Origin of the sequence: Streptomyces sp. NPDC094034 (assembly GCF_040303865.1) — a bacterium.
Classification (GTDB): Bacteria; Actinomycetota; Actinomycetes; order Streptomycetales; family Streptomycetaceae; genus Streptomyces.
Genome location: NZ_JBEOUD010000028.1, coordinates 57672 through 114594 on the forward strand (window position 1 = coordinate 57672; position 56923 = coordinate 114594).

Here is a 56923-nt window from a genome sequence, read left to right on the forward strand (position 1 = left end):
CGAGGCACAGCAGACCATGACCCTGACGCTCACCGTGTCCGACGAGGTGCGCGCCCTCGCGCCCGGCTTCACCCATCTCGCCGTCGAGGCCCACGGGCTGGTCAACGGCCCCAGCAATACGGACAGTTCCGCCCTGCTGGACGACGCGGCCCGTAGGCTCGCCGGTCGGCTTGACGGTCGCGCCCCGCACGAGGACGCGCATCTGGCCGCCTGGCGCGCGGCGTACACCGCGTTCGGGGCCAAGCCCTCCCGTACCCGCAACTCCGCCGAGGCACTGGCCAAGCGCGCCCTGTCCGATGCCGGGCTGCCGCGGATCAATCTGCTCGTCGACCTCTACAACGCCGTCAGCGTCGCCCACCTGATCCCCGTCGGCGGCGAGGACACCGACCGGATCGTCGGCGGCATGCGGCTCGTGCGCGCCACGGGCGAGGAGCCGTTCGCGACGGTCGCGGGCGGCGAGACGGCGGTGGAGCGTCCCGAGCCGGGCGAGGTCGTCTGGTGCGACGACGAAGGCGTCACTTGCCGCCGGTGGAACTGGCGTCAGGGCGTGCGTACCCGGCTCACCGAGGAGTCCGTGAACGCGGTCTTCCTGCTGGAGAGCCTGGCCCCCATGACCCGTGACGCGCTCGACGCGGCGGGCGCCGAACTCGCCGAAGCGCTGGAGAAGCTGAGCCCCGGGGCGCGGATCACGGTCCACCCGGCGCGCTGACCCGCCCGGCCGCGCCCCGGGCCTGATCCTGACCGGGGCGCGGACCCCGGCGGGGCCGGGACGTTCCGGTCAGAAGAGACGTTTCAGCGTATGTTTTCGCCGTGCCCAGGCTCAGCCGGTCTCCGCCGTACGGGCCTCCGCCGGGGTGGGCGCGGTCCCGCCGAGGTGCGCGGGCACCCACCAGGTGTCGGCCGCGTCCCTCGGCCGCACCGGATAGGCGCGCTGCGCGGCCTCCAGCATCTCCTGCACCCGCTCGCGCAGCCGCCGCGAGATCGCTCCCGCGTACTGGTCCGCCGCCGCCTCGATCTGCTCCCCGACCCGGATGGTCACCGGGATATGGCTGCGCTTGAAGTTGCGCGGCCGGCCCTTGGTCCACAACCGCTGGGTGCCCCACAGCGCCATCGGGATCAGCGGCACCCCGGCCTCCTGCGCCAGCCTGGCCGCGCCCGACTTGAAGCTCTTGAGCGTGAAGGACTGCGAGATGGTCGCCTCGGGGAAGACCCCGACGATCTCGCCCGAGCGCAGCGAGTCCAGCGCGTGCGCGTATGCCTGCTCGCCCTGCTTGCGGTCCACCGGGATGTGCTTCATGCCACGCATGAGGGGGCCGGAGACCTTGTGCCGGAAGACCGACTCCTTCGCCATGAAACGCACCAGACGCTTCTGCGGGAGCGCCGCGAGCCCCGTGAAGATGAAGTCCAGATAGCTGATGTGGTTACTGACGAGCACGGCGCCACCGGTGCGCGGGATGTGCTCGGAACCCTGAGTGTCGATCTTCAGGTCCAGCGCCTTGAACATCGTGCGGGCGGCGCCGATGACCGGCCGATAGACGAGCTCTGCCATCAGGTGAGGACCCTTCTGTTCCGGGGAGGGTTCTCCCGGCGGAAGTTACGCAGCCGTAGGTTTTCGGCATTGCGCCGATGGTGCCCCATACGCGGCCCCGTGGCCAGTCCTGATGTGTGCGTCCGGCGAGATTCTTGTCACGTCGACGTCATATCGCCGCAGCGCAGCCGTGGTGCGGCGGACAAACAGGCGCGTCTCGCACCCCCGCCGCGCGGGGACCGCGGAATATTTCGCGGTTGTGTGAACGCTGCGATCACTTGATGGCGGCGAGACGGCGACGCCGGACGACGGCGACAGACGACGCCGGATGACGATGACAGTGTTCGTGGTGCGTGCGCGGTGCTCGCGAAGGCCGGCGCCGCGGAGTGCGGCGCGAACGCGGCGAGGGGAAGCCGAGATGCGGGGGAACGACGGCGAGAAGCGGCTCGGCGCGGCCGAGTTGGGCGCCGAGCTGGGGGAGCGGGCCACGCTCGTCCAGTTCTCCACCGCGTTCTGCCAGCCCTGCCGTGCCACCCGGCGCACCCTCGCCGAAGTGGCGGGGATGGTCGACGGTGTCTCCCATGTGGAGCTCGACGCCGAGCAACGGTTTGAGCTGGTGCGCGAGCTGGGCATCCTCAGGACCCCCACGGTGCTGGTACTTGACGCCGAGGGCCGCATCGTCCGGAGAGCGGCCGGCCAACCCCGCACCGTGGATGTGATCGCGGCGCTGGGCGAGGCGATGTGACGCGGGGAGGCGGCGCGGGTGCGAGGGACACGTACTTGACTGCGCCCGCCACCTATCGTCACGCTGACGAGGTGCCCCAAGAACTCCTTCTCTACGGGCGGGCCGATGTGGACCTGGCCCGCAACGCGAGCGCGCGCTGTCCGGCTCTCTGAGCAGCCACGGCCCCGTTCGTCACTCCCGAAGAAGGACAACTCCATGACGGCCACGCCCGATCTGTCCACTCCCCGACTGGCCTCTCCCGACCTGCTCCGCTCCGTGTTCCGGCAGCACGCGGCGGGTGTCGCGGTCATCACGGCACAGGGGGAGGGGCCGGTCGGATTCACCGCCACCTCCCTCAACTCGGCCGCCGCCGAGCCCCCGTTGATCTCCTTCGGCGTGGGCACCTCCTCCTCCAGCTGGCCGGTCATCGCCGAGACCTCCCATGTCGGTGTGCACATACTCGGCGAGCATCAGAGGGATCTGGCGGCCACGTTCGCGCGCAGCGGAGCCGACCGGTTCGGGCCGCCCACGTCCTGGCGGACCGGCCCCGAGGGGGTGCCGGTCCTCGACGGCGTACTGGCCTGGCTGGTCTGCCGGGTGGTCGCCCGGGTCCCCGCCGGGGACCACCGGCTGGTGATCGCCCAGGCCGTCGTCGGCGACCCCGCGGGCGGCGGCCGGCCGCTCCTCTACCACCAGGGACGGTTCAACGCGCTGCGCGACTGAGAGTTCCCCGCGTGGCCTTACGGCCGCGTTGGCAAGGTCACAGTTCCAAGCGCTTGCTCAGTGGGAACACTCTGGATGTACTGGCGAGTAATATTTACTCCGGTGCGCCGGTCTCCCCGACCGGAAACCGCCCCATAAGGCGCCTATGCTGCGTGCAACAAGGCAGCCCAGAAATGACGATGCAGTAGGAGAGCCGGCGTGAGCTTGAGGATCGTTGTCTGTGTGAAGTACGTGCCCGACGCCACCGGCGACCGGCACTTCGCCGATGACCTGACCGTCGACCGGGACGACGTGGACGGTCTGCTGTCGGAGCTCGACGAGTACGCGGTCGAGCAGGCACTGCAGATCGCCGGGGACTTCGACGGGGACGGCGACGCCGAGATCACCGTGCTGACCGTCGGCCCCGAGGACGCCAAGGACGCGCTGCGCAAGGCGCTCTCCATGGGCGCCGACAAGGCCGTCCACGTCGAGGACGACGACCTCCACGGCACGGATGTCATGGGCACCTCCCTGGTCCTCGCCAAGGCCATCGAGAAGACCGGTTACGACCTGGTCATCTGCGGTATGGCGTCCACCGACGGCACGATGGGCGTCCTGCCCGCGATCCTCGCCGAGCGCCTGGGCGTCCCGCAGGTCACGCTGCTCTCCGAGGTCGCGGTCGAGGGCGGACTCGTCACGGGCCGGCGGGACGGCGACACCGCGTCCGAGCGGCTGGAGGCGTCGCTTCCGGCGGTCGTGTCGGTGACGGACCAGTCGGGCGAGGCGCGTTACCCGTCCTTCAAGGGCATCATGGCCGCAAAGAAGAAGCCGGTGCAGTCCTGGGACCTGGAGGACCTGGAGATCGACGCGGACGAGGTCGGTCTCGAAGGCGCCTGGACCGCGGTCGACTCGGCGGCCGAGCGTCCGGCCCGTACGGCGGGCACGATCGTCAAGGACGAGGGCGAGGGCGGCAAGCAGCTGGCCGCCTTCCTCGCGGGCCAGAAGTTCATCTGAGCCCCACCCGCAGACCGCCCCCTCATCTTTCGCGAGCAGGAGAGAAGAAGTCCCATGGCTGAAGTTCTCGTCTATGTCGACCACGTGGACGGTGCCGTCCGCAAGCCCACCCTGGAACTGCTGACGCTGGCCCGCCGGCTGGGCGAGCCCGTCGCCGTCGCGCTCGGCCCCGGCGCCGGGAGCACCGCCGCCGCGCTCGCCGAGCACGGCGCCGTGAAGGTGCTCACCGCCGACGCCGCCGAGTTCGCCGACTACCTCGTCGTACCGAAGGTCGACGCGCTCCAGGCCGCCCATGACGCGGTCTCGCCGGCCGCGGTGCTGCTCCCGTCCTCCGCCGAGGCGAAGGAGATCGCCGCCAGGCTCGCGGTCCGTATCGGCTCCGGGATCATCACCGACGCCGTCGACCTGGAGGCAGGCGACCAGGGCCCGGTGGCGACCCAGTCGGTGTTCGCCGCCGCGTTCACCACCAGGACCCGTGTCTCCAAGGGCACCCCGGTCATCACCGTGAAGCCCAACTCGGCCCCGGTCGAGGCCGCTCCGGCCGCCGGCGCCGTCGAGGCCCTGACCGTCTCCTTCTCCGAGAAGGCCACCGGCACGAAGGTCGTCTCCCGTACCCCGCGCGAGTCGACGGGACGCCCGGAGCTCACCGAGGCCGCGATCGTGGTCTCCGGCGGCCGTGGTGTCAACGGGGCCGAGAACTTCGCGATCATCGAGGCGCTCGCCGATTCCCTCGGCGCGGCCGTCGGTGCCTCCCGCGCCGCCGTCGACGCCGGCTGGTACCCGCACTCCAGCCAGGTCGGCCAGACCGGCAAGTCCGTCTCCCCGCAGCTGTACATCGCCTCCGGCATCTCCGGCGCCATCCAGCACCGCGCCGGTATGCAGACGTCCAAGACGATCGTGGCGATCAACAAGGACGCCGAGGCGCCGATCTTCGACCTCGTCGACTACGGCGTCGTCGGCGACCTCTTCGAAGTCGTCCCCCAGCTCACCGACGAGGTCAAGATCCGCAAGGGCTGACCCGCTCTCTGGACCCGGGGCCGCGTGGTGATCCGCACCGCGTGGCCCCGCGTCGTTGACGTGGCACGAGCCTGCCGATTAACTTCCTTCAACGGATTGTTGATTCCGTAGAGCGGAAATTCGGAAGAGCGGCACATCGGAGGGCTGGGCATGGGGCAGCAGGAGAAGGTGGCCACGAGTCTCCCGGACGCGGTCGGCGCGGCCGTCGGCGCCTCCCTCGCGTCGGTCGACGCCGAGCTGGCCCGCCGCTACCCCGGCGACCCCGGCACCCGAAGGCCCGTCCACACCGTCTACGTACCCGGCGACGCCTTCGCCGCGGGCACCATCCGCTCCTGGGGCGACCAGGCGCTCGCCACCCTCGACGAACACGCCCCGGACGCCACCTCCCTGGCACGGGTGCTCGGTCTCTCCGACGAGCTCGCCGTACCGGTGTACGAGCGCGTACGGGACAAGCTGAGCCGGGAGCCCGTCGAGGACCTGCGCATCGACTTCGAGGACGGCTACGGCCCCCGCTCCGGCCAGGCGGAGGACGAGGACGCCGCCCGCGCCGCCCGGCTCGTCCACGAGGCGTACCGGAACGGCACCGCCGCCCCGTACATGGGCATCCGGATGAAGTGTCTGGAAGCCGCCGTGCGCGACCGGGCGATCAGGACCCTCGACATCTTCCTGAGCGGACTGATGGAGGCGGGCGGCCTTCCCGAGGGGCTGGTTCTGACGCTCCCCAAGGTCAGCTACGCCGAGCAGGTCGCCGCGATGGCGCGGCTCGCCGGGGAGTTCGAGAAGGCGCGCGGCCTGGAGCCCGGCCGGATCGGGTTCGAGATCCAGATCGAGACCAGCCAGTCGATCCTCGCCGCGGACGGCACCGCCACCGTGGCCCGGATGATCGGCGCGGCCGACGGCCGGGCCACCGGGCTGCACTACGGCACCTTCGACTACAGCGCCTGCGTCGAGGTCAGCGCCGCGTACCAGTCCAGCGACCACCCGGCGGCCGATCACGCCAAGGCCGTCATGCAGGTCGCCGCCGCGGGCACGGGCGTACGGGTCTGCGACGGCTCCACCAATGTCCTGCCGGTCGGGCCAACCGCACAGGTCCACGAGGCGTGGCGGCTGCACTACGGCCTCACGAGGCGCGCTCTCGCCCGCGCCTACTACCAGGGCTGGGACATGCACCCGGGCCAGCTGCCGACCCGCTACGCCGCCGTGTACGCCTTCTATCGCGAGGGCCTGGAGCCGGCCGCCGCCCGGCTGGCCGCCTATGCCGCCAGGGCGCGCGGCGAGGTGATGGACGAGCCCGCCACCGCCAAGGCGCTCAGCGGCTATCTGCTGCGCGGCCTCGACTGCGGAGCTCTCGACAGCGACGAGGTCACCGGGCTCACCGGCCTGACCCGCGCGGATCTGGAGAGCTTCGCGATCCCGCGCCGCGCGGGCCTGACGGTGCCCCGCGCCGCGCGGACCTGACGGTGACCCGCGCCGCGCGAGCCTGACGGTGACGGCTCCGTGGCGAAGCCGCCGTCGCTCCCGCGCCGCTATCCCTGTGCCGGTGGCGGGATCTCTCCCGACCCGCGGGCGATCAGCCGTGTCGGCAGCACCACCTGTGAGGGCGCGTCGACCGCCCCGTCGAGCCGGTGGAAGAGCCGTTCCGCCGCCGTACGGCCCAGCGTCGCCGCGTCCTGCGCGATGACGGTGACGCCCGGGTCCAGCAGATCGGCCAGTTCGATGTCGTCGAAACCGACCAGGGCGACCGGCCGGTCGTGCGCGGCCAGCACCCGGACCACCGTCACCGTCACGCGGTTGTTGCCGGTGAAGATCGCGGTGACCGGCTCGGGCCCCGCGAGCATCGCGACAACGGCGTCACGCACCCGTTTCGGCGCCGTCGTGCCGAGCGAGACCCAGTCGTCGTGCAGGGCGAGCCCCGCGTCCGCCATCGCCGTGCGGTAGCCGCGCAGCCGTTCGCTCGCCGTGTGGATCCGGGGCTGGTCGCCGATGAAACCGATTCTGCGATGGCCGTGCGCGATCAGATGGGCGACCCCGGAGCGGGCGCCGCCGAAGCTGTCGGAAAGTACGGCGTCCGCGTCGATCCGGCCGGCCGGCCGGTCCACGAAGACCGTCGCCACCCCGGCCCTGATCTCCGGCTCCAGATAGCGGTGGTCGTGCCCGGCGGGGATCACGATCAGCCCGTCCACCCGGCGGGCGCAGAGGGCGAGCACCAATTCCTGCTCGCGGTCCGGGTCCTCCGCGCTCGAACCATTGATCAGCAGCGCGCCGTGGGCGCGGGCGACCTCCTCCACCGCGCGGTTCAGCGGCCCGTAGAAGGGGTCCGCGAGATCCTCCAGCACCAGCCCGATGCTGGCGGTCCGGCCCTTGCGCAGCACGCGCGCGGAGTCGTTGCGGCGGAAGCCGAGCGCGTCGATGGACTCCTGGACCCGGCGCTCGGTGTCGGGTGTGACACCTGGCTCCCCATTGACCACCCGGGAGACCGTCTTGAGCCCCACTCCGGCACGCGCGGCCACATCCTTCATCGTGGGCCTGTTGCCGTAACGGGGCTCGGGGCGGCGGGTGTTGTCGGCCACAGTGCGCTGTCCTGTCGTCGTTGCTTCAGTGTTTCGGTGTTCATTCACCGGTCGCTTTGCCGTGGGTTTGCCTGCCACGGTTGTGGCGTCGAGCATAGGCCCTGGACAACGTTGTCAGGGGAATGGAGACTGTTCATCGACCACTGTTCCGTCCATCCCCGGTATACGCGGGGACACCTCATCGCCGGGAGACCCCACACCGATGCATACCGACCCCGTTGCCTCACTCGACATCGGCGGCACCAAGATCGCCGGCGCGTTGGTGGACGGCAACGGCAGGATTCTCGTACGGGCACAACGTCCCACACCCGCGCGGGAGGACGGTGAGACGGTGATGCGCGCTGTCGAGGCGGTCCTCGCCGAGATCTCCGCGTCCCCGCTCTGGGCGTCGGCCACGGCGATCGGTATCGGCAGCGCGGGCCCGGTGGACGCCTCGGCCGGCACGGTCAGCCCGGTCAACGTCGCGGGCTGGCGCGGCTTTCCGCTGGTTGAGCGGGTACGGGCGGCCACCGGCGGACTGCCGGTGACACTCGTCGGCGACGGTGTCGCCATCACCGCCGCGGAACACTGGCAGGGCGCCGCGCGCGGCTATGACAACGCGCTGTGCATGGTGGTCTCGACAGGGGTCGGCGGTGGGCTCGTTCTGAACGGGAAGCTCCACCCGGGGCCCACCGGTAACGCCGGTCACATCGGCCACATCTGTGTGGACCTGGACGGCGATCTCTGCCCGTGCGGCGCGCGCGGCTGTGTGGAACGTATCGCCAGCGGCCCCAATATCGCCCGCAGGGCACTGGAGGGCGGCTGGCGGCCGGGACCCGACGGTGACACCTCCGCGGCCGCGGTGGCCGCCGCGGCGCGCGCCGGGCATCCGGTGGCGATCGCCTCCTTCGAGCGGGCCGCTCAGGCACTGGCGGCCGGCATCGCCGCGACCGCCACACTGGTCGAGATCCGTATCGCGGTCATCGGCGGCGGAGTGGCGAACGCGGGCGAGGTGCTTTTCGCACCGCTGCGCCGCTCGCTCCAGGACTACGCCTCGCTCTCCTTCGTCCGGGGCATCACGATCGCCCCGGCGCTGACCGGGCGGGACGCGGGTCTCGTCGGCGCGGCGGCCGCCGCGGCGCTCGGCGGACGGGACGGCACAACGGCGGCCGCGGTCGGCGGCTGAGCGCCGGGCCCGCGCCCAGGAGCGGTACGGGCAAACGCCTCAGCGGGTCGTCTGGCAGGCTATGCGCTTGCTGCCGCGGAACTTCACACACAACTCGGTATCCGTGCCCGCGTCCTCGGCCGGCCACCTGTATGTCAGCGCCTTGCCGGAACGGGTGGCCGTCGCCGTATCGATGAGCTGTCCGTTCCGGAACAGGGACACGGCGCGGGAGGTGACCTCCCGCGGCGGATTGGTCCAGATCCCGGTGACCGCGTTCCGGCCGCCCTGTCCCTCCAGCCTGATACAGATCTGCGGCCCGGAGAAGTGGTGTGTGCAGGCGCTGCTGTCGGCCGCCGCCGGGGTGGCGGCCAGTGAGACGGCCAGACCCGCGAGCGCGAGCGTCAGCGCGGACCGCCTGGCGCGTGGATGCGAAGCGGGCGGAAGCGGGGCGGGCGCGGCCGGTGCCGCGGTCATGTCGACCCGCCGGGGCGTACGCGTCACTTGGCGCCGCAGGAGCCCGAGTCGGTCGCCTGGTGGGGTACGACGACGAGGAACACGTCCGAGTCGAGATCCATCACGACCTCGGCCGGAGTGCCCTCGTCCCGCCGCGCCCGCGCGAACTCCTCCGCGGGCCAACTGCCTCGCGGTCCTCCCGCGGGAAATTGCTCAAGCACCGTCCGACGCATTGGTTACCCCCTAGCCTGTGAAGCTTTAAACGACGTTCCCCGGGATTGTGTTACGGCCCGGCGGGGACATCGGTTGGTACAGGAGACGCCCGAGCGGCTTCAGGACGACTTCCTTCCGGACACAGCTCGGACACGACCGGTCGGCCCGTGCGGGCTCCCCGGTCTGCCGGGGGGTTTCCGGGGCAGGGTGTTGCGGGCAGTCCACTGAGGGCTATGGAAGAGGGGGAACCGTGATCGTCTGGATCAACGGTGCGTTCGGAGCGGGCAAGTCCAGCACCGCACGCGAACTGATCGACCTGATCCCGAACTGCACTCTGTACGAACCCGAGCTGATCGGCGGGCGGCTCGCGGAGCTGCTGCCGCAGAAGCGGCTCGCCGAGGTGACCGACTTCCAGGACCTGCCGATCTGGCGGCGTCTGGTGGTGGACACGGCGGCGGCCCTGCTGGCGGAGGTGGGCGGGGCGCTCGTCGTGCCGATGACCCTGTTGCGCCAGGAGTACCGGGATGAGATCTTCGGCGGGCTCGCCTCGCGTCGTATCCCTGTACGGCACGTGTTGTTGACAACAGATGAAACGATCCTGCGCGGACGGATCGCGGCACGTGAGGCGCGCGCGGACGACCCGGACGGGGCGCGCGGGCAGGGGGAGGGCGAGCGTGGCGGGCGCCGGGGCGACGCGTACATCGAGCCGTACCGCGCGGCGCTCGGCTGGCTCACCGGTGACGCCCTCGTGATCGACAACACCGGCCTCACGGCGCGCGAGACCGCCATCTGTCTCGCGGAGGCCGTACGGAACGGCTCGGCGGGCGTCCGCGAGATCGTGCAGACGCCCGAGCCGACCGCCGAGACCGTCGCGGCGGGCGTTCTGCTCTTCGACGAGCAGGACCGCGTCCTCCTCGTCGATCCCACGTACAAACCCGGCTGGGAGTTCCCCGGCGGGGTGGTGGAGGCCGGTGAGGCACCCGCCCGCGCCGGGATACGTGAGGTCGCGGAGGAGATCGGCATAGAACTCACCGATGTGCCCGGCCTGCTGGTCGTCGACTGGGAACCGCCGAGGCCGCCGGGGTACGGCGGACTTCGGCTGCTCTTCGACGGTGGTCGGCTGCCCGCCCATCTCGCCGGTCGACTGCTTCTGCCGGGGCCCGAACTGCGGGGCTGGCGCTTCGTCGGCGAGGAGGAGGCCGGGCTGCTGCTGCCGCCCGCCCGTTACGCGCGGCTGCGCTGGGCCCTGCGGGCCAGGGAGCGCGGGACGGTACTCAACCTGGAAGACGGGATTCCCGTGGGCTGACAGGCCCCGTCAGGCCTGCTTGGACCGCGCGTAGTTGACCAGGAACAGGGCCTCGGAGACCGACAGGCGCTCCAACTCCCGCGGAGAGACACTCTCGTTCACCGCGTGGATCTGCGCCTCGGGCTCGCTCAGCCCGATCAGCAGGATCTCCGCCCGGGGATACAGCTCGGCCAGGGTGTTGCAGAGCGGGATGGAGCCGCCCATGCCCGATGCCTGCATCTCCTGGCCCGGATAGGCGACACGCATCGCCGCCGCCATCGCCGTGTACGCGGGGCTGGAGGTGTCCGCGCGGAACGGCTGGCCCTGCCCGATCTGTTCCACCGCGACGCGCGCGCCCCACGGAGTGTGCTTCTCGATGTGCGCGATGAGCAGTTCGGTCGCCTCGACGGCGTCCTGGCCCGGCGGCACCCGCAGACTGACCGTCGCCCGCGCGCTCGCCTGGATCGACGGGGTGGCGCCCACCACCGGCGGGCAGTCGATGCCCAGTACGGTGACGGCCGGGCGGGCCCAGATCCGGTCGGCGACGGTGCCCCCGCCGATCAGTCCGACGCCGTCGAGCACCTTGGCGTCCTCGCGGAACTCGGCCTCGCCGTAGGCCAGTCCGTCCCAGACGGCGTCCGAGGCCAGTCCGTCCACGGTGGTGGAGCCGTCCTCGGCGCGCAGCGAGTCGAGCACCTTGATGAGCGCGGCGAGCGCGTCGGGCGCCGCTCCGCCGAACTGGCCCGAGTGCAGGTTGCCTTCGAGCGTGTCGACCGAGACCCGGACCATGGTCATGCCGCGCAGCGTGGCCGTGACCGTCGGCAGGCCCAGCTGGAAGTTCCCGGTGTCGCCGACGACGACGGCGTCCGCGATCAGCAGCTCCGGGTGCGCTTCCGCGTACCGTTCGAGACCGCCGGTGCCCTGCTCCTCCGAACCCTCCACGATCACCTTGACATTCACCGGTACCCCGCCGTTCGCCTTGAGGGCGCGCAGGGCGAGCAGATGCATCAGGAAGCCGCCCTTGCAGTCGGCCGCACCGCGTCCGTACCAGCGGCCGTCGCGCTCGGTCAGCTCGAAGGGCGGCGTCACCCAGGCGTCCTCGTCCAGCGGCGGTTGCACATCGTAGTGGGCGTAGAGCAGCACCGTGGGCGCGCCCTCGGGGCCCGCCAGCAGACCGTAGACGGACTGGGTGCCGTCGGGGGTGTCGAGTATCGCGACCTCCTGGAACCCCTCGGCGCGCAGCGCGTCCGCGACCCAGCCGGCGGCGGCCTCGCACTCGCTCCTGGGGAACACCGCGGGATCCGCCACCGACCGGAAGGCCACCAGCTCCGCGAGCTCCGTACGGGCACGGGGCATCAGCGACGCTACGGTCTCGGCGATCGGATTCGCGGTCATGGGCACGCTCCTGGTGGGTACGACGTTGTGTCTGTCGGGTGTACGTCGAAAGTCACTGCCGATCCTCCCACAGCGGGTTCACCGAGCCAGCGCCGTAGGATGCCGTTCGACAGCAGGGGCCACCGGTCGGATCAGGAGCAGAAGCACATCGTGAGCAGCGAGAACGCAGACGCCGGAAGCGAGCACGACGAGCCGGTGTGGGATGTCGTCGTGGTCGGCGCAGGGCCGGCGGGAGCCTCCGCGGCATACGCGGCGGCGGTCGCGGGCCGTCAGGTGCTGCTGGTGGAGAAAGCCGAGTTGCCCCGCTACAAGACCTGCGGGGGTGGAATCATCGGGCCCTCGCGCGACTCACTGCCCCCGGGCTTCGAGTTGCCGTTCCGGGACCGGGTGCACGCGGTGACCTTCTCCCTGAACGGCAAGCTCGCCCGTACCCGCCGCTCCAAGCGCATGCTCTTCGGGCTCATCAACCGCCCGGAGTTCGACGCGAGTCTGGTGGAGCACGCGCAGAAGGCCGGCGCGGTGCTCCGTACCGGCGTGACCGTCTCGCGCGTCGAGCAGCACGGCCCGGCCGTGCCCGACCGCCGTACGGTCGCGGTCGTCCTGGCGGACGGCGAGACGGTGCTGGCGCGGGCCGTGGTGGGCGCGGACGGCAGCGCCAGCCGGATAGGCGCGCATGTCGGAGTGAAGCTGGACCAGGTGGACCTGGGCCTTGAGGCCGAGATTCCGGTACCGCCGACCGTCGCCGAGGACTGGGCGGGCCGGGTGCTCATCGACTGGGGCCCGCTGCCCGGGAGTTACGGGTGGGTGTTCCCGAAGGGGGACACGCTCACCGTGGGGGTGATCTCGGCGCGCGGCGAGGGCGCCGCCACCAAGCGCTATCTGGAGGACTTCATCGCCCGCCTCGGGCTCGCCGGATTCGAGCCCTCCATCTCGTCCGGGCATCTGACCCGGTGCCGCAGCGAGGACTCACCGCTGTCACGCGGGCGGGTGCTGGTGTGCGGGGACGCGGCGGGCCTCCTCGAACCGTGGACCAGGGAAGGAATCTCCTTCGCCCTGCGTTCCGGGCGGCTCGCGGGGGAGTGGGCGGTACGGATCTCCGAGTCGCACGACGCCGTGGACGCCCGCCGTCAGGCGCTGAACTACGCGTTCGCCATCAAGGCCGGGCTCGGTGTGGAGATGGGCGTCGGCCGACGGATGCTGGCCATCTTCGAGCGCAGGCCGGGGCTGCTGCACGCGGCGATCACGGGGCTGCGCCCGGCGTGGACCATGTTCGCGGACATCACCCGCGGCTCGACCACGCTCGCCGGTGCCGTACGGACCCATCCGCTGGCCCGCCGTGCGCTGGATCTGCTGGACCGCAGGCAGCCGAGCGAAACCGGAACGTTGGACAGCGGGACGCCGGAGCCCGGTGTGGCCGGGGTGACGGGTGTTCCGGAGGCGGGCGCCCGGGAGTGAGGGACGGGCCCTGACCGGGAGGGTGATCGGGAGAGCGACCGGGTCCGCGCGGATATCCGCGCTGATCCGGCGGCGGGGGGCGTACGGCCCGGCCGACGGCGCCGCCGTACGTCCCCGCTTCGTGCGGGCGCGCCCGCCGAGGTTCCCGTACTCCCCGGGGAGTACCTGTGGTCACCTCGCCCGGCTGACGCCCGTACCCGCCCGCCGGTCTAGCGTGACCGGTATGGAAGAGCAGCACAGCCGCCCGGGCCGGGAACGTGGCCGGTGGCGGGAAGGGGGCCGGGCCCGGGGATGGGGCGGCGGCCCCCATTGCGGGCGCGGCGGGCCTCCCTGGGCGCGGGGCGACGGTTGGTCGTACGCGGATGCGCCCTGGGGACAGGACGGACCGCCCCTCCGGTTCCCCGGGGCCCGTCGCCGCGGCCGGCTGCCCTGGCCGTCCTCCCTGTTGCTGGCCGTCTTCGTACTGGTGGGGACCGCCTTCGCCGCGCACGGTCAGCCCGATCGACAGCCCTTGGACGGCTACGCGCGGCTGCTGCTGCTCGCCGGTCCCGCCCTGCTGCTGTTCCGCCGGAAACACCCCGTCATCACCGTCTTCGGAGTCTCGGCGACCGCGCTCGGGTACTTCGCCGCGGGCTATCCGTACGGACCTGTCTTCCTCACCGTCGCGGTCGCCTGCTCCGCCGCGATCGTCGCGGGTCACCGGCGGGCCGCCTGGTGGGCGGTCGGCACGCTCTGGGTGGGCCATCTGCTGATCGCGCACTGGCTCTACCGCTGGCTGCCCCCGGCGCACGACCGCCCCGCGCCCTGGGGGCAGGAACTGGTCATCGCGGCCTTCGTGGTCGCCCTCTGCGCCGCCTCCGAACTCGTCCGGGTACGCCATGAGCAGTGGGCCAGGGAAGCCGCCGAGCGCGCGGCGGCCAAGAAGCGCCGGAAGAACGAGGAACGGCTGCGGATAGCCCGTGAGCTGCATGACGTGCTCGCCCACTCCATCTCGGTCATCAACGTGCAGGCGGGTGTGGGGCTCGCCCTGCTCGACTCCGATCCCGAGCAGGCCCGCACCGCCCTGACCACGATCAAGGCGGCGAGCAAGGAGGCCCTCGGCGAGGTACGGCAGGTCCTCGACACCCTCAGAACGCCCGGTGACGCCCCGCGCGCCCCCGCCCCGGGCCTCGACCGGCTGCCCGAGCTGGTCGAGCAGGCCGCGAGCGCCGGACTGACCGTCGATGTCCGGCGGGACGGTAAGCGGGTGGCGCTGCCGCCGGGCACGGATCTGGCCGCCTTCCGGATCGTCCAGGAGGCGCTGACCAATGTGGTGCGCCACTCCGGGTCCCGTACGGCGGAGATCGGCCTCGGTTACGCGCCGGGGCTGCTGGAGTTGCGTGTCGACGACGCGGGTCCGGCCACCGGCGGCGACGCGGGCGGCGGCGGCAACGGTCTTGTCGGCATGCGTGAGCGGGCCGCCGCGCTCGGTGGCACGATCGAGGCCGGCCCGCGTCCCGACGGCGGATTCCGCGTACGGGCCACGCTCCCGCTGAACCCCGAGGACTGAACAACCGGGGCCCACGCCGGGCCCGAACGCCTAGGAGAGACCGTGATCCGTGTACTGCTCGCCGATGACCAGTCGCTGGTACGGGCGGGCTTTCGCGCGCTGCTCGCCGCCCAGCCGGACATCGAGGTCGCGGGCGAGGCCGCGGACGGCGAGGAGGCGCTGCTCCGGGTGCGTGAACTGAGCCCCGATGTCGTGCTGATGGACATCAGGATGCCACTGCTCGACGGCCTCGCCGCCACCCGTCGGATCACCGAGGACGCACGGCTCGACCAGGTGAAGGTGGTCATGCTCACCACCTTCGAACTCGACGAGTATGTCTTCGAGGCGATCCGTTCCGGCGCCTCCGGTTTCCTTGTCAAGGACACCGAACCGGAGGAACTGCTGCGCGCGGTCAGGGCGGTGGTGGGGGGCGACGCGCTGCTGTCACCTGGAGTCACCCGCCGGCTCATCGCGGAGTTCGCGTCCCGCTCCAAGGCCCCGACGGGCCTCGCGGAACTGGGCGCGCTCACCGAGCGGGAGCGAGAGGTGATGGCGCTGGTCGGCATCGGTCTCTCCAACGAGGAGATCGCCCGCCGACTGGTCGTCAGCCCGCTCACGGCCAAGACGCATGTCAGCAGGACGATGGTGAAGCTCGGCGCCCGCGACCGGGCCCAACTGGTCGTCCTCGCCTATGAGTCGGGGCTGGTACGGCCGGGCTGGCTCGGCTGACCGGTGCGCTTCTCCTGTTGCCGGCCCGGGAGGTGTCCCGGTGTGCCCGGTCCGGACCGCGGGAAGCGCCACAGGACCTGAACGACACGCCCCACGAACGCGAGACCCGCGGCTACGGCTGCGACCTGCCCGAGCACGTCCGGCAGGTCGAAGTACCAGGCGGGTCCCGCGATGACGCCGTACACCAGCGCCGCCGCGAACGCTCCCGTCAGTACGGCGAAGCCGATCTCGACCGTGATGGCGTCCCGTTCCGCGTCGCCGCGCGTGGTTCCCCCGATTCGTGTCCCCATGGCCCGAGTCTGACCTCGCCCGGGTCCCGGGGCAAGACGCCACCCCCACCGGGGCGGCCGGTGTCAGGCGCGGTGGGGGTGCGCCGAACCCTGCGTGTGACGCAGCAGCCGTACGAACGCCCCGATGGCCGCCGCCTGGATCAGCACCGAGAGCACGAGCGAGGGATAGAGGAATCCGGCGGACTCCGCGACCGCGTCGCCCAACAGCCCGCCCCCGACGAAGAATCCGAAGATGGCGGGCGCGGCGAGGAAGAACAGCCACACCCCGGCGAACGAGGCGTCCTCGTGGTGGACGAAGAGGGTGTCGACCGCGACGAACACCGTCGCCGCGGCGACCAGCCCCAGATAGACCTGCGACGCGCGATTGCCGAAGGTCAGCCGCGCGAGTCCGGCGAGCCGTCCTGAGTTCATTGCTCTGTCTCCCCTGAAGTGGTTGTCCCTCCAGGGTGATTCAGCCCGAACGGATGTGCCTGAGTACGGCTACTCATCCGCCGGGCGCCCCACCTCAGGCCGGTTCCGCCGACGCGTTCCGCGCCGAGTAGCCGATGAGCGCGGCGGCGCCCGCCAGCAGGGCCACCGTGGTCAGGGCGAGTGGCAGCGTGAACCAGTCGGCGAGGAAGCCGATCGCGGGCGGCCCCAGCAGCATCCCGCCGTATCCCAGGGTGGAGGCGGCGGCGACGCCACCAGGTCCCGCCAGCGCCCCCGCGCGGCCGATGGCGACGGGAAAGATATTGGCGAGGCCGAGGCCGGCCACGGCGAAACCGGCCAGGGCCCACCAGGCCGTGGGGGCGAGCGCGCCGATCAGCATGCCGAGCGCGGCCGTGACGCCTCCCGCGACGAGGGCGCGGGTCTGGCCGAGGCGCTCCAGCAGGGCCGTACCGGACAGCCGTCCCGCCGTCATGGCGAGGGCGAAGAGCGAGTAACCGGCCGCCGCCAGCCCTGGGGTCGCGTCCAGGTCCTGGGTGAGATGGAGCGCGCTCCAGTCGGCCATGGCGCCCTCGCCGTACGCCGTGCACAGGGCGATCACACCGAAGAGCAGGACCAGGCGTCGGGTGCGACGGTCGAGCCGTCGTGGAGGGGACGCCCTCCCCGCCGCTGTCGCCTCCGGCCCCGTGCGCTCCGGGACGGGCGCCGGGTGCCGCAGCAGTGTGGGGCCGGTGACGGCGGTGACGAGCAGACCGACCCCGGCCAGGAGGGACAGATGGACGGCGGGGGAGAGGCCGCCCGCGACCAGCCCGCCAAGTCCCGCCCCGATCATGCCGCCCAGACTGAACGCGGCGTGGAAGCTGGAGATGACGGGGCGGCGCAGGGCGGCCACGAGATCGACGGCCGCGCTGTTCATCGCGACGTTCAGTCCGCCGTACGCGGCGCCGAACACCAGCAGCACCAGACCGAGGGTCAGGGCAGAGTGGGTCTGCGGCGGCAGCACGATGCTGAACGAGAGGAGTACGGCGCACACCACCGTCACCGGATGGCCGCCGAAGAGCCGGCAGAGCCGGCCGGTGAACACCATCGTCACGACCGCGCCCGCGGAGACGCCGAGCAGCGCGAGTCCGAGAGCGCTCGCCGAGGCTCCCGTCTGCTGCTTGATGGCGGGGATACGGACCACCCAGCCGGCGAACATGAAACCGTCGAGGGCGAAGAACACGGTCAGCGCGATACGGAGGCGGGACAGCGAGGACCGGGAGCCGGGTTCTCCGGCGCGTCCTCCCAAGAAGGCCGTCGTTACTTTGTTTAGATGCGGCACAAAGTGAGCATAGGGGCCCTGGCCCGTCCTCACAAGCCGTCGGCATCGCGCGACGGGCCGTCGGCATCGGTCGCGGATCATGGGAGACTCGCCCCCATGAACGGCAAGGGGACGACCGCCAGGACAAGGCTGGAGAGAGGCCGCGGCGCACTCGGTCCGGCACTGGAACTGGTGCACACCGGCCGTGCGCCCACCCGCGCGGTACTGACCGCGGAGCTGGGGGTCACCCGGGCCACGGCGGGTGCGGTCGCCGCGGAGCTGGAGGCCCTCGGTCTGATCCGGGTCGACTCCCGTCCCGGCGCGGGCGCCGGTTCCCAGGGCAGGCCCTCGCATCGGCTGTCCGTCGACGACAAGGGGCCCGTCGCGCTCGCGGCCCAGGTCCACCCGGACGGCTTCCGGGCCGCGCTGGTCGGGCTCGGTGGCCGGATCGTCGCCACCGCGCCCGTGCGCAGTACGGTCACCGCCGATCCGGCGCAGGTCCTGGGGGAGGTCGTGGAGGCCGGGGCGGGGCTGCTGCGCGCCACCGGGCTGCGCTGTGTCGGCGCGGGGCTCGCCGTACCGTCGGCGGTCGCGGAGCCGGAGGGCACGGCGCTCAACCCGCTGCACCTCGCCTGGCCCGCCGGGGCGCCGGTACGGGAGATCTTCGCCGAGCGGGTACGCGCGGCGGGCATCGACGGCCCCGCGTTCACCGGCAACGACGTCAACCTCGCCGCGCTCGCCGAGCACCGGCACGGCGCGGGACGCGGCGCCCAGCATCTGCTCTGTGTCGCGACCGGACACCGGGGGGTCGGTGGCGCGCTGGTGCTCGACGGCAGGCTGCACACCGGCAGTGCGGGCCTCGCCCTGGAGGTCGGCCATCTCACGGTCAACCCCGAGGGCCGGCCCTGCTATTGCGGCAGCAAGGGCTGTCTCGATGTCGAGGCCGACCCGCTCGCCTTCCTCACCGCGGCGGGCCGCGCCCCCGGCCCCGAGGTCTCACTGCTCCAGCAGGCCCGTGATCTGCTCCGTACGGAGCACGCGGACCCCGCCGTACGCGGAGCCGCCGAGGAACTGATCGACCGGCTGGGCCTCGGGCTCGCGGGGCTGGTCAATATCCTCAACCCCGACCGCATCATCCTCGGCGGACTCCACCGGGAACTGCTCGACGCGGACCCGGAACGGCTGCGCGCCGTCGTCGCGGACCGAAGCCTGTGGGGCCGCAGTGGCGGCGTACCCATCCTTCCCTGCACCCTCGACCACAACAGCCTGGTGGGCGCGGCCGAGGTGGCATGGCAGCCGGTGCTGGACGATCCGCTCGGCGCGCTGGCTCCGTGACCGGCCGGACGGGAGACGCGGGACGAGCGGTTCGGTCGTACGGTCGAGGGTGGCCGCGCCTGACCGCGGTGGACCGTTCGGGTGGTTCAGGGATCCGTGCCGGTCAGCTGAGCGCGGCCGATCTGGCCCAGGCGTGCCCGTACTCCCTGGTCATGGCGCCGAACTCGGCCCCGGGAAAGGGGCCGTCCGTCGTCGCGCCGTACACCGGGCGCAGGGGCAGGGCGCGCGCGGCGGGCGGTGCGGGGAGGGTGAACCAGATGCTCTTTCCCGTGTCCCCCCGGGCGTGTATGCCCCAGCTCTCGCTCACCGCCGCTATCAGGGCGAGGCCGCGTCCGCCGGTATCGAAGAGACTCGCGTCGCGGACCGTGGGGAGCCGTGGATCGTGATCGCTGACCGAGACCATGAGTCGTTCGAGCAGTAGTTCGACATCGACAGTGCATCGTTTGTCCGGCTGTGCGTGCCGGTGGACGTTGGTGAGCAGCTCGGTGACACCGAGCGCCGCGTAGTCGATCAAGGGATCGAGATGCCAATAGCGCAATTGCGCCGAAATTATTCTGCGGACCTGTCCGATCCGCGACGGCAGGGCTTGGAGCTCCACCGTGCAGTGCCTGCTGGGCTGGCTGATCACGGCCACGACTCCCCGAAATGAGGTCCCGAAGAAGACGAAGATCGGATCCGGCAGCGGACACGCTGCTGATCCCGCCCGGCGGGGGGCTGAATCGTAGCGTCACCGCCGGTTGACCCTGAGTGATGTGAGATCAGAGTGAACCCAGGGGTCAAGCTTCGCAACTCGGGCAGGCCGGACCGTTGTTCGTGGCGATTTTCCGGTTTACGCCGGAATAATTCCGGACGGATTCCCAGCGGATCGAGGCAACTTCAGCGAGGCTCAGGGTTTGCCGTGGCTCGCCCTGCTGACGGTGTCCATGAAGCGCCCGGCGAGCGCTGTCGCGTCGGGTCGGCGACCGCGCTGGCCCATGGTCAGCCGGTAGCGGATCCCGTTCACGGTGGCGACCGCGCTGCCGCTGCCCGCGAACCACGGCTTCGCCGTACTCACGGCCCGCAGGGGCGCGCTGTCGATCACCCGGCCGTAGCTGGTCAGCAAGGCCAGCCTGCCGTCCTGGATCAGGACCTGGCCGGCCCTGGTGAGTGAGCGGGGCCATCGCTCGATCCGTACCCCGCGCGCGCTGAACTCCGGCTCAGCCATGGCTCTTCAGCCCCCTCCGTACCCGTTCCCCGTGCCCGGGTCCCCTCAAGTCCCCTCCAGGCAGTGTGCACAAGTATGCGGGCGGGCACCAGAGCGCGTTTCCGGCGAGGGCCAGAAGTGATCGCTATGGCTGCCCAAAGTCAATGTTTGCGCAGGTGGTGGCGGTACCTTTGGGGGACGGGGACCGGTTCGACGGACGAGGAACGGTGCGTATGGCTGGACGGGACGGAACCGGCACGGACGGGAGGACGGCGCCCCCGGACGGCCGGGCGACGGCGACCGTCGACGTGGACCGTAGCGATCCCGCCTACCGGACATGGCTCAAAGAAGCCGTACGGAAGGTCCAGGCCGACGCCAATCGTTCCGCCGACACCCACCTGCTGCTCTTCCCGCTGCCCGAGCGGTGGGGAATCGATCTGTATCTGAAGGACGAGTCGACCCATCCGACCGGCAGCCTCAAGCACCGGCTCGCCCGCTCGCTCTTCCTCTACGGGCTGTGCAACGGCTGGATCAGGCCCGGCGCACCGGTGATCGAGGCGTCCAGCGGCTCGACGGCCGTGTCCGAGGCCTACTTCGCGAAGCTGATCGGGGTGCCGTTCATCGCCGTGATGCCGCGCACGACCAGCGCGGAGAAGTGCCGGCTCATCGAATTCCACGGCGGGCGCTGCCACTTTGTCGACGACTCCCGGAAGCTGTACGAGGAGTCGGCCGAGCTGGCGGCCAGGACCGGCGGCCACTACATGGATCAGTTCACCTACGCGGAGCGCGCCACCGACTGGCGTGGCAACAACAACATCGCCGAATCGATCTACCAGCAGCTGAGGCTGGAACGCTATCCGGTGCCCACCTGGATCGTCGCCACGGCCGGCACCGGCGGCACCTCCGCGACCATCGCGCGCTACGTCCACTACATGCAGTTCGATACCCGTGTCTGTGTCCCCGACCCGGAGAACTCCTGCTTCTTCGACGGCTGGACCCGGCACGACGCGCAGGCGTGCAGCGAGCGCGGCTCCCGGATCGAGGGCATCGGCCGGCCCCGGATGGAACCGAGCTTCGTACCCGGCGCCATCGACCGGATGATGAAGGTGCCCGACGCGGCGAGCGTCGCCGCCGTGCGCGCCTTGGAGCGGGCCATCGGACGCAAGGCGGGCGGCTCCACCGGGACCGGGCTGTGGAGCGCGCTGAAGATCGTCGCGGAGATGGTCGCGGAGGGGCGCCAGGGCAGCGTGGTCACCCTGCTCTGCGATCCGGGCGACCGCTATCTCGACAAGTACTACTCGGACGCGTGGCTGGCCGAACAGGGCCTGGACATCGCGCCGTACACGGAGACGCTCGACCGCTTCCTGGAGAGCGGCGTCTGGCCGGACTGACGGTCGGACGGGCCGATGGAGCCGATGGGCCGATGAACCCGGCGGGCCGATGGGCCGCCTACGGCTCCGGCCCCGCAGTCCGATCGTCCGGCCCCGGCGTCCCGCCCCGGCGTCCGAACGTTCGGCCCCGACGTCCGGCCCCGGCGTCCCGCCCCCCCGCCGTCCCGCATCCGGTTCTCTCAGCCCACCGCCCGGAGGCTGCCCCCGCCGGTGAGCCGTGCCGACAGCCGTACGGAACCCTCTCGGGGCGCCCGCACCGCCAGCGTCGTCGCCGACGTTGTCGCCCGTACGCTGCCGGTGGCCTCGATCCGCGTGATGTCGCGGCTGCCCGCCGCGAGCAGGAACCACTTCCCGGAGGGCGACCGCCAGCGCGTCCCCGCCAGGATGTGCGGCCCGAACCTGCCGCAGGACGCGGTGTTCTCTGCCTCGGCCACCACCGTTCCCGGTGTCGTGGGCACGGGCGCGGGCCGCTGGAACTGCACCAGGATCCGGCCCGGGCCGCGCCAGGTGTCGGCCCGGGTGCAGACCCAGGTGGACCGGCCCCCCGATTCCGGGAGCGACTGCTCGGCGAACGCCCAGTTGTTGATGTCCCGTACGCCGGAACCGCGCAGGGGCCGCAGTGAGCACGCGGTACGTGCCCAGCTGAGCAGCGCCGGTTCGCCGGTCACCTCGCTCGGGCGGCGTGCGGGCGCGCCGCCGCCGGGCGGCGGGGTGTAGGTGAGATGCGCCGGGGCGGGGTCGCCGAGGTCCGTGACGAGGAACGAGTGCCGCTCCGCGATCCTCTCCGAGGAGCGCAGCACCAGCACCGGCCAGGCCACGCAGTCGCCGCCGGATGCCGGGGCCGGTACGGCGGCGGTCACGCCGTCGGCGCTGACCCCGAGGCTCCGGGCGGGGGCGTCGGGTGCCAGTAGATCCCGGGTGGCCGACCCGGCGATCCACGGGGCGAGCAGATAGCGGGCCCCGTCCGGGGTACGGATGACCGTGAGCGCGGCGGCGGTTGTCATGTCCGCCTGGTCGGCACGGGCGAAGTCCAGGGACGGCGCGTTCCGGTCGGGCATCGGCACCCCTCGGTTCTCCGAGTCCGGCAGGGACGTCGACTCCGGCAGGGACGCCGAGTCCGGCAGTGGTCCCCGCTTCGGCGGTGTCACCCGCTTCGACACCGGCTCCGCGTACCGCACGATCCGCTGCCCGTCGTGGAGCAGGACCACCGCCGCCCCGTCCAGGTCGCCCGCGTACAGCAGACGCGGCGGCTGCGTGGGTGGCGCCGTACCGGTGCCCGGAGTGGCGGACACCCGCACGGCGGGCCCCGGGCCGCCCCAGACGCGCAGCGCGCGCTTCAGCAGCGCGGTGTCGTCCGTACGACCGCCCCTGGCGGGCCAGACGGAGAAGTCGATCCGGGAGGTGTCGGTCCACGCCGCCTCCGGCGCGCGTTCCAGCAGCGCCGGATCGAGAGCGCGGGCGAGCGCCGCCGTACCGGTCGGACCATAGAGGGCGCCGTCACCGTGGGCTCCGGCGACGGGTTGATCCGGAGGGCCGTCCTCGGGCAGGGACACCGCGAGCACCGTCCCGGCCAGCGCGATCGCGACGGCCGCCCCGGCGATCCTGGACCGCTGTCTGCGCCGCAGCAGATCGGTCGGCCGGGTCTGCACCGTACAGGGGTCGAACTCCGAGGTGCCGAGCAGCTTTCCGGTGCGGCCGTCCCGATGGGCGGCGAGCCGCTCCGCCGTACGCACGGCGGCGGCCGGGTCCGCCACCCCCGCGTCCTCCAGCAGCGCGCGGACCGCCTGTTCGGACAGCCCCTCCAGCACGCGCAGCGCGAGCGCGGCGCGCGCGGGCGCGCTGACCGTGGACAGGGCCTGGTCCAGGGCGAGTTCGTCGGTGCCGCCGGCCCTGGGGAAGAGCCGCAGCCCCACGACGAGCGGCAGGCCGGTCCGCGGCCGCACCGCCCGTACGCGCCACCAGGGGGACGGCTGGTCATGGGTGAGCGCGGCACGCAGCACCTGACCCCGTAGCCAGGCGAAGGCGGATCCGCTCGGCATGCGCTGACCGGGCACCCGCGCCCGCGAGTCGCTCTTGCGCGCGCCCGGCAGCACATGCTGGACGGTGGCGTGCGCGGTGAGGACGCGTCGATGACGGCCCAGCGCGGGAGGAAGGGTGAGATAGGCCAGCCGGACCAGCCGCGGGTAGTGCTCGACGAGGGCGGCCTCGGCGTCATCGACGCCTGGACGCGGGCCCGTGGTGGCGTTGTCGGTCGGCTGTCGGTGGCTCGGCATGGGGACGGTGCCCTTCCGCATGTGCTGACGCGTCGTCGCGTCGTCGCTCGGCGCTGCTTATCAGGCCAAACGAGCGAGGGGTGCGAAGGATGCGAAGCTCATCGTAGGAGTGACCATCTCCAGACCATGTCCGGCCCGTGGAGCGACAGTTGACGCCCTCTCGGTTGACATCGCGGCTGGTGGACAGATCACCGGCCCCGCAGCAGCCGGTCGACGACGCGGCCGAACACCGTCCGTCCGGCCCGTGCGGTCAACGGGGCGAGCGGCCCGGGCAGCAGACCGATCCGCAACTCCTCCTCCCAACGCACCCGCGTCGCGGCGCCCGCATCCCGCACGTGGATCTCGGCCCAGCCCGTGATGGCCCGGCCGCGCTTCTCCAGCCGGCAGTGACCGGGGACGCCCGGCGCGGGCGGCTGCCAGCGGACGACCTCCATCGGGTCGTCGAAGCCGGCACGACCGAGCCCTGTGCGGGCGACGAAGACGGTTCCGACGCGGGTGGGGCCCGGGGTCAGCACGGCGATCCTCGTCAGCGGCACCTGGTCCGCGTGGGCCGGCCAGTCGGTGAGCCGCCGCCAGACCTCGTCGGCGGACAGCGGTGAGGTGCGGTCGATACGGAAGGCGCTCACCCGGCGATCGTAAGCCGCGCCACGGACCGCCCGCACGCCCCGCCCGCACGCACGCCCCGCACACGCGCCCCGCACGGACCGCCCTAACCTCGCGCGTGCGCGGTCAGTCGTCCTGCGGAACAGACCGTTCCGTGGACTCGCCCGCCACCACCAGCCCCGGCAGATACTCGGCGATCTCCTCACGGGCCGCGGCCGACAGCCCCGAGTCCGTCACCAGCGTGTCGACCTGCTCCAGCGTCGCGAAGGAACTCAGCCCGACGGTGCCCCACTTGGTGTGGTCGGCGACCACCACCACCCGGCGCGCGGACCGTACGAAATGCCGGTTGGTCTCCGCCTCCCCGAGGTTCGGGGTGGACAGCCCGGCCTCGGCGGAGATGCCATGCACGCCGAGGAAGAGCACATCGAAGTGGAGCGAGCGGATCGCCTGGTCCGCCACCGGACCGACCAGCGAGTCCGACGGCGTACGGACCCCTCCCGTGAGCACCACCATGGCCGCCCCTGGCCGGGGCCCGCCCGCGCCCCCGACAGCCCGCTGGCCCGTGTGGAACACATCGGCGACTCGCGTCGAGTTGGTCACCACGGTCAGATCCGGTACGTCCAGCAGTTGGTGGGCCAGGGCGTAGGTGGTCGTACCGCCGGACAGCGCGATGGCGCTGCCGGGCACCGCCATGGCCGCCGCCGCACGCGCGATGTCCTCCTTCGCGGTCAGCTCCAGCGCCGACTTCGCCTCGAAGCCCGGTTCGTGCGTGCTGGCCTCGACCACCGGCACCGCGCCGCCGTGCACCTTCTCGATGACACCCTGGCGGGACAGCGCGTCCAGATCCCGGCGCACGGTCATGTCGGAGACGCTGAGCCTGCGTGTCAGCTCATTGACCCGGACCCCGCCGCGCCTGCGCACCTCGTCCAGGATCAGGGCACGGCGCTGCTCCGCGAGAAGATTCTGGTTGTCGCTCACCGCAGTGCCGGTCCTTCCGCGTGGTGTTCGATCGTCAGGGGCCTCATACTCCCACGCGGTTCCGGCGCCCGCCGCGGTGGTTGACGGGGCTGAGGGGAGGGGAGGTTCAGTGAGGGCCGGGGACGGCCCGCCGTCGTGCCGAGTCTTTCCGAGAGCGAGCCATCGAAGTGTCCCCAGAAACACCGGTTCCGGAGCCGCGGAGCGGCGGAGCCGCGCTCGAACTCCTGGTCCACGGCGTCGGCGGGGCCACTCCGCAGAAGATGCTCGATGATCCGCGTACGGTCAGGATCACCGGAGACGAGACGGCCGCCGTGTACCGGCGGGCGGACGACGTGGACGCCGAGCTCCACCCCGAGCGCTACGAAGGCCGGCCGGTCCCCGAGGCGTACTGCTGGTCCAATCTCACCTCGGGCAACGGCTCACGTGCCCTGTGGCTGCTGCTGCTCCCGTTCATGGTGATCAACCTCGCGCACTGGATGCGGCCGGCCACGAAGGGCCTGGGCAGGTCGCAGCGGCTGTACGGGGTGCTCGTACGGCTGGTCGCCGTCACGCTCACCGTGCTGTTGACGGCCGCGGCCTGCGAGGTCGCGCTCGATCTGACGGCGTGGCAGTGCGCCGGATCGGCGCGCTGTGTCGCGGACCGCTCCTGGCTCGGCTTCCTGTCGCCGGAGCGGCACGGCTGGTGGTCGCAGCCGGGGCGCCGGCTGGCCCTCGCCGCCGTGGTGCCCACGGCGCTGGTGGTGTTGTTGTGGTACCTCTCCAACCGCACATGGAGTGCCTACGAGGCCCAGCGCCCGCCCACGGAGGGGGCTGCGGGTACCGAGGGCGTCGCGGGCATCAAGGGGGCCGCGGGCACCGAGGGCGTCGCGGGGACCGACGAGGCTCCGGCCGCCCCCGAAGGCGGGGCCGCGAGCGACGACCCCCTGATGGTACGGCCCGCCCTCGGCCGCCCCGGCTTCTGGTACGGACGCCGGCTGGTCGCCCGTCTCCGCGCCGCCCACACCGCCGCCGGCTTCCTCACCATCGCCGCCGCGCTCACGGCCGCCGCCACCGACCACGACCGCGGCGCCGACGGCGGACCGCTCGATCCGCTCGGGCCGCTGCTCCAGGTAACGCAGGCCGGGTGCGCGGCCGTTGTGCTCTGGGTGGTGTGCGGCCGGGGCCGCAGCGAACGCAAGCGCGACGGCTCCCTCGACAAGCTGCTGATCAGCGCCCTGCCCGCCACCGCGCTCGGCGTGCTCGGCCTGGCCGTCGTCCACGCCGCCTGGTCCAGGCCCGACTGGGTCTCCACCGGCGGCCTCCCCGGCAATCTGTCCTTCCTGGTGCTCGCCCTGGCACAGATCGCCCTGATCGTCGCGCTCGTCGGCACGGCTCATGTCCTGCACCGCCGCGCGCCGCATCGACGGATCGCCATGCGCGGCCTCGGCGGACCCGCCGTCGCGATGCTCGCCTGCGCCCTGGGCGGGGTGATGACCGGTGGTGTCGCCCAGCGCGTCGCCGACTGGCTCGACGGGGACGCCACGCCCGGCACGGGCGAGGGCGCGATCGTGGGCCCGCCGGTGCTGCTGAGCTGGCAGGCCTCGGTCATTCCCGTACTGCTCGTACTGCTGCTGATCCCTGTCGCCGTCCTCGGTATCCGTACGATGCGGGCCGCCCGCCGACTGGCCCCGCAGGTGGAGCGGGAGTGCGAGGAGGAGACGGCGGACGCCCTGCGCACTCGCCAGGTGGCGGGCGCCCGGGCCACGGCCGAGCTCACCGACTACGCACCCCGGCTCGTCGCCACCATCTCCGGGGCCTCGCTGCTGCTCGGCGCGGGCGCCGTCGCCGGGTCCTGGCTGAGCGGACAGGTGCCGGGGGAGGCCGCGAGAGGCACCGACTCCTTCGTCGAGTCCGTGGCCGACACCGCGCAGTCGATCGGCTCCTGGCTGGTCGGCCTGGGCTTCCTGCTCTTTGTCACCTGGGGCCGCCGCGCCTACCGGGACGCCTCCGCCCGGCGCACCATCGGCATCCTCTGGGACGTCGGCACGTTCTGGCCGCGTGCCGCCCACCCCTTCGCGCCGCCCTGCTACGCCGAACGCGCGGTCCCCGATCTCACCTGGCGAATCCTCTCCTGGACCGGTCGTACCGGCGGCCGGCTCGTTCTCTCCGGCCATTCCCAGGGCAGTGTGCTGGCCGCCGCGGCCGTCTGGCAGCTGCGGTCCGCCACCCGCCACCGGGTCGCGCTGCTGACCTACGGCTCACCGCTTGAACGGCTCTACGGCCGCTGGTTCCCCGCGTACTTCGGCGCCGAGCAGCTGGAGCAGTTGAGCGCGGAGGTGCACTGCTGGCGCAATCTGTGGCGGTCCACCGACCCGATCGGCGGCCCGGTCCGCGTCCCCGAGGACGGCGACCGGCCGGAGGTGGACCGCGGGCCGCTCAAGGACCCGCTCGCCTACGGCCGTACGATGCTCAACCCGCTGCCCGAGCCCATCCTCGGCCACTCCGACTACCAGGCGGACCCGGTCTTCGCGGAGGAACGCGCCGCGCTGCTCGACCGGTTGCCGCCGGCCGCGGTGCCCGCGCAGCGGACCGAGAACGAGGCCGGGAAGGAGGCCGGGAAGGAGGCCGGGAAGGCTGCCGAGGCCCCGCGGGCTCAGGGCAGTTCGGGCAGATCGTCCGCGTAGAGCAGGGTCAGATCGTCCGTGCTGGTCTCCGGAAGCTGGGCGACCCGGCCCGCGTGCCGCTCCACCATCGACTCGAACGTCTGGCGCGCGGTACGGCCGTTGCCGAAGGCGGGCCCCTTGGGCAGCGCCGTGAAGTACTTCAGCAGCGCCTCGGCCGTACCCTCGCCCAGCCGGTACTCCTGCTCCTCGGACTGCTGCTCCACGATCCGCAGCAGTTCCTCCGGCTGATAGTCGCTGAAGGTGATGGTCCGTGAGAACCGGGACGCGACACCGGGGTTGACGGTCAGGAACCGCTCCATCTCGACGGTGTACCCGGCGACGATCACCACCACCGCGTCCCGGTGGTCCTCCATCAGCTTCACCAGCGTGTCGATGGCCTCCTTGCCGAAGTCCCGGCCCGAGTCCTCGGGGGAGAGGGCATAGGCCTCGTCGATGAACAGCACACCGCCGCGGGCCCGGTCGAACGCCTCCTGCGTACGGATCGCGGTCGAGCCGATGTGCTCACCGACCAGGTCGACCCGGGAGACCTCGACGAGATGGCCGCGTTCCAGCACTCCGAGGGAGTGCAGGATCTCGCCGTACAGCCGGGCCACCGTCGTCTTGCCGGTGCCAGGGGAGCCGGTGAAGACCAGATGGCGGCGCACGGACGCCGCCTTGAGGCCCGCTTCCCTGCGGCGGCGGCCGACCTCGATCATGTCGGTGAGCGCGCGCACCTCGCGCTTGACGCTGTCGAGGCCGACGAGCGAGTCGAGTTCACCGAGGACGGCCTCGGAGGCACGGGCGGGAGGGACCGCCTCGGGGGTGGCGTCCGAGGGCCCCGCGGTGGCGCTCCGGGACGGGGCCGCGCCGAGGAGTCCGGTGGACTGGGTCGCGGTCAGCACCGCCGAGGGTTCCAGGGACGGCGTCGGCGGGGTCAGCACGCCGCTCTCGTCGCTCGTGCAGTCCTCGACGGTCGGCCCGTCCTCGGCGAAGTCGTACCCGCCGCGCGCGCACCGTTCCGTACGGCACCGGGTGAGCGTCGTACGGCAGCCGTCCATCACATGGAAGCCGTATCCGCCGCTGCCCGTCACCCGGCAACTGTGGAACGTACCCCGGCCCTCGGCCGAGACATAGAAACCGGCCTCGGCGGGGGAGGTGACCGTGCAGCGCTCGATGGTGGGATCGGCGCCCTTGGTGACGATGACCCCGGTCTGGACGCCGTCGATGGTGCAGGAGTTGAGCGTGCCGCCGCTGCCGTGGTCACGGAACCAGGCCCCGGTGGACGCCTCTCTGATCCGGCAGTCGTCCAGCTGCGCGGTGGCCCCGTCGCTCACGGACACCGCCGTGTTGCGCACCTGCGAGATATCCGTGTCCACGACATCGGCGCGCGAGCCGCGGTCGAGCACGAAGAGTGCGTCGGGCACGTCATGCACCCGGCAGGAGTCGAGCACGACGGTCGCGCCGTCGCTGACCCAGACGGCCGGGTAGTCGCCCGTACTGTCATGGATCTCGCACTGGTTGGCGTCGACGCGCGTGCCCGGGTCCCACACGGAGAGACCGTTGCGGCCGAATCGGCGCACCGTCGAGCGGGTCAGCGTCAGCACCGAGCGGGAGCGCAGATCGACGGCGTTCTCCGGGATGTCGTGGATGTCGCAGTCGGAGAGGGTCAGTACGGCGTCGGTGTCCAGGGTTATCCCGTCCGCCGAGGTGCGGTGCACCGAGGAGTCGGTGAGATGGGCCGCGCCCCGGGACGCGATCTGTACGCCGGTGCCCTTGATCTCGTACACCTCGCAGCCGACCGCCTCCAGACCGCTGCCCTCGCCGGTGACGGACAGCCCCGAGCCGGAGGCGTGATGGACGCGGCAGCGCTCCAGCCGTGGATGCGCGCCGCCGCGCACGGAGACACCGGACTGTCCCGCGGCGACGATCTCGCAGTCCTCGAACACCCCGCCCGCTCCGTCGAGTACGCCGATACCGACCCCGGCCGGATTGTCGACGGTGCAGCGGCGGACCGTCGGGCGGGCCGCGCCGCGCACCTCCAGACCGGCCGCGGAACGCGTCACGATCCGCAGGTCCGACAGCTCGGGCGTGCCGTCCTCGACGAGCAGCGCGGGGGCCGCCGCGTCCTGTCCCTCCACATGGAGGTCCTGGACGGTCGCGGAGGCACGCACGGTCAGCGGCACCCCGTCGGCGGGCGCGAGGCGTACGGAGCCGAGCGAGCCCTCCTGGCCGCGCAGCGTGACCGCTCGCGTGACGATGAGATTCTCCCGGTAGGTGCCCGGGGCGATCGTGAGGACGTCACCGTCACCGGCGGCCTCCAGTGCCGCGGCGAGGGAGGCGTATTCGCCCGTGCGGCGCCGCCAACGCGATGTTCCGGTGTGCGTCACCTGGACCGTGCCCTGTGCCATGGCGCTGCTGTGCCCCCACCTCGTGCGTGTGCGCGTGCTCTGCCGTCCCGGGTACCGGCCCCGGACCCCGGCCGCAACGGCGACCGGGCGGCACCACCGTAGCGCGCGTGGGGGCGCGGAGTTGACGCGAACGACTGGTCTCAGCTGCCGGAAGGCATCGTCTCAGCTGCCCGCGTCCGTGCGTCCCCAGTCGGGACCGGTCGCGGCCCAGGCCCGGTCGAGCCGTTGGTAGCGCCGCTGTACGAGCCGCCATACGATCAGCCGCCGGGCGCACTCGACGAGTCCTGCGGCCAGCGCCGTCGCGCCGAATCCGGCCAGAACCGCGTGGACGCGCGCGCTTGTCGCGTCCATCGGGCCCCGGACCTGCTTGTTGGTCCGCTGGTCGGTCCACATGCCGAACGTGTCACCGGCGCGCGGTTTTCGCAGCGGGGCGGAGACCGTGCCGGTGTGCGCGCTGCCGTCCGCCGCGTACCACGTGGCCGTCACGCGGGTGCCCGAGGAGTGATCCGAGACCGACTCGGCGTCGTAGGCGATGTGGCGGTGGTCCGCCGCGCGGCCGACGACCACGGCGGTCGTGCGATGCCGCTGCTCGTGCTGGACGCGTACGGTGTTCCGCAGTGACGTGTCAAGGGTGTTGGCGAAGATCCAGCCAACGGTGGGGGTGGCGAGGGCGAAGAGCAGCACCGCCGTCAGCGCGACCCACGCCTCCACGAGATCGGTGCCTCTGCGCAGGGGATTGTGCCGCCAGCGCCAGAGTCCCACGATGATGCGCACGGTCCCGCACCTCCTTCCCGTGTCCGTTTTAGCCGCGGGGAGCAGGGTTTACCCGTACGGGACGGCAAGAGAGAGCAAGCTCACCTCGATGCCCCGTGCACGTAATACGCCGGATGCCAGGTGGTGTTCCTGTGACACACGGGTTTCGCGCGGGTGTTCACGCCGGGGCGAACGGGTGTCCGGGTCCGGGTCCCCGGAAGGCGTCATTCGAGAACGGTCACCGGATCGCCCAGCCGGAGCCTGCCGGTGGACTCGGGCACGAGATTCTGTCCGAAGACCAACTTGCCGTCGAAGCGTCGGTAGTGGCCGAGGGTGCGCAGCGGTTCCTTGCCGCGCTCGCCGGTGCGCTGGTCCGTGGTGGTGATGACACACCGACCGCACGGTTTGGCGACCCGGAAGGTGACCTCACCGACGGCGATGCGCCGCCAGTCGTCCTCCTCCCAGGGGCTCGCCCCGGCCACCACGAGATTCGGCCGGAACCGCTCCATGGGAAGCGGGCCCTCGTCCGGATGATCCCCTTGCGCGATCAGGGAGTTGAGGGAGTCCAGCGACGCGGTCGTGGTCACCAGCAGCGGAAAGCCGTCCGCGAAACTCACCGTCTCCCCGGGCCGCGCGTAGGCCGGGTCGACGGGCCGGCGGACGGCGGGATCGTCGAGATGTACGAGCCGGACCTCCACCCCGAGGTACCTGCTCAGTGTCCTGTGTACGTCGTGCCGGGTACCGTCCGCGTCGCGCGCGTCAGGACCCGCGAGCACCGACTCGACCTTCGTCCCGAAGATGTCCGCCACCACGGTGCCGTCCGCCCGCGGCACATCGATGACCAGCGGATCGATGCCCGGCGCGGTCAGCCGGATCCCGCCGTCCGGCCGTGGCTCCGCGCGGGCCAGCGCCATGCGCGGCTGCTGGCGCTGTGTGACCGCCCTCCCCGTCGCGTCGATCAGTGTCCAGCGGCGGTCCCCGGCAAGCCCCCAGGGCTCCACGTCCGCGCTCTCCGGCGTGCAACCCGCCAGCGACTTGACCGGATGGACCCGCAGGGCGTGCAGAACGGGACGGGCTGACTTCGGCATGAAGCCATCCTGCCAGCCGCCCGGGACGCACAGCGGGTCAGTACCCCCCGTCGGTACTCCCGTGTCCGTCGATACGCCCGCGCGGTCGATACGGCCGAGCTGTCGTCGCCCCGTGCTGTCAGTACCCCCGCGGCTGGTAGGGCCGGTTGTACGGGTCCTCGTAGTGCGGAGGCTGCGCGGCCGGCACGGGACGCGGCGCCGCCGGGCGCATCGCCTCGTACCCCGTACCGGGCATCGGACGCTGCGGCTGCGCCTGCTGCTGGGGCTGCTGGCCCGGGTAGCCGCGGGGCGGAGCCTGCTGCGGGATGTACGGCGCCGGCGCGTGCTGGAGCGGCATGGGCCCCGGCGTCGGCTGCGGCTGGTAGCCGCCCCCGTACGAGGAGTACGAGGAGTTCGACGGGGAGGGACCCGCCGGAAGGGCGGGCAGCGCGGCGGGCAGCGCCGGCAGATAGCTGTTGCCCGTGTCGTAGGCGGAAGGCACTCGGATCGGGGCGATCTGAGGCGTGCCCCGCTCCGCGACCAGGGAGTCGTAGATAGGGGTGTCCGGGAACGACGGCGCGGTGTAGTAACCGCCGCCGTAGGTGGCGCGGGGGGAGGTCATAGGACATAAGTTAAGCCCACCATGTGCCGGTTGGGGAGTCCGATAAGGGGGTTGTTTCGGGAGCTCTAGGTGACTTCGGATCCCCAATGCGAGCGAACATGGGAAAAACGGTCGTCCGATGGTGCTCGGATCGTGTAAAGGGCAAGCTGACAGGGGGTCGCGGCGGATCCCAGGGGGTCCGTCCGGCGTTCCAGCGATTAGGTTGGCCGCACGTAATCTTCGGGACACCGCGACTCGCGATGGGGGCGAGCATGTCCATGCTTAAGGGAGCCAATCTTCCGGTACAGGCGCAGGCCGTCCGGGTCGAATTGGGATGGCGTTCAGGGCCGGGGGTGCCGGACGTCGACGCCTCGGCGCTCCTGCTCGTGTCGGGAAAGGTGCGCTCGGACGCGGACTTCGTCTTCTACAACCAGCCGGCACACGCGTCCGGGGCGGTGCGCCACGAGGGCAAGAAGACCGGCGCGGACGGTGTCACGGACACGCTCGCCGTCGATCTCGCCCGGGTCGAGCCCGCCGTCGAGCGGATCGTGCTGGCGGCCTCGGCGGACGGGGGCAATTTCGGCCGGGTGCCCGGCCTGCGGGTGAGAGTCCTGGACGCGACGTCCGGCGCCGAGATCGCGCGGTACGAGAGCCAGGACGCGACCGTCGAGACGGCTTTCCTCCTCGGTGAGCTGTACCGGCGTCAGGGGAACTGGAAGTTCCGGGCGGTGGGCCAGGGCTACGGCAGCGGACTGGCCGGCCTGGCAACGGACTTCGGTATCTCCGTCGATGACGAACCGGCGCCGCGCACCGCCCCGCCGGCCCCCGCGCCCGTACGCCCGGCGCCCGTACGTTCCGAGCCCGTACGCCCCGCGCGGCCCGCCGCCGCTCCCGCTTCGGCCGCTCCGGCGCCGTCACCCGCGCCCGCACCCGTACGGCTGAGCAAGGTGACACTCACGAAAGACGCCCCGTCCGTCTCCCTGACCAAGCAGGGCGGCACCTCGGGTGCGATGCGCGTCAACCTCAACTGGCAGATGCGCAAACAGTTCAGGGGCTGGGGCGCCAAACTCGGCCGGGCCGTCGCCAACCACAGCGATCTCGATCTCGACCTGTGCGCTCTCTATGAACTGAGCGACGGACGCAAAGGCGTTGTCCAGGCGCTCGGCAATGCCTTTGGCGCGCTCAACCAGCCGCCGTACATCCATCTCGACGGCGACGACAGGACCGGAGCCGTCTCCAGCGGTGAGAACCTCACCATCAACCTCGACCACAAGGACCGGCTGCGGCGCGTCGTCATCTTCGTGACCATCTACGAAGGCGCGCGCAGTTTCGCGGATCTCGACGCGAGCGTCACGCTCCAGCCGCAGCACGGCGCCGCGATCGACTTCGCGCTCGGGGAATGCACAGTGCCCTCGACGGTCTGCTCGCTGGCCCTGATCACCAATACCGGCTCCGACCTCGTCGTCCAGCGTGAAGCGCGCTTTCTCGTACCGGAACGCGGAGTCAGCCCGCAGCGCACCATCGATTACGCCTATGGCTGGGGCATGAACTGGACACCCGGCAGAAAGTGACCGAGGAGCAAAGGCCGGTCGAATCCTCGGTGCCGGTAAGTGCGGTGACGGCGGATGCGGTGGCGGTGAGTGCGGTGACGGCGGGCGCGGCGGCGGTGGATGCGGCGGCGGGGGGTCAGCGGTCCTGGGCGGTCTCGGGACGGGGATAAGTACGCCCCTTCCAGGCCGCGCCCCGGCCCCGGTAGTGCCGCACCGCCGAGTCGACCGTCATCAGCAGATAGAGCAGCGCGGTGAGCGGCAGCAGCGGAGCCAGCCACGGCGACAGCCGGTAATAGCGCAGTATCGGCAGATACGTCCCGGTCATCACCGCCCATGCGGCGAATCCCAGCCACCCCGCCGCCTCGTCCCCACCGAACACCCCGGCGCAGAGGGCGGCGGGCGGCACCAGATAGACCACCCCCAGGCCCGCCACCGTGAGCACGAGCAGCAGCGGGTTGTGCCGGAGCTGCGCGTAGGCGCTGCGCGAGACCATCCGCCAGAGATCGGCCAGCCGTGGATAGGGACGCACGCTGTCCACCCGCTCCGCCAGCCCCAGCCAGATCCGTCCCCCGCTGTGTCTGACCGCCCGTGCCAGTGACACATCGTCGATCACCGCCTGACGGATCGACTCGGGCACCCGCGCGCGCTCGGCGGCCTCCGTGCGCAGCAGTACGCAGCCACCGGCCGCCGCTGTCGTGCGCGCGCCCGGGCTGTTGATCCAGCGGAACGGATAGAGCTGCGCGAAGAAGTACACGAACGCGGGCACGATCAGCTTCTCCCAGGCGCTCGCCACCCGGAGCCGCGCCATCTGGGAGACCAGGTCCAGTTCATGCGTCCTGGCCGCCGCGACCAGTTCCCGCAGGCTGTCGGGTTCATGCGCGATATCGGCGTCCGTCAGCAGCAGATACTCGGGATCGCGGGCGCGGGCCAGCCCGATGCCGTGCCGCAGCGCCCACAGCTTGCCGGTCCAGCCGGGCTCCGGTTCACCGGGCGTGGCCACCGTCAGCGGCAGACCGCCGTAGCGCGCGGACAACTCCCGGGCCAGTCTGCCCGTACCGTCCTCGCTGCCGTCATCGATGAGGAATATCTCCGCCCGGCCCGGATAGACCTGCGCCAGCAGGGACGGCAGGGACTCGGGCAGTACGGCCGCCTCGTCCCGCGCGGGGACGACGAGAGCGACGGACGGCCACCGCGTCGGGTCGTCGTGGTCGGCGTCCTCCGGGCGGCCCTTGTGATCACGGCCGTCGTCGTCGTAGCACGCACCCTCACCGGCGATACCGTCCTCGTGCGCGGGCAGCCGTTGGTCGGTTCGCCAGAAGAATCCCTGACCCAGCAACAGCCAGCCCCAAGCAGCCAGCGAACCCACGGCGATCCAGGCAACGGTGCTCATTCGCCGCAGTCTGCACCACATCGACCGGACCGCACATGCTGTCGACTATGGTGACTGGGTGAAGATCGCACTCATGGACTCCGGCATCGGTCTGCTGGCGGCGGCCGGTGCGGTACGCCGACTGTGCCCCGAGGCCGATCTGGTCCTCTCCTCGGACCCCGACGGAATGCCCTGGGGTCCCCGTTCCCCACGAGATGTCACCGAGCGCGCGCTGGTCGTCGCGCGGGCCGCGGCCCAACACCGGCCCGACGCGCTGATCGTCGCCTGCAACACCGCGTCCGTACACGCCCTGCCCGCGCTCCGCGCCGAGCTGGAGCCGCGACTGCCGGTCATCGGTACGGTCCCGGCGATCAAGCCCGCGGCGGCGGGCGGCGTGCCCTTCGCCATCTGGGCCACTCCGGCCACCACGGGCAGCCCGTACCAGCGCGGTCTGATCCGCGAATTCGCCGCGTCGGCCGAGGTCACCGAAGTGCCCTGCCCCGGACTCGCGGACGCGGTGGAGAACGCCGACGAGGCCGCCATCGACCGCGCGGTGGCCGCGGCCGCCGCACTGACCCCCCGTGAGGTAAGGGTCGTCGTCCTGGGCTGCACCCATTACGAACTGGTCGCCGAGCGTATCCGTACCGCCCTCGGGCACCGTGGCCTGTCGGCCATCGTCCTGCACGGCTCGGCCGGCGCGGTCGCCGCACAGGCGTTGCGCCGTATCGGTGGCGTACGGGCCATCGCGGCTGGGGCGGCGGAAGGGGCGGAAGGTTTGGGCCCCGCGTCGGTGGCTCAAGGGGCTGTCGGAGTGAACGTTCCGGAGAACGGGCCCCTCGGTGGACCCTTCACCGGGCGCCTCGCCGGACGCCTCACCGTGCTGCTCGGCGGGCGCGAGTCGGCACTGCCGGAACCCGCGTTGGCGTATGCCGAGGGGCGGCTGCTCGCCGCCGTCAGCCAGGTGCACTGACGTCCTTCGGCCGCGCCGAAGACCTGGGCGAGAACGGAGGACCGGGCCGCCGGACCGTGTGACGTAGCCCTCCATTCGGCGGTCGTAAAGCTCCCCCTTGGGTGGAATTTGAGTACGCTGCTTGCCATGAGGGAGTACCCCCGGCAGGAGGGCCAAGGCGCCGAGCCCCTGCCCGAGACCTGGACCGGACGCGCCACGAACCGTGTGCAGTGGCTGCTCGCCGCCGCGGGCGCCGGGTGCGTCGCGCTCGGGGTGGAGCTGGCCGTGGAGTCCAACTGGACGTCCGGGGTCGCCGCCCTGCTGATGTCCGTCATCGGCTGCGTGGCGGCGGGCCTGCTGATCCTCTTCGGCACCCTGGCCTTCGTCCATGTGGCGGTCAAGGTCGACGGCGACTTCCTGGAAGTGCGCTGCGGCCACATGGGACTGCCGCGTCGGCGTATCGAACTGGCGCATGTCGTGGACGCGGACTTCGCCCCCCGGGTCACTCCGCGCCAGTGGGGCGGCTGGGGATACCGCTGGCGTCCCGAGATGGGCACCGCCGTGGTGGTGCGCCGAGGCGAGGCGCTCGTCCTCAAGCTGGGGGACGGCAGGATCTTCACGGTGACGGTGGACGACGCCGAGTCGGCGGTGCGGATCATCCGCAGCCGGCTGCTGTTGCTCCCCAGGCCCGACGCGGCAGGCGTCTGACCGGTCCCGTCCCTGCCGTTTCGGCGGCGGCGTGCCTTTTCCGTACTTCTAGATCGGGCCGGTCGCCCTTCTCGCCGTCGCCAGGCCCGCGAGCAGGCTCGCGCCCGCCGTCACCGGTGTGAAGCTCAGCGCGTCGCCCACACTCGCCATCGCGGCCAGTGCCGTCAGGGTGGCGCCGGCCGTCAGGACCACCGGAGTGGAGCAGGGCGAGCGCCCCAGCGCGTACAGCAGCCAGCAGAACACCGCCCCGAGGAGCAGTACCCCCACCACGCCCTGCTCCGCGGCCTGCTGGAGCGGCGCCGAGTGCGGCTTGCCGTCGGTGTCCAGCGACTGCGAGACGGTGGGGCTGAGGTCGCCGAAGCGGTCCGGGCCCGCGCCCCGTACCGGATGCGCCTTCGCCAGCTCGGCCGCGTCGTGCCACAGTTCCACGCGGTACTGGGTGAGCTGCCCTTCCAGCGAGACCGACAGCCCCTCGGGCAACGCCCGCTCCGCCACTGCCCAGGAGGTACCGACGACCAACGCCGTCGCCAGCCCGAAACCGGCGAGGGCGAGCAGCCGGCGGCGCATCCTGGCCGCCGCCAGCGAGCACAGCAGCACCCCGAGGGCCGCGACGAATCCCACGAAGGAGCCGAGCAGCGACGCGGTGCCCGCGATCGCCAGCGCCAGTAGCCGCAGCGCCGTGCGTACGGTCGGCCGCCGGGCCGCCGTGGCCGCGCAGCAAGCCGCGCCCGCCGCCAGAACGAGCAGCGCGGCGACCGAGCCGGTGTCGCCGGACGGTGTGACGACGGCCACGGCCGCGCCGAATGTCTCATGGCTCGTGACGAGCGCCGCCACGAGCGCGCCGACCGACACGGCGGACGCGGTGGCGACCGGCACCAGCGACCCGCTGATCCGGCCGAACACGTACCCGGCGGTGACGGCGAGCACCGCCAGCAGGGCGCCCTCCGGCCTGCCGTCCCGCCCCGCCGCGCTGATCAGGGGCCACACGGCGCAGCCGCCCAGGACCAGCGCGCCCAGTACGTCGGGTCCCCGGCCTCGTTCCCCCACGGGGTTGTGGGCGTGTTCGCGCACGGCTTCCCGTGCCGCGGAGTGCTCCGTCCGCGCAGCCATCCCGTCGACCCCCTGAGCTGTGACGGACCCCGTCCGATGACGGCCGGATCCGGCCAGAAGGTCGTCAGAGCCGACGCACACGGTAACCGCCATCGGGGGGATGTGTGGAGACATTGTGGAGGAACGTTACTGCGTACAGCCGACCACCCGGTAGACGGGGTCACCCGACGGATCTCGCCGCCCCGCATCACTCGATCGGACTACTCGGCACAGACGGATCGGCGCGCATCCGACGAGACGCTCGGCGGACCTCTCGGCGGGACCCTCGACGGACCCTCGACGGACCGGTCGACGCGGAACCCGGCGGAGCGCCCATGGATCACCGCGCTCCCCGGCGCACAGCGGATCACCGTAGACTCCGCCGGGTGAGCGCCACCATGACCACCGTAGAGCCCCCGCCACCCGCCCCCGCGTCCAGCGGCGGGCAGCGCTTGCCGCGGAGGCTCGCCAGGCCCGGCGCCGCGGTGGTGTCGGGCGTACTGCTCTATGTGAGCTTCCCCCCGCGCACCCTGTGGTGGCTGGTGCTGCCCGCCTTCGCCCTGCTCGCCTGGAGCCTGCACGGGCGGCGGGCCCGCGCGGGGTTCGGCCTCGGCTATCTCGCAGGCCTGGGTTTCCTGCTGCCGCTGCTGTTCTGGACGGGCACCGAGGTCGGGCCGGGGCCCTGGCTCGGGCTCGGCGCGGTCGAGGCGCTGTTCATCGGCTTCACCGGGCTCGGGATCGCGGTCGTCAGCCGACTGCCCCTCTGGCCGGTGTGGGCCGCGGCCGTCTGGATCCTCGGTGAGGCGGTCCGCGCCCGGGTGCCGTTCGGCGGCTTCCCCTGGGGCAAGATCGCCTTCGGCCAGGCCGACAGTGTCTTCCTTCCTCTCGCCGCGCTCGGCGGCACGCCGGTGCTCGGCTTCGCCGTCGTCCTGTGCGGCTTCGGACTGTACGAGGCGCTGCGTCAGACCCTCGCGTACCGCCGGACCGGAACGCTTCCGCGCCGGGCCATGGCCGCCGCCGCGGCCACCGTGTTCGTCCCGCTCGCGGTGGCGTTCGCCGCCCTGCCGCTCGTCGACGACTCCGCCGAGGACGGCACCGCGACCGTCGCCGCCGTACAGGGCAATGTGCCGCGAGCCGGCCTGGAGTTCAACGCCCAGCGCCGCGCGGTCCTCGACAACCACGTACGCAGGACGCTCCAGCTCGCCGCCGATGTGAAGGCCGGCAAGGTGGCCCGGCCCGACTTCGTGCTGTGGCCGGAGAACTCCTCCGACATCGACCCGTACCGCAACGCCGACGCGCGCGACATCATCGACCAGGCCGCCAGGGCGATCGGGGTCCCCATCTCCGTCGGCGCCGTCGTCACCCCGGACACCGGACCGCTGCGCAACACCCAGATCCTGTGGGACCCGGAGCGCGGCCCGACCGACACCTACGACAAACGGCAGATCCAGCCCTTCGGCGAGTTCCTGCCGCTGCGCCCGCTCGTGAGGATGATCAGTCCCGGCTACGCCGACATGGTGCGACGGGACTTCGGCCGTGGCACGAAGCCCGGAGTCTTCGACCTCGCGGGCACCGAGGTGGGGCTCGCGACCTGTTATGAGGCGGCCTTCGACTGGGCCGTACGGGACACCGTCACGCACGGCGCCCAGCTGATCTCCGTACCCAGCAACAACGCCACCTTCGACCGCAGCGAGATGACGTACCAGCAGCTGGCGATGTCGCGGGTGCGGGCGGTCGAGCACAGCAGGACGGTGATCGTCCCGGTCACCAGCGGTGTCAGCGCGATCATCCAGCCGGACGGGACGATCACCCAGCAGACCGGGATGTTCACCCCGGACGCGCTGGTCGCCGATGTGCCGCTGCGCTCCTCGCTCACCCCCGCCACCCGGCTGGGCACCCTGCCCGAAGGCGTGCTGGTGGCGGTCGCGGTGGCCGGACTCGGCTGGGTGGCCTTCCATTCCGTCCGCAACCGGCGCCGGACGGTGGGCGGTTAGGGTCGGGGCATGGGAACCCCTGACTTCATCCGAGAGATCCGGGCCACCGCCGGACACCAGCTCCTTCTGCTGCCGGGCGTCAGCGCGATCGTCTTCGACGACGAAGGGCGTGTGCTGCTCGGGCGGCGCGTCGACACCGGCGGCTGGTCGATCATCGGCGGGATCCCGGAGCCGGGGGAGCAGCCCGCGGACACGGCGGTGCGCGAGGTGTACGAGGAGACCGCCGTGCGGTGTGTGGCGGAGCGGGTCGTGCTCGTCCAGGCGCTGAAGCCGGTCACCTACCCCAATGGCGACGAGTGCCAGTACATGGACATCACCTTCCGCTGCCGCTCGGTCGGCGGTGAGGCGCGGGTCAATGACGACGAGTCGCTGGACGTGGGGTGGTTCGCCGTGGACGCGCTGCCGGCGCTTCAGGAGTTCGCGCTCTTCCGGATCAAGCAGGCGCTCACCGATGAACCCACATGGTTCGAACCCACCACTTCAGGGTGAAGTGTGGGCGCTGACCATATCGGTCGGGGCCGACGCCGCTCCTTAAGGTGCGGAACATGACCGTGCCCACCACACCCGAATCCGTGCCGGGTCCGGGCCCCCGTACCCCGGGGTCCCGCACCGCGGACCGTCCCGCGCCCGCCTCCGACGGTGTTGTCACCGCTTCGCTCCACCTCGATCTGGCGGGCCGCACCGCGCTGGTCACCGGCGCCGCGAGCGGCATCGGCCGGGCCTGCGCGCTGCGTCTCGCGGCGGCGGGGGCCCGGGTCAGAGCCGTGGACCGGGACGGTGAAGGGCTCGACTCGCTGGCGGGCGAGGCGGACGGGCTGCCGGGGGCCGTCGAACCGCAGGTCCTCGACCTCACCGAGCTGGACGCGGCCGAGCGCGCGGCACGGGGGACGGACATCCTGGTCAACAACGCGGGGCTGCAACTGGTCCGGCCCATCGAGGACTTTCCGCCGGAGGTCTTCCACACCGTCCTGACGGTCATGCTGGAGGCGCCGTTCCGGCTGATCAGGGGCGCGCTCCCGCACATGTACGGCCAGGGCTGGGGCCGGATCGTCAATATCTCCTCCGTACATGGGCTGCGCGCCTCCCCCTACAAGGCGGCCTATGTGGCGGCCAAACACGGCCTCGAAGGCCTCTCCAAGACCGCTGCCCTGGAAGGTGCCTCGCACGGGGTCACCTCCAACTGCGTCAATCCCGCGTATGTGCGCACCCCACTGGTCGAGAAACAGATCGCCGACCAGGCGGAGAGCCATGGCGTACCCCGGGAGCGGGTCGTGACCGATGTCCTCCTCCAGGACTCCGCGCTCAAGCGGCTCCTGGAACCGGACGAGGTCGCCGAGGCGGTCGCCTATCTGTGCACCCCCCAGGCGTCCTTCGTCACGGGCACCTCGCTCGCGCTCGACGGTGGCTGGACCGCGCACTGATCTCGGGCGGGCCCCATGGACAGGTCGCGGTCGGACCGTCCGGGGCCCCGGCGAGGACCGGCGGGCGGCTCGGACCGGGGGCGGGGGGTGGCCCGGACGGGGGGCCGGGTTTTCCACATCGCATCCGTTGTCCACAGGGCTGGCGCGGCCGGCAGTAGGGCGGGTAATCCTGTGTCCATGTCCCCTGACATGACCCACGATCAGGCGTCCTACCTGGAGCTCCTCGCACGCGGCGCGGCGGCGGAGGCCTATGACCGACCCGCGCTGCTGGCCCGTGCCGAGGGCGCGGGGCCGGAGGCGCTCGCCGCGCTGGAGCACGCCAAGCGGCTCGCCCTGCGGGTGCGGGCCGAGCTGGCGGAGCGACGGCGGCGCGAGGCCGAGCTGTCGGCGCTCTTCGAGACCGCGCACGACCTGGCGGGGCTGCGCGATCTGGACGCCGTGCTGCGCGCGATCGTCCAGCGCGCGCGCTCACTGCTCGGTACGGAGGTCGCCTATCTGTGCCTCAACGACCCCGAGGCGGGCGACACGTATATGCGGGTCACCGAGGGCTCGGTATCGGCCCGTTTCCAGCAGCTCCGCCTCGGCATGGGGGAGGGGCTGGGCGGGCTCGTCGCCCAGACGGCGCGCCCCTATGTCACCGACAGCTATTTCGACGACCCGCGCTTCCAGCACACCAGAACCATCGACTCCGGAGTCCGGGACGAGGGGCTGGTCGCCATCCTCGGTGTCCCGCTGATGCTCGGCAGCCAGGTCATCGGTGTGCTCTTCGCCGCGGACCGCCATGCCCGGGTCTTCGAGCGCGAACAGATCGCCCTGCTCGGCTCGTTCGCCGCGCACGCCGCCGTCGCCATCGACACCGCGAATCTGCTGGGGGAGACGCGGACGGCGCTCGCGGAGCTGGAGAAGGCCAACGAGATCATCAAGGAGCACAGCGCGGTCATCGAACGCGCCTCGGACGTGCACGACCGGCTGACCGAACTGGTGCTGCGCGGCGGAGGCGTCCACGACGTGGCGAGCGCGCTCTCCGAAGTGCTCGACGGCACGGTGGAGTTCGCGCACGCCGATTCCCGATCCGTGACCGCGCTGGAACTGACCGGCACCGAAGGCCACGCCAAGCGCCACGGCGAGGTCTGGGGCGCGGCCGTGTCGGCCGGCGGCGAACTGCTCGGCGCCCTCGTCCTGCGCGGGCACCCCGGGCTCGACCCCGTCGACCAACGCACCCTGGAGCGGGCCGCGATGGTCACCTCCCTGCTCCTGCTCGCCCGCCGCTCCGCCGGGGAAGCCGAGCAGCGGGTACGGGGCGAGCTGCTGGACGACCTCCTCGACGCCCCCGACCGCGATCCGCGCCTGCTGCGTGAACGGGGCGCCCGGCTGCGCGCGGATCTCGACGCCCCGCATGTGGTGCTGGCCGCCCGGATCGACGGCCCTGTGCCCGGCGCGACCGGCGTCCCGGGAGCCACCGAACGGGAGACGGCCGACCGGCGCCGCCTGTGGTCGGCCGCGTCCCATCTCGCCGCCACCGGACAGGGCCTGGCAGCCACCCGCGACGGCGGGACGGTCCTGTTGCTGCCGCTCGCCCCCGGTGACACCGCCGCCGATCTGGCGAGACGTACGGCCGGACAGCTCGGCGGCGCCCTTCGTGAGCCCGTCACCATAGGCGCGTCCACGGTCGTCGAGGCGCCCGCAGCGCGTCCGGGCGCGATAGCCGAGGCGTACGCGGAGGCCCGGCGCTGCCTCGACGCCCTGCGGCTGCTCGGCCGCTCGGGCGACGGCGCCGCCGCCCAGGACCTCGGCTTCCTCGGTCTGCTGCTCGCCGACTCCCGCGACATCGAGGGCTTCGTGGACCGCACCATCGGTGAGGTCGTCGCCTACGACCTGCGTCGGGGCACGGACCTCGTCCGCACCCTGGGCGCCTACTTCGCCTCCGGGATGAGCCCGGCCCGTACGAAGGACGAGCTGCACGTCCATGTCAACACCGTCGCCCAGCGCCTCGAACGCGTCGCCCGGCTGCTCGGCCCCGACTGGCAGTCGCCGGCACGGGCCCTGGAGATCCAGCTGGCGCTGCGGCTGCACGCGATGTCGGGGGCCGTCGTACGGTGAACGGGGAGATCCACCGTACGACGGCCCCTCGGACTGACCGGATCCGGACCTAGACGCCGCTCCTACGGGAACCGGCTTCATCGGTCCGCCGCGGCGAGGGCACTCCGCTCCTGGCCGGCTCCGCCTCGACATCGGCCAGATCGCGGTGGCGGGTCTCCCGGGCACACGCGATGGCGACGACAGTGAGAAGCGCGGCGGCGATCACATACAGGGCGATCGGCGTCGAGCTGTCGTAGTCGGCGAGCAGTGCCGTGGCGATGAGCGGCGCCGGGGCACCGGCCGCCACCGAGGAGAACTGCGCGCCGATCGAGGCGCCGGAGTAGCGCATCCGGGTCGCGAACATCTCCGAGAAGAAGGCGGCCTGCGGCGCGTACATCGCGCCGTGCAGCACCAGACCGACGGTGACGGCCAGGAGCAGATTGCCGAAGCTCGCGCTGTCGATCAGGGCGAAGAACGGGAACATCCAGGCACCCACGCCGACGGCGCCGATCAGATACACCGGTCGGCGCCCGATCCGGTCCGACAGCGCACCCCAGGCGGGGATCACCGCGAAGTGCACGGCGGAGGCGATGAGTACGGCGTTGAGGGCCGTCTGCTTACTCAGCCCCGCCGAGGTCGTCGCGTACACGAGGATGAAGGCGGTGATCACGTAGTAGCTGATGTTCTCGGCCATCCGCGCGCCCATCGCCACCAGCACATCACGCCAGTGGTGGCGCAGGACGGCGACGAGCGGCATCTTCTCCGCGGCGGCTTCGGCGGCCGACGCCGCCTTCCGCTCCTCGGCCCTGGCCAACGCCTCCTTGAAGACCGGTGATTCATCGACGGAGAGCCGAATCCACAGGCCGACGATCACCAGCACCCCGGAGAGCAGGAACGGAATGCGCCATCCCCAGGAGGTGAAGGCCGCGTCGGAGAGCAGCGCGGTGAGTGCCGACAGCACTCCGGTGGCGAGCAACTGCCCGGCCGGCGCCCCGGTCTGCGGCCACGAAGCCCAGAACCCCCGCCGTTCGGCGTCCCCGTGCTCGGACACCAGCAGTACGGCCCCGCCCCACTCACCACCGAGCGCAAACCCCTGAATCAGCCGCAACACGGTCAACAGCACCGGGGCCGCCGTACCGATGGTGGCGTGCGTGGGCATCAGCCCAATGGCGAATGTCGCCCCGCCCATCATCAGCAGGCTCAGCACCAGCAGCTTCTTGCGCCCGATCCGGTCACCGTAATGCCCGAACACCAGCGCGCCGAGCGGCCGTGCGGCGAACCCCACGGCATAGGTCAGAAAGGAAAGCAGCGTCCCGACGAGCGGATCGGACTCGGGGAAGAACAGCTTGTTGAAGACCAGCGCGGCGGCGGACCCGTAGAGGAAGAAGTCGTACCACTCGATGGTCGTGCCGATGAGGCTGGCGGCGACGATGCGCTTGAGGGAGCTGGGCGTTGGGGGAGCGGTTGCCGAGGCAGCCATGGTCACCACTTCCGGACGGTTCTCGGGGACGATTGTGTGTCGCCACACCGTAGGAATGCCCAGGTCAAGGGCCCATGTGGTGGGACACCATAGTTCAGCCCCGAAGTGTGCGCGTGCGACCCACCATCCAGCTCGGGTCGCTCTCGGTGCGCACTCCCGTGACGTCACCGGTTGCGCCGTACCGACGGGCGGTGAAGATCCGATCAATCGTGCTGGCCGATTCCCGTTCCCCGAACCGCCGTTGAGGGCTGCACCCGCCAGGGGAGAGGGAAAGGGGGACATTTTGTCATGGACAAAAACTAATCTTCGGATAGTTCGGCGCCGACCCTTGACCCCCCTAGACCTCCGATGTTCACTACGCCTGACGGCGCCGCCATCTCGTCGCAAATGACCGCTTCGCTCAGCCAGCGCCCTCGCGCTCCCCGAGAGAGGACCGGAAAGTGCGCCCTGTGTCCCGCGCCCTGATCGCGCTCGTTGTGGCGGCCATGTCGCTTGTCGCCGTACCGGCCGCCGCCAACCTGGCGCGGTACCAGGCGGTGATCTGGCTCCCCACCACCGGTGACGTGCTGAACTCCGCGCAGCAGACCGCCTTCGAGTCATACGTCGCGAACGGCGGCGGTTACGTCGGTGTGCACGCCGCGGCCGACACCGAGTACGACTGGCCCTGGTACGGCGAGCTCGTCGGCGCGTACTTCGCCTCGCACCCCGCCACCCAGCGGGCCACCGTCACGATCGAGGACCGCGCGTCCGTCTCCACCCAGTACCGCTACTCCCGCTGGGACCTGGCCGTTTACGGCACCAGTCAGTGACCGGTCACCACTCGATCGGCCCGCCCGGACGAACCTGGGGCGTGACCGCACATCTGTCGCGCCCCGGGCCGTCGGGTACCCCCCACCCCGCGATCGGCCCCTGGAGGTTCCGTGTTGTCGCGCGCTGTCGCCCAGCTGACCGCCCTGTTGACCATGACCGCACTTCTGCTCGCGCCCGGTGCCGTGGCAGCCGGCCCGGCGGCCGACGAGAGACCCGCGGTCACCACCTCCGCGCCGACCACCTCCGCGCCGACCACCTCCGCGGCCACCACCGGCCGTAACGCCGCCGCCCCACCGCCCACCAGCGGCTTCGAGAAGGTCAAGCTCGACGGCGGTCTCGGCATGGGCGAGCCGATCGAACTCGCCGTACTGCCCGACGGCAAGGTCCTCTACATCAACCGCGGCACCAGCGCCGCCGGCGGTCAGGTCCGCCTCTACAACCCCGTCACCAAGTCCACGACGGTCGCGCTGACCATCCCCCTGGACGCCCGCTTCGAGGACGGGCTGATCGGCATCACCCTGCACCCGAAGTTCGCCACCACCGGCTGGGTGATGCTGTTCTACTCGCCCAAGAGCACCCCGCTGGTGAACCGGATATCCCGGTTCACCTTCAGCCAGAGCACCAACACCATCGCCCCGTCCAGCGAAGACATGATCATCGAGTGGCCGACCGAACGTGAGATGTGCTGCCACTCGGCGGGCTCCATGTCCTGGGACACGGCGGGCAATCTCTACTTCGCGGTCGGCGACAACACCAACTCCGGCGGTGACGCGCAGGGCATGGCCCCGATCGACGAACGCCCGTCGCGACACGCGCAGTTCGATGCCCAGCGCACCTCGGGCAACGCGAACGATCTGCGCGGCAAGATCAACCGTATCCACCCGGAGGACAACGGCACGTACACCGTCCCCGACGGCAACCTCTTCGCCAAAGGCGCCGCGGGCACCCGTCCCGAGGTCTATGTGATGGGCGTGCGCAACCCGTACCGCGTCTGGGTCGACAAGAAGGCCAACAACACCCTGTACTGGGGCGAGGTCGGCCCCGACGCGGGAGCGACCATCCCCGCGCGCGGCCCGGCGGCGTACGACGAGTTCAACCGGGCGACCGGCCCCGGCAACTACGGCTGGCCGTACTGCGGCGGCCCCAACGTGGCGTATAACGACTGGGACTTCGCGGCCAACCAGCCGCGCGGCTGGTTCCCCTGCGGCGGCGGCACCGGCCCGGTCAACAACTCCCCGCGTAACACCGGCATCCAGCAACTACCGCCCACCAAGCCGTCGTTGGTGTGGGAGCAGCACGGCGGCAGCAAGGAGTGGCCGCAGCTCGACAACCCCGGCGGCTGTGGTTCGCCCAACCACACCGAGGTCTACCACTACGACGCGAATCTCAACTCCGACGTCAAGTGGCCTCAGTACTACGACAACAAGCTGCTGATTTCCGAGTACTGCCGTAACTGGATCAAGGAAGTGCAGTTCGGCGACGGCAACGCGTCCACCGGTACGCCGACGGCCATCGAGCCGGTTCTGGACGGTATGAAGTTCGTCCACCCGATCGACATGGAGTTCGGGCCCGACGGCTCGCTGTATCTCCTCGAATACGGCAGCGGCTATTTCTCGGGCGCCGAGGACGCCGGTCTCTACAAGATCAACTATGTGCAGGGCGGCCGGTCGCCCCTCGCCAAGGCCTCCGTGGACAAGGACAACGGACTCGCGCCGCTGGCCGTGACATTCTCCAGCGCGGGCAGCAGCGACCCGGACAACGATCCGCTCAGCTACGCCTGGGACTTCACCGACAACGGCAGCACCGACTCCACCGCCGCCAACCCGTCCTTCACCTATCCGGCGAACGGCAGCTTCCAGGCGAGACTCACGGTCAGCGACGGCACCGGCCGCACCGGCACCACGACGATCCCGGTCGTGGTCGGCAACACCCGCCCCACGCTGACGATCTCGCAGCCACCGGCCGGCGGCGCGTTCGAATGGAACGAGAACGTCACCGTCACCGCGTCGGCGACCGACCCCGAAGACGGCACGACCGGCCCGATCGACTGCTCGAAGGTGATCGTACGGATCGCGCTGGGCCACCAGGAGCACGCGCACGAGGTCGCGGAAGGCACCGGATGCTCGACGACTTTCAACACCGGACCGATCCACTCCGGCCTGGACGCCACGCAGTTCTATGTGGTGCGGGCGAGCTACACGGACCAGGGCGCTGCCGGCACCGTACCGCTGACCGGGGAGAGGGAGCTCAGCCTCTGGCCCAAGAAGTGGCAGGCGGAGCACTTCGCGCAGCTCTCCGGGCCTCAGATCATCACGGCCGCCGGGGCCGAGGGTGGCAAACGCCTGGGCGACGTGCAGAACAACGAGTGGGTCAAGTACCACCCGGTGAGCCTCAAGGGCGTCACCGGCATCCGGGCCCGTGTCTCCTCCGACAAGGCGGGGAACGTGGCGACCTTCCGGTACGACTCCGTCACCGGTCCCGTGGTCGCGCGGGTGACCGTGCCCAACACCGGTGGCTGGGAGACGTACACCGAGGTGAACGTGGACGTCACGAACGCCGTGGAGCAGCCGCGTGATCTGTTCGTGGTCTTCACCGGCGGCTCCGGAGCCATTCTCGACCTCGACAGTTACACCTTCACCGGGCCCGGCATCAGCCGTCCCGGCTCCATGACCGCCCGTGGGAGTGATGCACAGTGACCACCGTGAGATCCGACCGACCAGCGGGACCGGCCGCGAGTACGAGACGCATGAGCGCACACACGAGCGCAGGCATGAGCACACGCACGAGCACACGCAGGAGCGCACGCACGAGCGCAGGCAGGAGCGCGGGCGGGAGAACGCGTGCCGGGCGCCTGCTGGGCGCGCTCCTCGTCCTCGTCTGCGTGGTGAGCGGCCTGTCGGGCGTCTCACCGGCCGCGGCCTCACCCACCGACGCCGCCTTCAACTCCTCGACCGGCGCGCTGAACGTGGACTACGCGAACTACATGTCCAAACACGACATCGTCTACAACCGGCCGACCACCGATCCCAAGCACGGTCTCACGGTCGGCAACGGCCGCACCGGCGCGATGGCCTGGCAGAACAACGGCTTTCAGATGCAGGTGTCCGGTGTGGACACCTCGCAGCAGACCGCCTTCGGCGCCGGGCTGCTCAACCTGTCCACCACCCCGGCGATGGACAGCGGCTACTCCACCTTCCAACAGCGCCTCTCCCTCTACGACGGAACCCTCACCACCACGTACGACAACAACCGCACCGTCACGGTGATGGGCAAGCCCAACTCGGAGGTCATGGGCATCCATGTGGAGGACTCCCGCTCCGGGGTCTCCGCGATCAACCTGGATCTGAGCCTGTGGGACGTCGCGGGGCTCGGTAACAGCGGTGACGTGCCGAACATCGAGACATGGCGGACGGTGTCCACGTACGCGGACTCCACCGGCGCCGGACTCAGCCGCGGCCAGGCGGACCCGCAGAACTTCGGCTACACCCTCGGCGCGACCGTGGAGGGCGCCGCGTACACCGCGCGCGTCATCGACGGCCGTACGGTCCGGCTCTCGATCACACCGGACTCCAGCTACACCATCTGGTTCACCGCGAGCACCCGTCTCAACGCCCCGGGCCACAACTCGGTCGCGGAGGCCAAGCGGGCGCTCGCGGAGGTCAAGGCCGCCGGATACACCAGCACCAACAACAGCTACCTCAACTGGTGGCACGCGTTCTGGCAGAAGTCGTTCGTCCAGTACTCCAACGGGTCCCGTGAAGCGGACTACATGGAGAACGTCTACTACCTCTCCACCTATATGATCGCGGCGGCCGGATACGGAAACTATCCCGCCCACTTCATCAACGGTGTCTTCCGGGCCACCGGGGACGCCACGAAATGGAGCAACGCGTACTGGTACTGGAATCAACGGGACATCTACAACTCGTTCCTGGCCTCCAACCACACCGATCTCATGGCCGGGTTCAACAAGCTCTACAGCCGCAATTTCGACGCGCTGAAGGCGTACACCAGGACCCGGTACAACGTGGACGGCATCTGGGTGCCGGAGACGATGGGCTGGGACGGCAACGCGCGCGGTACGGTCAACAGTGACTTCACCAACAACATTTGGTCGACGGGCACCGAGGCCGCGTACAACATGTACCTCCAGTACACGTACACGAACGACAGCGACTACCTGCGGAACACGGCCTATCCGTTCATGCGCGAGGTCGCCAAGTTCTACCAGGCGAAGCTGTCGTTCAACAGCTCGACCGGCAAGTACTACGTGGCCACGTCCCACGCGCACGAGACGTACTGGAACGTGCCGAACGCGATCACCGACCTGGCGGCCGTACGCACCCTGTTCCCGCTCGCCATCAAGGCGAGCAACCAGCTGGGCCTGGACGCCTCACTGCGACCGCAGTGGCAGAACATCCTGGACAATCTGATCGCCTATCCCTCCGACACGAACGCGAACACCTATCTGCCGCACACACCCCCGATCGCACAGACGCGCAACAACGAGAATGTCGCGGCCGAACTGATCTGGCCGTACGACCTGACCGGTATCGGCTATCCCGACCAGCAGAAGGCGATCAACACCTGGAACGTCAGGCCGTTCCCGTACGGAAACGTATGGGCCAACGACGCGATCCAGGCCGCCAGACTCGGACTCGGAAACCAGACGCTCCAGGGTCTGAAGACCATGTTGCAGAAGTACCAGAACTACCCGAACGGCATGACCAGCAACACCAACGGCGTCTTCGAATATCTCGGCGTACATCTGGCCGCGACGAACGAGTCGCTGCTCCAGTCGTACAACGACAAGATCCGGGTCTTTCCCGCCGTGCCCACCGATTCCACCTTCGTCGGAAAATTCAGCCTGCTGGCCAAGGGCGGATTCATGGTCAGTTCGGAGAGGGAGGCCGGCGAGGTCAAGTACGTCGGAATAAAGAGCCAGTTCGGCAATGCGGCCCGGGTCGTCAATCCGTGGGGAACCCAGGAGGTCAGGGTCCGCAGGACCTCGGACAACGCCATCGTGACGACGTCCAGCAGCGCCGAGATCACCTTCAGCACCGGCGCGAACCAGGTGTACGTCGTCGAGCGGACCGCCAAACCGCTCAGCGCCTACAGTCAGACGCAGCTCACCGGCACCGCGAACCAGGGCATGAAGTCCCTGGCCGGCACCAGCTCCACCTTGGGGTCGAACGCCACCGCCGACCCGATGGTGAACAACACCGCGCTGACGTACGACAACAACTGGCACCTCACGAACAGCCGCGGCTACGGCGACTTCAACGACGACACGCACCACAGCACTACGGTGGACGCGGTCGCCTCGTACACCTTCACCGGTACCGGGATCCAGTATCTGTCCGAACGCAACGGCGACATGGGGACGGTCGACGTCTATCTCGACAATGTCTTCCAGGCCACGGTGAACCTCAGAGCCGACGGCGCGAGACAGGTCCAGCAGGTCGTGTGGCAGAAACAGGGGCTCGCTCGCGGCTCGCACACGATAAGGATCGTGAACCGGAGTACATCCGTGGGGATGGTGGACGCGTTGCGTATCACTCCCTGACCCCCATCCTGGCGGGCCGCCCATGACCGTGGCCCCGCGCGGAGGACGCCGCGCGGGGCCACCATCGTGGCCCGGCGGGCCACGGCGGGGCGACCGCGGGGGCGACCGCGTGGCGCGCGCGGCGCGCTAGGCCGTGTCTGACACATAGCGCCGTCCGTCCGGAGGACGGGGCTCGGGGCGTCTGGTGCGTGCGATCGCAAGGCGGAGGGTCGTCCTCGTACTGGACGTACTTGGACGAGCCCGACAACGCGGCGAGCGCGCGTACCAGGCGTCGCGAGCCAGGCGGGATGTGTCAGACAGGGACTAGCGTGGGGGGATGATCGTATGGCTCAACGGAACCCACGGCGCGGGCAAGACGACGACCAGTGGGCTCGTGCAGCGGCTGATCCCGGATTCACGGGTGCTCGACGCCGAGAAGGTCGGTGAGACGCTCATGGACATCACACCGGGGCTGCCAGGAACGGACAACTTCCAGCACTGGCCGCCGTGGCGGCAACTGGTCGTCGAGACCGCCCGCAGCGTGCTCGACTACACCGGCGGCACTCTGGTGATGCCCATGACCGTCCTGGTCGAGCGGTACTGGCGTGAGATCAGTGCGGGCCTCGCCCACCACGGCATCCCGGTACGGCACTTCGTCCTCCACGCCGACCAGGACACCCTGCGCGCGCGCATCGCGGGGGACACCGTACTTGGTCCCAATTCCCCGTTCCGGCTCAAATACCTTGAGCCCTACGCCGAGGCGGCCCGCACATGGCTGCACGGCGAGGCCGAGGTCATCGACACCACGCATCTCACGCCCGACCAGGCCGCCGTGCGGATCGCGGCGAGTCTCACCTCCGCGGCGCGCTGAGGTCGCGAGGCGGTACCAAGGTCGCGAGGGCGGGCCCGTCAGCGTGGACGGTGATGCCGTACCGCGTCTTCGCCCTGGCGACCCGCGTCCGGCCGTACGTACCGTCCCGTCGCCTCGCGCGGGCGAACGGGACGGCGTGTACGGGCGGTCAGTAGACCGTGGCGCCGTAGGTGTTGAGGGCTTCCACAAGGGGCTGGAAGAACGTGGTGCCCCCGCTCGTGCAGTTGCCGCTGCCGACGGAGGTCAGACCGAGTCCCGTGCTTCCCGCGTAGAGCGGGCCGCCGCTGTCACCGGGTGCTGAGCAGATATTGGTGCGAATCATTCCGGTGAGGGTGCCATTGGCGAGACTCACGGTGTAGTTGAGCCCGTTGACCTGTCCGCAGCGCACCCCGCTGGTGCTGCCACTGGCGCAGGCCCCCAGGCCCACCGTCGGGTTGGCGGCGGCGGTGATGTCCTGGACGGTGCCGTTGTGGAGGTAGACGACGCCCTGCGTGTCCGTGGGAGTCGTCGAGTATCTGGCGATCCCGAAATCATTGCCGGGGAAGGAATTGCCGACGAGCTGGCCCAGCGGGTCCGGCGGATTCGGGTCGTCCGGCGGCCATTTCCTCTCGTACAGGATCTGACCGATCTGGTAGCAGTGTCCGGCTGTCAGCCAGTAGTACGCGCTGCCGATACGCACATTGAATCCAAGGGTGCACGGCACCCATCTCAGGTCAAAGGTGGCCTGCCCGGGAAGCGGGCCGCGAGGCTCCAGGTGTCCTTGGGTACGTTCGATCAGTAACGCGCCGGCGAGGTCACCGGCCGCGTGCTTGAGCTTCGCGATCTCGGCACGGCTCACGCTCTCGTCGACCATCACCCGGACCCGGCCGGCCCGCTGGTCGACGGCCCAAGCGGTGCCGGTGATCCCCGAGTTGAGCAGAGTCTCGCCCGCGGCGGCGAGTTCGGCGGTACTGAAGGCCCGAGCGGCCTGGGGCCGCGTCTGGTCCTGGGCCGTGGCGTTCGGTGTGAGGACGACGGTCAGGGTGAACAGACCGGCCAACGCGGCCAGCAGCCGCCATCGTCCGGGTCGGGCTGCGGATCGAGGTATGGGGCTGGGCCCGGGTACGGCTCCGGGAACGGGTCCGGTACTGGTTCTGGTTCTGGGTCTGGGTCTGCGTCTGAACGGACGCGTGCGCTCACTTTCCATGTGTACCTCCGGCCATGAAGGGCGGGACAGGACTGGGGTGCTGAGCGGTACGGCGGTGAAGGGGTGACGGCAGTCACCGGGTGCGGCGGTGAAGGGGGACGGCGGTCAAGCCGGGCATCAGACTCCCACACGCCCACACCGTGGGCAGCGGTTGTTTCCGGACTGCGGTGGCCGCCGCTCGGGCATCAGAGGTGCTCCGGAGCCCCAACGACAGAGCCGGTCCACATATCGCCTCACACGCCAGGAACACCGACGGCACGTGTGTCCCCGCCGGTAGTACGTGCTGGTCCACGAGCGTGATGGCTCCCCACGAGCGCTCGCCGGAGCACTCTCGCCCCGCATCGGCCGGGGTGCGGACGCCCGCCCTCCGGACCGTCCGGCCGGATGTCTCGATCGCGCACGGCGTGCCGGCTTCCTGCCGGGGGCTACGTCCAGCGCGACGCCGCCCCGCGCTGCGGTGCGGTCGAGCGCGCATGGCACTCGATCCGGTCGGACAATGGGCAATAGTGAGCAAAAGGGATATTCATATCGAGGCGATGCGGGAGGAGCGGTCATGAGCGAGCGTAGGGAAGTCGACGGCCACCGTCAGGTCGCGCTGGTGACGGGAGCGACCTCCGGTATCGGCAGAGCCGTCGCGCTCAAGCTGGCCGAGGACGGCTTCGATGTCGTGCTGCATGGCCGTGACCAGGCTCGCGGGGCAGCGACGGTCGAGGCGATCGAGAAGGCCGGTGCCGCCGCGCGGGGCGGTGGTCACGGTGGCCACGCGCGGTTCGTCGCGGCCGATCTGGGCGTCCCGGCCGAAGTCGAGCGACTCGCCGCCGAGGCCGGCCCAGTCGATGTGCTGGTGAACAACGCCGGTTTCGGCTGGTTCGGCGCCACGGCGGACCTCGCCCCGGACACGTTCGACACACTGTTCGCGACCAATGTCCGGGCCGCGTACTACCTGGTGGCGGCGCTGGCGCCGGGCATGGTCGAGCGCGGCACCGGCAACATCATCAACCTCGGCAGCATGGCGGGGCAGATCGGACTGGACGGCGGCGCCGCCTACAGCGCGACGAAAGCCGCGCTCGCGGCACTCACCCGTGCGTGGGCAGTGGAATTCAGCCCCAGTGGCGTACGCGTCAACACCATCGCTCCCGGCCCGGTGGTGACGGCGGCGGTACCCGAGATCGTCGAGCGACTGGGCAGAACGACCCTGCTGAACCGGCCGGCGCGAGCCGACGAGATCGCCGACGTCATCGCCTTCTTGGTCTCCCCCAAGGCGGGCTACATCACCGGCGCCGTGATCCCGGTGGACGGCGGGCGCGGCGCAGTCTAGGTCCTGCCCGGTCGATCTTCGCGGGCCCGCGACGCCTGGCACCGCACCTCGCCGCGTTGTCGGAGTCGCCTAAGTACGTCCAGTACGTGGGCGATCCTCCGCCTTGCGATGCACGGCACCAGACGCCGCGGGCTTATCCGCGAAGATCGACCGGACAGGACCTAGGACGTGTCACACGACATCGCCCGGGCGGGCGCCCTGCGGGGCGAGCTTCGTGTGCCCCTTCCGCGGGAGCTTGAGCAGTGACGGGCCTCCCCGCAGGCACCACAGCGCGATGACCGGGTCGCAGATCGCGCAGCCCAGCGACGAGTCGTGGAAGAAGGGGATCAGGGGGCTGCCCTTGAGATGGTGAACCACGTCCCACGCGGTGTGCAGCAGCCAGCCGATACCGATGAAGGTCCACGAGTCCAGACCGCGGAAGGCGACATAGGTGGCCAGCGCGGCGAACGCGAACTCCCAGCCGCCCAGGCCGCCGCCGCTGAGGTAGGCGGCACCCGCTCCGGCGACCATGATCGCGTTGAAGCGCCGTCGGTGTGGTTCATGGATGAGGGACATCAGCAGTATGTAGAGGAGGCCGATGCCGATCGGTATGACGTACTGCATGGGTGTGCTCTCTCCTGGGGTGGGCGGCGCGACCGGAGCGGCGCGGGAACCGCTCATCACGCTAGGGCCGTGCCCGTTCGCCCCCCAGGGGCATTACCGACAGGTCCCGCCGGGTTCCCGCCGCCGGGCCGGAAGCCGGAAGCCGGGGGCGGGGCCGGGGCCGGGGGGAGCGGGGCCGGGACGCGCCGGCTCGGAATAGGCTCACCGCATGGTGCGGAGCAGAGCGGAAGACGTCGACGGGTATCTGACCGAGGTGCCGGAGGAGCGCAGGGAGGCCCTGGCCAGGCTGCGGCGGCTGTGCCGGGCCGAGCTCGGCGGGTTCGACGAGGTCATGGCGTACGGCATGCCGGCGTATGAGCGGGACGGCGCGGCCGAGATCGCCTTCGCGAGCCAGAAGCAGTACATCTCCTTCTATCTCATGCGCGGCGATGTCCGGGAGGCGTTCGAGGAGCGGTTGGCGGGACAGGACATGGGCAAGGGCTGTTTGCGCTTCCGTAAGCCGGAGCACGTCGACTTCGAGCTGGTACGCGACCTGCTGCGGGCTACCGCGGCTGCCCCGGGCGAGATCTGCTGACGCTCCGGCCGACGACGGCCGCGCCCCGGAGGAGTGACCGGCGCGGGGCGGCACGGCGGTGTCATTCCTCCGGTACGGGCTCGGGTTCCGGCGATGTGCTGACCGGCGGCCTGGTGTGGTGCCGGCCGATCGGAAGCATCAGGGGGCTGCCCGAGACAGGGTCCTCGATGATGTGGCTGTCGAGACCGAACGCGACGCGGACGTTCTCCTCTGTCAGTACCTCGGCCGGGGAACCGGCCGCGTGGAGCCGTCCGTTCGCGAGGGCGATGAGATGGTCCGCGTAGCGGGCCGCGAGGTTGAGATCGTGCAGGACCATGACGATGGTGGTGCCGCGCGTGTGGTTCAGGTCGGTCAGCAGATCGAGCACCTC

50 protein-coding genes (1 of these 50 running past the window's edge) are annotated in these 56923 nt (G+C 71.1%); 27 read left to right on the forward strand and 23 right to left on the reverse strand.

Going from position 1 to position 56923, the window contains the following annotated elements:
• The first annotated feature begins 16 nt into the window (after window positions 1-16).
• Window positions 17-709 (forward strand): B3/B4 domain-containing protein, encoded by a 693-nt coding sequence (locus tag ABTZ59_RS23575; RefSeq protein WP_351413019.1) that lies wholly within the window; start codon window positions 17-19, stop codon window positions 707-709.
• Window positions 710-820: 111 nt separating this feature from the next.
• Here the strand turns inward: ABTZ59_RS23575 and ABTZ59_RS23580 are convergent, their stop codons facing one another.
• The gene (locus ABTZ59_RS23580; protein WP_351413026.1) at window positions 821-1549 is read right to left on the reverse strand and encodes a lysophospholipid acyltransferase family protein; all 729 of its coding nucleotides are present in this window, start codon (window positions 1547-1549) and stop codon (window positions 821-823) included.
• A gap of 397 nt (window positions 1550-1946) precedes the next feature.
• Between ABTZ59_RS23580 and ABTZ59_RS23585 the strand changes: the two genes are divergently transcribed.
• The 5 genes from ABTZ59_RS23585 (at window position 1947) to ABTZ59_RS23605 (ending at window position 6443) form a co-directional block, all read left to right on the forward strand.
• Complete coding sequence (locus ABTZ59_RS23585) at window positions 1947-2273, forward strand: TlpA family protein disulfide reductase (protein ID WP_351413034.1); 327 nt, start codon at window positions 1947-1949, stop codon at window positions 2271-2273.
• A gap of 195 nt (window positions 2274-2468) precedes the next feature.
• On the forward strand, window positions 2469-2975 hold the full coding sequence (locus ABTZ59_RS23590) for a flavin reductase family protein (RefSeq protein ID WP_351413042.1): 507 nt from the start codon (window positions 2469-2471) through the stop codon (window positions 2973-2975).
• Between the two features lie 198 nt (window positions 2976-3173).
• Window positions 3174-3968 (forward strand): electron transfer flavoprotein subunit beta/FixA family protein, encoded by a 795-nt coding sequence (locus tag ABTZ59_RS23595; protein ID WP_351413047.1) that lies wholly within the window; start codon window positions 3174-3176, stop codon window positions 3966-3968.
• Window positions 3969-4022: 54 nt separating this feature from the next.
• Complete coding sequence (locus tag ABTZ59_RS23600; RefSeq protein WP_351413056.1) at window positions 4023-4985, forward strand: electron transfer flavoprotein subunit alpha/FixB family protein; 963 nt, start codon at window positions 4023-4025, stop codon at window positions 4983-4985.
• A 150-nt stretch (window positions 4986-5135) separates the two neighbouring features.
• Complete coding sequence (locus ABTZ59_RS23605; RefSeq protein ID WP_351413063.1) at window positions 5136-6443, forward strand: DUF6986 family protein; 1308 nt, start codon at window positions 5136-5138, stop codon at window positions 6441-6443.
• 68 nt (window positions 6444-6511) lie between these two features.
• On the opposite strand, the gene ABTZ59_RS23610 is transcribed toward ABTZ59_RS23605, so the two are convergent.
• Entirely contained in the window at window positions 6512-7504 is a 993-nt protein-coding gene (locus ABTZ59_RS23610; protein ID WP_503003499.1) for a LacI family DNA-binding transcriptional regulator, read from the reverse strand.
• A gap of 253 nt (window positions 7505-7757) precedes the next feature.
• Here ABTZ59_RS23610 and ABTZ59_RS23615 point away from each other — a divergent pair, with 253 nt between their 5' ends.
• Window positions 7758-8720 (forward strand): ROK family protein, encoded by a 963-nt coding sequence (locus tag ABTZ59_RS23615; protein WP_351413083.1) that lies wholly within the window; start codon window positions 7758-7760, stop codon window positions 8718-8720.
• Between the two features lie 39 nt (window positions 8721-8759).
• Here ABTZ59_RS23615 and ABTZ59_RS23620 read toward each other — a convergent pair whose 3' ends face one another.
• Complete coding sequence (locus tag ABTZ59_RS23620) at window positions 8760-9173, reverse strand: hypothetical protein (RefSeq protein ID WP_351413087.1); 414 nt, start codon at window positions 9171-9173, stop codon at window positions 8760-8762.
• A gap of 23 nt (window positions 9174-9196) precedes the next feature.
• Window positions 9197-9385 (reverse strand): DUF8839 family protein, encoded by a 189-nt coding sequence (locus ABTZ59_RS23625; RefSeq protein WP_249948878.1) that lies wholly within the window; start codon window positions 9383-9385, stop codon window positions 9197-9199.
• A 230-nt stretch (window positions 9386-9615) separates the two neighbouring features.
• Between ABTZ59_RS23625 and ABTZ59_RS23630 the strand changes: the two genes are divergently transcribed.
• Complete coding sequence (locus tag ABTZ59_RS23630) at window positions 9616-10671, forward strand: NUDIX hydrolase (protein WP_351413100.1); 1056 nt, start codon at window positions 9616-9618, stop codon at window positions 10669-10671.
• A 9-nt stretch (window positions 10672-10680) separates the two neighbouring features.
• On the opposite strand, the gene ABTZ59_RS23635 is transcribed toward ABTZ59_RS23630, so the two are convergent.
• Entirely contained in the window at window positions 10681-12045 is a 1365-nt protein-coding gene (locus tag ABTZ59_RS23635) for a dipeptidase (RefSeq protein ID WP_351413106.1), read from the reverse strand.
• 150 nt (window positions 12046-12195) lie between these two features.
• Here ABTZ59_RS23635 and ABTZ59_RS23640 point away from each other — a divergent pair, with 150 nt between their 5' ends.
• The 3 genes from ABTZ59_RS23640 (at window position 12196) to ABTZ59_RS23650 (ending at window position 15757) form a co-directional block, all read left to right on the forward strand.
• Window positions 12196-13500: a geranylgeranyl reductase family protein gene (locus ABTZ59_RS23640; RefSeq protein ID WP_351413111.1), complete on the forward strand. Its 1305-nt coding sequence runs from the start codon at window positions 12196-12198 to the stop codon at window positions 13498-13500.
• 223 nt (window positions 13501-13723) lie between these two features.
• A complete protein-coding gene (locus ABTZ59_RS23645) occupies window positions 13724-15049 on the forward strand; it encodes a sensor histidine kinase (protein WP_351413123.1) in 1326 nt (441 codons plus the stop codon).
• Between the two features lie 42 nt (window positions 15050-15091).
• Window positions 15092-15757: a response regulator transcription factor gene (locus ABTZ59_RS23650; RefSeq protein ID WP_249948883.1), complete on the forward strand. Its 666-nt coding sequence runs from the start codon at window positions 15092-15094 to the stop codon at window positions 15755-15757.
• Here the strand turns inward: ABTZ59_RS23650 and ABTZ59_RS23655 are convergent.
• From ABTZ59_RS23655 to ABTZ59_RS23665, 3 genes are all read right to left on the reverse strand, one after another.
• Entirely contained in the window at window positions 15718-16047 is a 330-nt protein-coding gene (locus tag ABTZ59_RS23655; protein ID WP_351413139.1) for a DUF6332 family protein, read from the reverse strand. The two genes, ABTZ59_RS23650 and ABTZ59_RS23655, sit on opposite strands and share 40 nt — an antisense overlap.
• 63 nt (window positions 16048-16110) lie before the next feature.
• A complete protein-coding gene (locus ABTZ59_RS23660; protein ID WP_351413145.1) occupies window positions 16111-16458 on the reverse strand; it encodes an SCO4225 family membrane protein in 348 nt (115 codons plus the stop codon).
• A gap of 94 nt (window positions 16459-16552) precedes the next feature.
• Window positions 16553-17794 carry an MFS transporter gene (locus ABTZ59_RS23665; RefSeq protein WP_351413156.1) on the reverse strand — a complete coding sequence of 414 codons (1242 nt, stop codon included), beginning with the start codon at window positions 17792-17794 and terminating at the stop codon, window positions 16553-16555.
• A gap of 96 nt (window positions 17795-17890) precedes the next feature.
• Between ABTZ59_RS23665 and ABTZ59_RS23670 the strand changes: the two genes are divergently transcribed.
• Window positions 17891-19108 carry an ROK family protein gene (locus tag ABTZ59_RS23670; RefSeq protein WP_351413163.1) on the forward strand — a complete coding sequence of 406 codons (1218 nt, stop codon included), beginning with the start codon at window positions 17891-17893 and terminating at the stop codon, window positions 19106-19108.
• Window positions 19109-19211: 103 nt separating this feature from the next.
• Here ABTZ59_RS23670 and ABTZ59_RS23675 read toward each other — a convergent pair whose 3' ends face one another.
• Together ABTZ59_RS23675 and ABTZ59_RS23680 are read right to left on the reverse strand one after the other, a co-directional pair.
• On the reverse strand, window positions 19212-19736 hold the full coding sequence (locus ABTZ59_RS23675; RefSeq protein WP_351413172.1) for an ATP-binding protein: 525 nt from the start codon (window positions 19734-19736) through the stop codon (window positions 19212-19214).
• A gap of 258 nt (window positions 19737-19994) precedes the next feature.
• A complete protein-coding gene (locus tag ABTZ59_RS23680) occupies window positions 19995-20312 on the reverse strand; it encodes a hypothetical protein (RefSeq protein WP_351413179.1) in 318 nt (105 codons plus the stop codon).
• A gap of 212 nt (window positions 20313-20524) precedes the next feature.
• Here ABTZ59_RS23680 and cds1 point away from each other — a divergent pair, with 212 nt between their 5' ends.
• Window positions 20525-21682: an L-cysteine desulfhydrase Cds1 gene (cds1, locus tag ABTZ59_RS23685; protein WP_351413190.1), complete on the forward strand. Its 1158-nt coding sequence runs from the start codon at window positions 20525-20527 to the stop codon at window positions 21680-21682.
• A 179-nt stretch (window positions 21683-21861) separates the two neighbouring features.
• On the opposite strand, the gene ABTZ59_RS23690 is transcribed toward cds1, so the two are convergent.
• The 3 genes from ABTZ59_RS23690 to ABTZ59_RS23700 all read right to left on the reverse strand — a co-directional run bounded on the left by ABTZ59_RS23690 (window position 21862) and on the right by ABTZ59_RS23700 (window position 25536).
• On the reverse strand, window positions 21862-23955 hold the full coding sequence (locus ABTZ59_RS23690; RefSeq protein WP_351413195.1) for a hypothetical protein: 2094 nt from the start codon (window positions 23953-23955) through the stop codon (window positions 21862-21864).
• Between the two features lie 188 nt (window positions 23956-24143).
• Window positions 24144-24581, reverse strand: a complete 438-nt coding sequence (locus tag ABTZ59_RS23695; protein ID WP_351413203.1) for an SRPBCC family protein — start codon at window positions 24579-24581, stop codon at window positions 24144-24146.
• Between the two features lie 103 nt (window positions 24582-24684).
• Window positions 24685-25536 carry a DeoR/GlpR family DNA-binding transcription regulator gene (locus tag ABTZ59_RS23700; protein WP_351413214.1) on the reverse strand — a complete coding sequence of 284 codons (852 nt, stop codon included), beginning with the start codon at window positions 25534-25536 and terminating at the stop codon, window positions 24685-24687.
• 167 nt (window positions 25537-25703) lie between these two features.
• Here ABTZ59_RS23700 and ABTZ59_RS23705 point away from each other — a divergent pair, with 167 nt between their 5' ends.
• Window positions 25704-28199, forward strand: coding sequence for a hypothetical protein (locus ABTZ59_RS23705; RefSeq protein WP_351413218.1), 2496 nt, complete (start codon window positions 25704-25706; stop codon window positions 28197-28199).
• Here the strand turns inward: ABTZ59_RS23705 and ABTZ59_RS23710 are convergent.
• From ABTZ59_RS23710 to ABTZ59_RS23725, 4 genes are all read right to left on the reverse strand, one after another.
• The gene (locus ABTZ59_RS23710; RefSeq protein ID WP_351413223.1) at window positions 28169-30586 is read right to left on the reverse strand and encodes a right-handed parallel beta-helix repeat-containing protein; all 2418 of its coding nucleotides are present in this window, start codon (window positions 30584-30586) and stop codon (window positions 28169-28171) included. The genes ABTZ59_RS23705 and ABTZ59_RS23710 overlap by 31 nt on opposite strands.
• Window positions 30587-30748: 162 nt before the next feature.
• Complete coding sequence (locus tag ABTZ59_RS23715) at window positions 30749-31360, reverse strand: Rv1733c family protein (RefSeq protein WP_351413228.1); 612 nt, start codon at window positions 31358-31360, stop codon at window positions 30749-30751.
• A 203-nt stretch (window positions 31361-31563) separates the two neighbouring features.
• On the reverse strand, window positions 31564-32427 hold the full coding sequence (locus tag ABTZ59_RS23720; protein WP_351413234.1) for an MOSC domain-containing protein: 864 nt from the start codon (window positions 32425-32427) through the stop codon (window positions 31564-31566).
• Between the two features lie 118 nt (window positions 32428-32545).
• The gene (locus ABTZ59_RS23725) at window positions 32546-33028 is read right to left on the reverse strand and encodes a DUF6643 family protein (RefSeq protein ID WP_351413237.1); all 483 of its coding nucleotides are present in this window, start codon (window positions 33026-33028) and stop codon (window positions 32546-32548) included.
• Between the two features lie 251 nt (window positions 33029-33279).
• Between ABTZ59_RS23725 and ABTZ59_RS23730 the strand changes: the two genes are divergently transcribed.
• On the forward strand, window positions 33280-34578 hold the full coding sequence (locus tag ABTZ59_RS23730) for a TerD family protein (protein WP_503003489.1): 1299 nt from the start codon (window positions 33280-33282) through the stop codon (window positions 34576-34578).
• Window positions 34579-34693: 115 nt separating this feature from the next.
• On the opposite strand, the gene ABTZ59_RS23735 is transcribed toward ABTZ59_RS23730, so the two are convergent.
• The gene (locus ABTZ59_RS23735; protein WP_351413253.1) at window positions 34694-35947 is read right to left on the reverse strand and encodes a glycosyltransferase; all 1254 of its coding nucleotides are present in this window, start codon (window positions 35945-35947) and stop codon (window positions 34694-34696) included.
• 58 nt (window positions 35948-36005) lie between these two features.
• Here ABTZ59_RS23735 and ABTZ59_RS23740 point away from each other — a divergent pair, with 58 nt between their 5' ends.
• Together ABTZ59_RS23740 and ABTZ59_RS23745 are read left to right on the forward strand one after the other, a co-directional pair.
• Window positions 36006-36896 (forward strand): glutamate racemase, encoded by an 891-nt coding sequence (locus tag ABTZ59_RS23740; RefSeq protein WP_351413267.1) that lies wholly within the window; start codon window positions 36006-36008, stop codon window positions 36894-36896.
• A gap of 126 nt (window positions 36897-37022) precedes the next feature.
• On the forward strand, window positions 37023-37583 hold the full coding sequence (locus ABTZ59_RS23745; RefSeq protein WP_351413275.1) for a hypothetical protein: 561 nt from the start codon (window positions 37023-37025) through the stop codon (window positions 37581-37583).
• Window positions 37584-37631: 48 nt separating this feature from the next.
• Here the strand turns inward: ABTZ59_RS23745 and ABTZ59_RS23750 are convergent, their stop codons facing one another.
• A complete protein-coding gene (locus tag ABTZ59_RS23750) occupies window positions 37632-38693 on the reverse strand; it encodes an O-antigen ligase family protein (RefSeq protein ID WP_351413280.1) in 1062 nt (353 codons plus the stop codon).
• A gap of 365 nt (window positions 38694-39058) precedes the next feature.
• Between ABTZ59_RS23750 and lnt the strand changes: the two genes are divergently transcribed.
• The 4 genes from lnt (at window position 39059) to ABTZ59_RS23770 (ending at window position 44187) form a co-directional block, all read left to right on the forward strand.
• Window positions 39059-40666, forward strand: coding sequence for an apolipoprotein N-acyltransferase (lnt, locus tag ABTZ59_RS23755; protein WP_351413289.1), 1608 nt, complete (start codon window positions 39059-39061; stop codon window positions 40664-40666).
• A 9-nt stretch (window positions 40667-40675) separates the two neighbouring features.
• A complete protein-coding gene (locus ABTZ59_RS23760; RefSeq protein WP_351413294.1) occupies window positions 40676-41155 on the forward strand; it encodes an NUDIX hydrolase in 480 nt (159 codons plus the stop codon).
• Window positions 41156-41211: 56 nt separating this feature from the next.
• Window positions 41212-42087, forward strand: coding sequence for a 3-hydroxybutyrate dehydrogenase (locus ABTZ59_RS23765; RefSeq protein ID WP_351413300.1), 876 nt, complete (start codon window positions 41212-41214; stop codon window positions 42085-42087).
• A gap of 177 nt (window positions 42088-42264) precedes the next feature.
• Window positions 42265-44187, forward strand: a complete 1923-nt coding sequence (locus tag ABTZ59_RS23770; RefSeq protein WP_351413320.1) for a helix-turn-helix domain-containing protein — start codon at window positions 42265-42267, stop codon at window positions 44185-44187.
• 49 nt (window positions 44188-44236) lie between these two features.
• Here ABTZ59_RS23770 and ABTZ59_RS23775 read toward each other — a convergent pair whose 3' ends face one another.
• Window positions 44237-45646, reverse strand: coding sequence for an MFS transporter (locus tag ABTZ59_RS23775; protein ID WP_351413327.1), 1410 nt, complete (start codon window positions 45644-45646; stop codon window positions 44237-44239).
• A gap of 440 nt (window positions 45647-46086) precedes the next feature.
• Between ABTZ59_RS23775 and ABTZ59_RS23780 the strand changes: the two genes are divergently transcribed.
• The 4 genes from ABTZ59_RS23780 to ABTZ59_RS23795 all read left to right on the forward strand — a co-directional run bounded on the left by ABTZ59_RS23780 (window position 46087) and on the right by ABTZ59_RS23795 (window position 52872).
• On the forward strand, window positions 46087-46455 hold the full coding sequence (locus ABTZ59_RS23780; protein WP_351413333.1) for a ThuA domain-containing protein: 369 nt from the start codon (window positions 46087-46089) through the stop codon (window positions 46453-46455).
• Between the two features lie 111 nt (window positions 46456-46566).
• Window positions 46567-49152: a PQQ-dependent sugar dehydrogenase gene (locus tag ABTZ59_RS23785; protein WP_351413340.1), complete on the forward strand. Its 2586-nt coding sequence runs from the start codon at window positions 46567-46569 to the stop codon at window positions 49150-49152.
• Between the two features lie 74 nt (window positions 49153-49226).
• Window positions 49227-52022 (forward strand): glycosyl hydrolase family 95 catalytic domain-containing protein, encoded by a 2796-nt coding sequence (locus ABTZ59_RS23790; protein ID WP_351413355.1) that lies wholly within the window; start codon window positions 49227-49229, stop codon window positions 52020-52022.
• A gap of 316 nt (window positions 52023-52338) precedes the next feature.
• The gene (locus tag ABTZ59_RS23795; RefSeq protein ID WP_351413362.1) at window positions 52339-52872 is read left to right on the forward strand and encodes an AAA family ATPase; all 534 of its coding nucleotides are present in this window, start codon (window positions 52339-52341) and stop codon (window positions 52870-52872) included.
• Window positions 52873-53020: 148 nt separating this feature from the next.
• Here the strand turns inward: ABTZ59_RS23795 and ABTZ59_RS23800 are convergent, their stop codons facing one another.
• Entirely contained in the window at window positions 53021-53911 is an 891-nt protein-coding gene (locus ABTZ59_RS23800) for a S1 family peptidase (protein ID WP_351413369.1), read from the reverse strand.
• Window positions 53912-54611: 700 nt separating this feature from the next.
• Here ABTZ59_RS23800 and ABTZ59_RS23805 point away from each other — a divergent pair.
• On the forward strand, window positions 54612-55376 hold the full coding sequence (locus ABTZ59_RS23805) for an SDR family NAD(P)-dependent oxidoreductase (RefSeq protein WP_351413377.1): 765 nt from the start codon (window positions 54612-54614) through the stop codon (window positions 55374-55376).
• Between the two features lie 171 nt (window positions 55377-55547).
• On the opposite strand, the gene ABTZ59_RS23810 is transcribed toward ABTZ59_RS23805, so the two are convergent.
• The gene (locus tag ABTZ59_RS23810) at window positions 55548-55979 is read right to left on the reverse strand and encodes a DUF6010 family protein (protein ID WP_351413385.1); all 432 of its coding nucleotides are present in this window, start codon (window positions 55977-55979) and stop codon (window positions 55548-55550) included.
• Between the two features lie 208 nt (window positions 55980-56187).
• Here ABTZ59_RS23810 and ABTZ59_RS23815 point away from each other — a divergent pair, with 208 nt between their 5' ends.
• Window positions 56188-56553 carry a DUF1801 domain-containing protein gene (locus ABTZ59_RS23815; protein ID WP_351413392.1) on the forward strand — a complete coding sequence of 122 codons (366 nt, stop codon included), beginning with the start codon at window positions 56188-56190 and terminating at the stop codon, window positions 56551-56553.
• A 61-nt stretch (window positions 56554-56614) separates the two neighbouring features.
• Here the strand turns inward: ABTZ59_RS23815 and ABTZ59_RS23820 are convergent, their stop codons facing one another.
• On the reverse strand, window positions 56615-56923 hold the 3' portion of the coding sequence (locus ABTZ59_RS23820; RefSeq protein ID WP_351413407.1) for an ABC transporter ATP-binding protein. 537 nt of this gene lie beyond the right edge of the window; the window shows 309 of its 846 coding nt (coding positions 538-846); the start codon falls outside the window, past its right edge; its stop codon occupies window positions 56615-56617.

Bases quoted from the DNA above. Each gene is read 5' to 3' on its own strand.
- ABTZ59_RS23575 (WP_351413019.1), top strand. From the start codon at position 17: ATGACCCTGACGCTCACCGTGTCCGACGAGGTGCGCGCCCTCGCGCCC.
- ABTZ59_RS23580 (WP_351413026.1), bottom strand. From the start codon at position 1,549: ATGGCAGAGCTCGTCTATCGGCCGGTCATCGGCGCCGCCCGCACGATG.
- ABTZ59_RS23585 (WP_351413034.1), top strand. From the start codon at position 1,947: ATGCGGGGGAACGACGGCGAGAAGCGGCTCGGCGCGGCCGAGTTGGGC.
- ABTZ59_RS23590 (WP_351413042.1), top strand. From the start codon at position 2,469: ATGACGGCCACGCCCGATCTGTCCACTCCCCGACTGGCCTCTCCCGAC.
- ABTZ59_RS23600 (WP_351413056.1), top strand. From the start codon at position 4,023: ATGGCTGAAGTTCTCGTCTATGTCGACCACGTGGACGGTGCCGTCCGC.
- ABTZ59_RS23605 (WP_351413063.1), top strand. From the start codon at position 5,136: ATGGGGCAGCAGGAGAAGGTGGCCACGAGTCTCCCGGACGCGGTCGGC.
- ABTZ59_RS23610 (WP_503003499.1), bottom strand. From the start codon at position 7,504: ATGAAGGATGTGGCCGCGCGTGCCGGAGTGGGGCTCAAGACGGTCTCC.
- ABTZ59_RS23615 (WP_351413083.1), top strand. From the start codon at position 7,758: ATGCATACCGACCCCGTTGCCTCACTCGACATCGGCGGCACCAAGATC.
- ABTZ59_RS23620 (WP_351413087.1), bottom strand. From the start codon at position 9,173: ATGACCGCGGCACCGGCCGCGCCCGCCCCGCTTCCGCCCGCTTCGCAT.
- ABTZ59_RS23625 (WP_249948878.1), bottom strand. From the start codon at position 9,385: ATGCGTCGGACGGTGCTTGAGCAATTTCCCGCGGGAGGACCGCGAGGC.
- ABTZ59_RS23635 (WP_351413106.1), bottom strand. From the start codon at position 12,045: ATGACCGCGAATCCGATCGCCGAGACCGTAGCGTCGCTGATGCCCCGT.
- ABTZ59_RS23645 (WP_351413123.1), top strand. From the start codon at position 13,724: ATGGAAGAGCAGCACAGCCGCCCGGGCCGGGAACGTGGCCGGTGGCGG.
- ABTZ59_RS23655 (WP_351413139.1), bottom strand. From the start codon at position 16,047: ATGGGGACACGAATCGGGGGAACCACGCGCGGCGACGCGGAACGGGAC.
- ABTZ59_RS23660 (WP_351413145.1), bottom strand. From the start codon at position 16,458: ATGAACTCAGGACGGCTCGCCGGACTCGCGCGGCTGACCTTCGGCAAT.
- ABTZ59_RS23670 (WP_351413163.1), top strand. From the start codon at position 17,891: ATGAACGGCAAGGGGACGACCGCCAGGACAAGGCTGGAGAGAGGCCGC.
- ABTZ59_RS23680 (WP_351413179.1), bottom strand. From the start codon at position 20,312: ATGGCTGAGCCGGAGTTCAGCGCGCGCGGGGTACGGATCGAGCGATGG.
- cds1 (WP_351413190.1), top strand. From the start codon at position 20,525: ATGGCTGGACGGGACGGAACCGGCACGGACGGGAGGACGGCGCCCCCG.
- ABTZ59_RS23690 (WP_351413195.1), bottom strand. From the start codon at position 23,955: ATGCCGAGCCACCGACAGCCGACCGACAACGCCACCACGGGCCCGCGT.
- ABTZ59_RS23710 (WP_351413223.1), bottom strand. From the start codon at position 30,586: ATGGCACAGGGCACGGTCCAGGTGACGCACACCGGAACATCGCGTTGG.
- ABTZ59_RS23720 (WP_351413234.1), bottom strand. From the start codon at position 32,427: ATGCCGAAGTCAGCCCGTCCCGTTCTGCACGCCCTGCGGGTCCATCCG.
- ABTZ59_RS23725 (WP_351413237.1), bottom strand. From the start codon at position 33,028: ATGACCTCCCCCCGCGCCACCTACGGCGGCGGTTACTACACCGCGCCG.
- ABTZ59_RS23730 (WP_503003489.1), top strand. From the start codon at position 33,280: ATGTCCATGCTTAAGGGAGCCAATCTTCCGGTACAGGCGCAGGCCGTC.
- ABTZ59_RS23735 (WP_351413253.1), bottom strand. From the start codon at position 35,947: ATGAGCACCGTTGCCTGGATCGCCGTGGGTTCGCTGGCTGCTTGGGGC.
- ABTZ59_RS23745 (WP_351413275.1), top strand. From the start codon at position 37,023: ATGAGGGAGTACCCCCGGCAGGAGGGCCAAGGCGCCGAGCCCCTGCCC.
- ABTZ59_RS23750 (WP_351413280.1), bottom strand. From the start codon at position 38,693: ATGGCTGCGCGGACGGAGCACTCCGCGGCACGGGAAGCCGTGCGCGAA.
- ABTZ59_RS23760 (WP_351413294.1), top strand. From the start codon at position 40,676: ATGGGAACCCCTGACTTCATCCGAGAGATCCGGGCCACCGCCGGACAC.
- ABTZ59_RS23765 (WP_351413300.1), top strand. From the start codon at position 41,212: ATGACCGTGCCCACCACACCCGAATCCGTGCCGGGTCCGGGCCCCCGT.
- ABTZ59_RS23770 (WP_351413320.1), top strand. From the start codon at position 42,265: ATGTCCCCTGACATGACCCACGATCAGGCGTCCTACCTGGAGCTCCTC.
- ABTZ59_RS23775 (WP_351413327.1), bottom strand. From the start codon at position 45,646: ATGGCTGCCTCGGCAACCGCTCCCCCAACGCCCAGCTCCCTCAAGCGC.
- ABTZ59_RS23790 (WP_351413355.1), top strand. From the start codon at position 49,227: ATGAGCACACGCACGAGCACACGCAGGAGCGCACGCACGAGCGCAGGC.
- ABTZ59_RS23795 (WP_351413362.1), top strand. From the start codon at position 52,339: ATGATCGTATGGCTCAACGGAACCCACGGCGCGGGCAAGACGACGACC.
- ABTZ59_RS23805 (WP_351413377.1), top strand. From the start codon at position 54,612: ATGAGCGAGCGTAGGGAAGTCGACGGCCACCGTCAGGTCGCGCTGGTG.
- ABTZ59_RS23810 (WP_351413385.1), bottom strand. From the start codon at position 55,979: ATGCAGTACGTCATACCGATCGGCATCGGCCTCCTCTACATACTGCTG.
- ABTZ59_RS23815 (WP_351413392.1), top strand. From the start codon at position 56,188: ATGGTGCGGAGCAGAGCGGAAGACGTCGACGGGTATCTGACCGAGGTG.